This window comes from Novipirellula aureliae (genome assembly GCF_007860185.1).
In the GTDB taxonomy this organism is placed as follows: Bacteria; Planctomycetota; Planctomycetia; order Pirellulales; family Pirellulaceae; genus Novipirellula_A; species Novipirellula_A aureliae.
This window is the reverse complement of record NZ_SJPY01000005.1, coordinates 173014-230684: the sequence shown is the minus strand read 5'-3', so window position 1 is coordinate 230684 and position 57671 is coordinate 173014. Positions and strand designations below refer to the sequence as shown.

Genomic DNA, 57671 nt, shown 5'->3' with positions numbered 1-57671 from the left:
TGTCCATCGCTCGCATTTGGATGGAGAACTCGTGTGCTCGCGGGTCGCGATCCCCGACCAGTTGCTTACTCTGCGTGTAAAGGTTCTGTTCGCCGATCTTGACGCTTTCGCGAAAGCCGGGCGGTGTCGGAGTGTTCAGGATGCGGACGTTGCTACCGGGGCCGGATGTGACTTCCAGTCGGTACAGTCCGGGGCCGGACTCTTGCGATCCGGGGCTGATCGCCCAAACTTGGCCTGGTGGTAACGGGTCGCCGTCGATAGCGGCGTCGCTGTGAAGCTCCGGCGTTGCGACGAACTGTTCGACACCGTCGACGCCCATCGTGAAGCTAAAGTGCGTGTTACGGAACTCGCTCTTGAGACACTTCTTCTGTTGTTCTTTCACGCGCCGGCGTGATTCCAGCGCCAAGCGAACCAACAATTCGAGGTCTTCATCGGAGACTTCCATGTCAGGATCGGGAAATAGAAGTTTCAACAAACCGCTGATCGTTTTGTTGACCGCTTCAATGTCGCGGCCGCTCAGCGCGCCGCCGAAAAACACCCGATTCTGCAGCGTCGAGACGCGGCTAAGCATTCTCAGGTTCGTCCAGCATTCGCTTAGGAAGTCACTGACGAGGCCGAAGTGATTGGTGAGGTGCTCGTTCGGATTCAGCTTGGGGAAATCCCAGCCGGGCGCGAATGCATGAATACGGTCGTGGAAGGCCGTATCGTCGCGCATTTCCGCCGGCAGCGGGCTTAACAAATGGCCGATGCGTTGTTGCTGTTCGACGTCGACGTCGAAGTTTCCAACCATGACGATGCCGCCTTCGGCTCGGATGCTCTCTTTGCCTCGGCTGAATTCGCCGGACGCCATGTAGCCCTTCATGATGTTGACGCCGTCCTTTTGGTCGAAAGAGACGCCGGAGACTTCGTCGAAGCACACCACGTCGTACTGACAAACCAAACCGCGTTGGCCGCTGGCGTTGTTGACGAACATCTTCGCCACGGTGGCTTTGCCGCCCGAGATCAAATGGGAGTACGGCGAAATCTGCTGGAACAGGTGGCTCTTGCCGGTGCCGCGCGGTCCTAGTTCGACCAAGTTGTAATTGCGTTCGACAAATGGCACCATTCGCAGCAAGACGACATACTTCGCCCGATCCGATAGCGCGGTCGGTTCCAATCCGATTGAACGGACCATAAAGTCGATCCATTGCTCGGTCGAGTATTCGGCTCGTCCGCGTTTCAGTACATCCAGAATGTCTGACTTGGACATTTGAATCGGGCGCAGTGACGCGATCCGGAACGGCCTCCCGTTTTTCTCCTGGGCAACAACCGCGTCATACTCCAGCGTGATCTCGGCGTAGAAACCATCTGTCAGCATTCGCTCGTGATCGTCGACCAGCTTGTCATCAATCAGGGCATCCTTGATTGCCAGGCTAGGAATTTCGGCGTAGTAGCAATCCGACTTCGTGTCGAGTTTCGCCTTCACCACGTCGATCAGCTTCACTGATCCCTTGTCGCGAGCCTGTTTGATGAAGACCTCCTCTTGCCCGGTCTTCACCGTGCGGTTCTGCAATTGCTTTTCGACAATCTGCAGCCCCTCAGCAATTTCCTCTTCGTCGACCGTCGCGCAGTAGCGACCGAGCAAGAACTCGACCACGTAAGTTGGTACAGGGTATTGGCGGGCGTACTTTCGGACTAAGTCCTTACGAACCAAGTACCCGTCAAAGACGGACGCGGACATTTGATCCAGTCCGTCCATTTGCAATGTTGTTGCGTTCATATATTCATCCCTATTTATTCGCCACCAATGGTGGTGTTTTGTTTTGCAATTGTTTGGCCGGCATCGTTACACACGGTGACCGCGACGACCGATTCCAACAGGTCATCATCCTCCACAAACAGCGTGACTGTCTCGCTTCCGTCAAGCGGTTTGCCGCCCGCAGCGACCGAAGTTGCCGGATCATTAGGCTTGCTACGCAAATCCACGCTCAATCCAGCCGATGCCGGCGAGACCGAGATCCGACAACGCAGCCCCTTCCAATCGACTTTCGTGATCGAAACGTCCTGTCGCACAGGCTGGTTTTGCAGAGTCACCGACATGTCTGCGATCAAGCACTCCTGCAAACTGATGCCGCCGTGCGCGTACGCGTGACCAGCAGAGAAGCATCGGATGCCGGTGCCGGTGGCGAACTCGGCCGATTGGTTCCAATGCCACGTCGCCTTGGGGACATTCGGTTTCGATTCACCTTTGATCGTCGCACAGCGAGCCCATTTAGCTTCCGTCAAGTAATGCGGCAGATCTTCTTTCGGCAACCCACCTGGCATCAACAACCAACCGTGGTCCGTGATAACGCGAACTTCTCGCCAACCGGCATCGAGCAGTTCAGTTATTCGTTCGGCAATCAGTTCGACTTGCTCTGCCACCACCGATGCCAACTTGGCCTGCATGCTGTGACCGCGTTTGTCGATCTCACCAAACTCGCACCAACCACGCGCTTTAGCGGCAGCCGGATCGCCGACCTCACCCGCGCCGATGATCTGGTAGCCGTCTGTTTTCAACAACGAGTGCATACGAGCGAACGTCAGCGACTTTTCTGGATCGTCGGCCAACGAGGGGGCAAAGCTATCCGGCAGGCCCACACCGCGAACCTTGGCCGTTACCGGCGACACAGCGGGCTTGGCCGTTGCGGTCACCGATGGCAACGCAGACCACCGTCGCCGTGACGCGACCATCAAGCTGCGTTCAGACAGAGCCAGCGACAACCGCTGCGCCAGGTCGTAACGCAAACCGTCGGCAAACAGCAAGCAACATCCAACGTCCGCCGAAATAGATTCGTAAGAAGAAACCGTTCCATGTGAACCGAATGCGGTATTCTCGGGTCTGCCTCCGTAAACACCAGTTGCGCTGCGGCCCGCAGCTAGCGCCGTCGGCTCAGGCAAACGCTCCGATACACGATCGGTCAGTCGGGGCGGGTCACGCCATACTTCCTGTAATCGAGTTGCCGCCTGATCCAACCACGGCAAGTACAGCGCTCGCACCGCGGCGTGTACTGCCACAGCGTCGGCTGCCGTACGGATAGTCGCCATTGCCGCGAGAGCCGCATCATCGACCAAGTAACCGCCGTCCGCGTACAGCTTCGCCAAGTCCTCGGGCGAATCGCCTCCGAGTGCCGTTTGCGTCCGCTCGGCCAGGTGCCCTAGATGTTCCAAGGCTAGTGCAAGCGGAGCTTGGTCTAATCGAGCCCAAACCCATGACCTCCGAAAACCATGAGCCTGTTCCAACTTTGCGATCGCCTCACTAGCATGCGTTGCATTGACGCCATCCAACGCAGCCAAAGCGGTGCGAAGCGACGCTTCCTCCGTTTCATTTTCGTCCGGCCATGTTTCTTTCTCGTAAGCGATTCGGTTGGTCGGCTTGGCTCGGCGAAGCAGATTCGGAATACCAGGGTATGTCTTGGGGGATTCACAGTAGCGTCCCCACAGCCCCTCCCAAACATTCGTTTCCTGCATGCCGAGTTTTTCGGCGGCCACCAGTTCGCCATCGGTATCCGGATCGAATCCATAATCCTCGCGGCATCGGTTACAGAAGGCATGCCACGTGCCACCCTCGCTATCGACGCCGCCCATCTCTTCACGCACTACCAATGGGTCACTCATCCAACGCAACAGGTCACGCGGATGGTCACCGATCATCAGCTTGTCAAAATCTTCCGCCTCCAGTCTCCGGCCCGTTAAACGGGATACCGGCGTATCGGCCAAAACCGACAAGGAAGCCATCATCGAAAGCTTGGTGTGGCTGTCGCCAGCGACATCCAGCCCAAGTCCCGGCGCGTCCTTGCTGACCAACATTGCTTCGACCGACCAATCGCGACCGTTTTTTTGTGTCCACACCGCACCGCGATACAACAGCTCGACCAAGGGCTGCAGTTGCAACGGACATTCGGTTCCGGCACGTAATGTTTGCCGGCTGACCAAGGGCAGATAGACGATGGGCGTCAATCCTTCGGGAATCTCAACCTCAGGCAACTGCCGAGCAATCGCACATTTCAACCAGATCGCCGGGCCAGTTCGCTTATCGCTGTCGTATTCACCATGAACAAGCAACTGCGGTAATCGCGCACACAGGGTTTCGACCAACGGCAACCATTCGCCTTTTGCATCTGTCCACAAGATCGCAACCGGTGGAACCTCGCCGGCGGAGTGCTTTGAACCATCAAGAAGCGAATCACACAGTGATTCGAGCATCGTGTCGCCACTCATATCTGATCCCCCTGAGCCGACGTCGCGAGCCGCGGGACTCTATCGCTGTCCTCGTATGCAAGGCTCTCCCCTATCGCCTTCGGATCAATTGCATATGCGAACAGAAGCCATCCAATCCGGACAAGTGAGGACACCTTGCAACCGAAAAACCTCGCTAAAATCGAGAACATCGCCGATTCTGCGGACGACGCGGCGAATGGGCGCGGCCATAGTGCGGCCACGATGCGGTAATAAATGACGAGACAGGCAGCAATCGAGAGTCCTCGGCCAGATACGTATGATTCCTTTGAATTCACTCTGCATCCTCCGATTCGACTTTGGCAGCAGTGCTTGATACTACATGTTCGGTGTCTGAGTTTGGATTTGCAGCGAAGATCGTTAGCAACAACTCGCCGTCGCCGATCATTTCGTAGGTCGGCCGCTGACCTGACAAATTCTCGCTACGCAATAGAATTTGATTTACGCCCTCACCTCGCCGGTCCATCATGAATTGACGAGGTGAATCAAAATCACGAAGTGTAATATCAACGGGCGTCCTAGCCAGCAAGCTTGTGATCGCTTCATTGCGGGTCGCCTGTCGTACGGGGAGTGCCTCAACGTCCATCGAATTCGCTAAATCGCCAGGGACGTGAAGCCGAAGCCGATCTGCGAATAGATGCAAGCGGATCTTAGATCCATGCATCGAATAATCCCGATGCGATACCGCGTTGACGATCGCTTCAAAAACTGCCGTCAGATCGTATTGGGGCAGATTGGATCGACCCAGATCTTTCGATCCTGAAATGGTCATGTTGTTGTCAACGAATGCGACAGCATCCCTGACTTGTTGGTCGACTGATCCAATGAAGTCTTTCGCATCGCGTTGGTAATTCTCAAGATCAAGAAAAGCCGTCTCGAAGTCTCCTCGGTACGCCACCGCCTGAATGAACGCATTGGGAAGAAATTCAGTCGGACCCGGCGTTCCAAGTAGGATGCCCGTCACAGTCGCCCGCTCGATGCCTTCTGAATCGGGCCGAAGCATTGCTAGCTTGTTCGCAAATGTAGCAAAATGACTGTCAGACAACGCCGACCGGTATCTTTCAACAAGCGATTGGTCAAGTGTCGATAACGAGGTTCCCGGAACAGTTTGTTCATCGAACCGAATCAAACGAGCCTGACTACGCTGCTGCATCAATCGCGCTAAGTAGTCAGGGCTAATCTCTCGCTTGCTACTTCCTACACGCACCCAGTATCTGCCTTTGCAACGATGAACGAAAAGGCTTTTCGGGATGTCGATACGTATGATCGAGCGATCAATCCCTTGGGAGTCCGGTAGTCGAACCTTGCGAACCGAAGCGATCAGCGGCGGTTCGAGCTTGTCATTCAAGAGATCGCGGACAATGGTCTCAGCATCGTCCAAATTTAGTTCAGGGATGCCAAGGATCTCTTTACGAACGTCATCGACGCCCAAGACAATGACACCCCCATCTGCATTTGCCATCGCTGCAATTTCGGCAGCCAAATCATCAACCTTGGGAGCTTTCCATTTAGCTCCCGAATATTGAACTTCCTTCAGCTCGAGACGACTGTCTTCACCAAGTTCGATCGCTTGGAGTAACTGGCGGGGGGATTCAAACATGACGACCTCCATTGCTCGGTGCCGGCAACATGATGCGTTTGTAGCGTTTCTGGAAAGCTTGCCGTCCTCCTTCCATCACATCGCAGACTTCAGCGCGAACTCTCGGTTCTTGCAAACTTCCACTTCGTTGTGGATGCACTCTGCATTGTCCGGTTGTCGCATCCATAGCAAGCACCAACTCGGCATCACCGTTGACCACGATATTCGGGTTGTGCGTTGCGGTGATTATCTGCCGTTGACTCTTCTTTTCGCGAATCTGCTGGACAATCAGGTCATAAATGAGATGGTTGTCCAAATCATCTTCGGGTTGATCTAGCAGGATCGGACAGGTCTCGTTGGACAGCAGAAAGGCAAGAATTGCAGCGGATCGTTGCCCAGGCGAACCCTGTTCAATCGGCATCCAGCGATTTCTCGAACGATCATGGCAGTACTCGACTTTCAGCACGTCGTCAGGAAACCAAAGCAGAACGTTATCGAGCTGTTCGGGCGACAGTTTTGCCATCCGTTTCGCGAAACTCTGTGTGCAATACTCTTTGGAATCGCCTCCGACGGCCATTTCCTCAACACCGCTCTTCAACTCGAAAAGACGCTCATCCAAGACGCGGCTTCGCTCTTCCTGTTCCGTGGGCAGGGCGGTAAAGAGATGGCCAATTGCTCCGGTATAGTTTTCGTTACCTAAAATGTCTCGCTCGAATCCCTGATCACATCCTACGCGACGTCTAAACTCCGTCTCGCACGCATCCGCCGTCGCCCCAAAGGGAACGACGCTGGCTCTGACAAACTGGTTGTCAGCGAGTGTGTCCCGCAGAAACTCAATTCTTCGCTGCGAGATTTCCCGTCGGTGCCCTGCTATCTCACGCAGGCAGTCCCTTGATTCCACCTGAATCTCGGCCAGTCTTTTCTCCGATTCGCCAATCTGCTTTAGCTCTCCTTCAATTAGCGCTCGTTGCTGGACCAACTTCCGGTATTGGTTGGGGTCTTGAACTCCCGCTTCAGTTAATTCAGAAACCACGGCTTCATATCGCTCATCGACACGCTTTTTCGTGGTCGCCCAGGCAGTCGAGCTAAGCTCACTTCGCCACTGAATCGCGAACGCTTGCAAGTCATCAGCGATCGCGCGAAGCGACGCTGCGGCAGCCTGCTGTTTCGCAACTGCTTCCTCAATTAGTTTGACGGCGCTCGCATCACTTTGAACATCACGATCGAACTGTTCCTCGTCAAAATCGTTCGGAGCTACTTCTTCGACCAACCCTCGAATGGATTCCTCCAGCCGGCCAACATCCTCAATCTGGTCGTCTAGGATTCGTTCCTGGCGGCCCCGTCTCTGATAGTCCAGCAACACCTGCCTGTTGTCACCTTCCTCAAAGACCTTCAATTGGATGTTGACATCTCCCAATTCACCCAGCAGTCTTTGTTTCGGCTGAATTTTAGAATCCAATTCACGTTGGTCATTTCGTAGCCGCTTGAACTTCGCATGCAACTGAGAACGTTTCTCCCGCCAGTCGTTCAGTCGCAATCCTTCCGACTGATCAATGAGGTTAGTAAGTGCATGGGGGTCACGTGAAATTTCATATACCTCCTTCTGCGAAAGCACGCGGACACGGAATCGTTGACGAACATCGCCGTCATCTAGCTCCCAAACATCCGGCGCAGTTTCTCGCTCGATTTTTGTTTCGCCACTAGTCGTGGTCCAGGTCAGCCGGAAACGTGCGGCGTTCTTCAGAACGATTGCACTGATTGATGTGTCCTCTAGTAGCAAACCCCGCTTGTCTTTTTCCGGAGCAATACGCTGAAATTCGGCAAACTCAGACTGCATGTCCTTTGGTAAGTCACCAACTCGGTCGAACAGAATGCGAAGACTGTCGATGATGGTCGACTTGCCCGATCCACGACCTCCGATCAGCGCCGTCAACCAAGGCGAAAGGGGAGTCGTCATGGCTCCGCTACTTCGCCCCATAAGCTTCAGGTTGTTGATGGCAACGGACTCGATGATCGGTGTTGCGTGAGCATTTGGATCAGCGTCCGTTTCTCCCCGAACGATCGACGTGCCGTTACCGTCATGCAAAGCAAGTTGCAAACCCTCAAATGAAGGCTCGCCCATCTTGACCCAGGTGAAATGTTGACCGGGCAGACGCTCGCCTCGAAAGTTGTGGCAATCCGATCCGACCACTACGGCAAGCTCTGATCGAAGATCGTTCCAAAGCCCAGGCGGCTGCCAGTTTGGATCGCGAATTTCAACCGCGTCGAAGCAGTTGCATTCCCAGATTTGCCGGATCGTCTGTGAGTCTCCGCTAACCTGGCCGGTCTCACTCGCCGCAAATAGCCCATTGTCGATGTCGACATGTGCCGGAATGCAAATACCGCCACGATCACGAATGATTTTGACAACGTCCTGACACGACTTCTCAGTGCGGACTTGAGGGTCACCCTTGAGTCCCATGTACCCGCACACCGCCAGTAACTCATGAATCGAATCTGTGGTGGTTAACGGCGAGAATATTCCAAGAATATGAAATCCCTGGTTCACCGAAATCTCGACACCTGGGAAAAGGGTCAGAGACCGGAACCATTCAGGTGGGTTTTCTTCCAGTTTTCGGTATTCAGCGGCCAGCTTGTCTACCCATCCCGCACCGTTGTGATCGGTGACGGCGATACAGTCGATTTTGGCCTCCATGTATTTACGTAACCAAGCAGATGGTGACAGTTCATCTGCACCGGCAAGTGAATGCCACGGTGTATCCGTCGAAAACGGCGTGTGGGTATGGAAGTCGAATTTCCACCAACGGCTGCCAATGATTTCAGTCATCATTTGTCTCTTGTGTTTGAATGTTGAGGTCTGGTGGCCGCAGCACGACGCGCTGCTTGTTTGAACGCATTGGTGTAATGACAGTCATTCCATCGGACGCCGTCGAATTCGTCGCCTCCCGTGAAGTCAGTGGTCTTCTCATCCCAACTCCAGAACCAGGGGTATTCTTCGATGGGACGTTCGGGCTCCTTGCCGCGGTCCTTGGTCCACTTGATCTTTGGCTTCACTCGAAAGACGCCGGCATCCTTTGGGACGCCCGGCAAGTCCAAGGCCATGAAGGGTCGGATGTTGATGCGGACGCCGTCGTTGATGTCCGGTTCAAAGCCGATCGGTTGCTCATGGATCGGTTTCCAGCGAACGAACAGATCGTACGGCGGCTCACCCTCCAAAATCGCTTCAAGTCGCTTGAACAGCTCTTCGGCAGCCAGCAAGCGAGCCTCTGCGGCGGGCAACTCACGTTTCACTTCGTCTTTTTGACGTGTGATCCAGTCACCCAGGTAGCTGTACGTCAAACTCTCCAGCACCTTGCGGCCACCGGGTCCTGCCAGCTTGTGATAGTTCACCAACGCATGGAAACCGTCTTGCTTTCGACCATCATAAATGTGCCAAATGAATGGACGTTGACTGAAGGTCTCACAGTGCTCCTTGAAGAATCTGTTGCGCAGCCAATCATCCAGGTTCTCGTTCGTCGTGACATCGCACGCGGAAAGCAAACGAGCCAAACGATCGGCAGCGGCGTCTTCGCCGCGAACCGATGGAACGCAGACAATGCCGTCGTCGTCGATGAATGAATCGAGTTCGCTGCAACGAGCAACCAAAGCGCGCGCACGCTCACTCAGTCGCATTTCGGAATCGAGTTCCGCTGGCCAGCGATAGCCTAGCAATCGAGCAACGGCAACTTGCAGCGGTGATGTTGATTCGGATGGCCATCCGTGAAAGAGCCATTGTGTTGGATCGTCGGACTCAGGTGCAGGGAGACCAAGCGGAAAATCAGCACTAGCCTTCTTGCTCCAGTGATCTATATCGAATGGCACCAGAGCGAGTGTAGCACTGGTCACACTAACCTTCTGATCTATCTTCCTAACTGCCTCATGATACTCACGTGAGCTGGCAAAAGCCCATACTGCAGCAAGATGACTCTCGTCTTCTGGAACAAGCGTTGCAGTATTGTTGTCGAACGGCTCGCCGGTATAGAGCGTTGCTGGGAGATGACGCATCTGTCGTACCAGAACGCCATTTCGGCCCCACGCCTCTCTCCCATCCTTTCTTGCTCCAAGTAATTCGTCAATTGCTCCTTCACCGTTACACCACCTTAGGACATTGCTTCTCCCGCCGTAGAGCATTGTCGAGTCACATGACCCCATGAACCAGTCCCACTCCGGGCTCTTGGAATCGAATTCCCAAAACTTCAACTGCATTCGTAAGCTATCACCAGTTGTAAGTCCGTGGTACGCCTCAGCCGTATGACGAAGCAAACGAAACTTGCTTTGCTTAGCTATTACAAATCGCGAGTCGGGGTTTGCGCCAATCCCTGTTTGCGAAATAAGCGACGTCTTAGAATCTGATGTAAGACTGAACCCGTCTTCAGCAATCTCGTCACTAACCTCCGCGATATCATGTGAGCCTCTCAATAATGCGGCTTTTCCGTTTGGAGGCTTCACGCCGCCCGTATCCATTCCAGCGAAATGGCTGGTTTCGCTCGGCTGTGCTCGCGTGAATGTGATGAGTCCGGTAGTTGCAGCCCACCAATTCATGTCTCTAAACGCATTCGATCCCAACGTGATGATTGCGTTTAGTTCGACGGTCTTAATTAAGTGCTCACGTAGACGACGGTACGTTTTCAGGAAAAACCAATTTTGGGGTGTTACGAGACAACCCGTGCCACCGCGTTCGAGCAGGTCGATAACACGAAGTACACACGTGGTCGATAGGTCAGCCCGCCCAATCTTAAAAAACGCATCACTGTGCTCTTGAAGCGGGACATCCTGCTTCGCCCTGCCCAGGTAAGGTACGTTAGTAGCTACCAATGTGTAATTCTCCGACAATAAACTCACGGCGACTGCAAGACCTTTTGCCGCCAATCCCAGCTCGTGCGATTCCGGCTCGGTATTCGGATCGGCAGCGACTGCCGTCGCCAGCAATCCGTATAGAAACGCTGTTTGCTCATCGCTCAGCAAGAATGAATCGAGCGAACGCTTTGGATTTATCAAGCTTCCAAGCGTCGAAGCTTGACTGAACATTTCATAGAGCTGTCCCCAAAAAAAACCGAGCCCTTCTTGAGCTTCGGCAGGAAGTGTCTTTCTCTCAGCACTGCTAGATTCTGCCGTCGGTTCTTTTTTGAGCAACTTCATCCACTGCTCACGCGTGGCCCCGATCGACTGACCGACGTGGGCGATCGTCATTGATGGTAACTCGCGATAACTATCCATCTTCCACGCCGACAGCGCGACGTTGAACACCGCGATCTGAACACAGCGTTTGTCCAACTCCAAGCCGAACAGGTTGTCTTCCAAAACTGCGTCAATTGCAGCTGACAGACCAAGCGATTCTTCCCGCATCCGTAGCCGAGCCAGCAGCTCAAATGCAGCCACCAGAAAGTGCCCGCTGCCGCAACACGGATCAAGGACTTTCAACTCCGCCGCAGCCCGAGGCCAACCCTCTAGCGTTCCGCCCATCGGCCGCCATGGTCCGTCGCCATCCTCTGATTCGCCGTCAGTTTCTTGCGACTCACGAACGAATCGTAGGTACTCGAACTCATATCCACCTGCCTCGGTCAGCGCCACGGCTCGGCGAAGCTCATCTTCATCATTGGCTGTTTTGGCTAGTTCTGGATTCTCCGCCAGTACCTTGCCGGCATGCCAAGCACCTAATGTGTTATGCAGCAGTGACATCACCATATAGTCTTCAGTGAAGAACTGAGTCACCGCCGGCAAAGTCGCAGCATTGATCTTCTCTTCCGACTTGTTCGCTCGCTCGTTGGCATCGTTCTGCCAAAACTGATAGACCCAGCCCAAGCTGTCGTCAGTACGGAAGACCTCCCTCGCCAACCCAGTATTGCTCTGTTCGCTCGCCGGTTCTTCGACCAGTTCGATCAAGGTACTCAAGACCTCCGGCGGCAACTTGACTTCCAGTACCGGATTGTCGGCTGGAAAGATGGCCGGTAAGGCAGCCTGAGCGAAACGACCCGCCAGTTCCCACTGGTGCGTACCCTCTTCGTGCGCCAGCTCCTCAACTTCCTCCAACGAAACCAACGCCTTCAGGTCAGGGTGCCACAAACAATCATTTTCAGCCAAGAAACGAGCGAACAGAATGCGATGCCAATGTTGATACGCACACTCTTCGACCAGCCGGTCGATCGACTGCACCCCTGAAGCGTCCCGGCGATCACCCAAGAACCGACCGTGAGCACGCAAGCGATTCCGCAGCTGAATCTGTTCCTCGGTCTTAACGTGATCGCCCCGCTTTGCCTCATGCACTGTCAACGATTCCAACGCCTGGCGAGCACCAAGCTCAGCCACCTTGCGCGCTTCAACAACCGCCTTTTCGAGTTTCCGTCTCAGTTCGCTAGAAAGTGATGCCATGAATTTCTTCGTCTTGCAGTGGGCCGCTTTTGATTTCGGCAGTCAGTGTCAGGATTCGCAACAGTGCCCGCGCACGTTGGCACAGCTTGTTCAACTAATGACGACGGGGCCGTCTTTCAGTTTTTGATTGATGGCTGCTTCCTGCTCTGCCAACCACGACTTCACATCCTCAGGCGTCTTCAACGTTCCACTCGACAAGTGCATGCGCTGAAGCTTGGGTTCATGCAACTTGGCTGCTCTTGCGTCGGCACTGGCAAATCGACTAGTCAATGCATCGGTCTTGTCTTTCCATGATGAAAGCGGGGTCGCATCTAGCGTTCGCAGCAGTTCGTCGTCACTGCCAACTGAGATCGCCGGAACGCCGTCCAATCCTTCCGCCTGCATTAACTCAGACTGTTTTGCTGCATCCGTCTTCTGCCAGGACTCGCTGGCCTTCAAAGTGTCGAACTCGGAGTTGTAAGTGCTTTCGTATTGGTCGTGAGAAGAGGTGACTGCCGATCGCAACGCTGCTGCAGCCTTCTTCACCAACGGTGTTACGTGGTCGGTCTTCTCTAGCAGCAAACGACTGTCGCGTATTCCATCGGCCGCAGATTGAATGTCAGCGAACTCATCCATCCCCTCGCCGTGCTTCATCAGCCGGCCAAGCCGTTCCCACTGGGGCATTCTCTTCTCGGACAGCTCAGCAAGCGATGTCCAATCCTCGGCTTGTTTGCTCAGTTCATCGCGGACCGCCAGCATTTTTGCGAGGCGTTCGTTGCCTGCGTGATTTCGCAGGTCAGTCAGATGATCCGTATTGGGACGAACAGGTAGTGGGGCATCGCCGCCGGCGCGGCTGGCCAAGTCAAACATCGCCTTGAGGAACTCGCTTGACTTGTCCTCCAAGTCATCGCTGGGGCGAGTCGGAACCCCGGCGGTCGGGAACAACCCGCGAAGCGCAATCTTGTCGCTGGCCGAAAGCGTGATCGTTTCCTGTCGAAGTTCCGCTTTCTTAATCTTGGTTTGGTCCAACTTGCCTGGCGGGACACTGTCACCGCCAGCGCGAACCGTGATATCGCCTGAGTTGTGCAGCGCCATGATTGCGCCGTCAATCGCGTCTTGGGACCAACCGTAGGGTGCATTCCCAAAAATTCTCTGCAACTGACGACCTTCGCAACCAGCTCCTATCTCACGCAGAAGCGCCTTGCACACCGGGTGGGCCTTGGTTTCGCCCGTCCAACTGACGGCCCCCAGCGGTGCGTCGTCGTTGTTCTTGGCGCGACTAATGACGACGGGCCAATTCTTGTGGTCGCCGTCACCAAACTTGGGGAACATCCGGTCGAGAGCATCCTTAGCGGCATCTTTGACCTTTTCCTCGATCGTCAGCGACATCACCTCGGCACCGCCGCCCTTGAATACTTTGGCGGCGTCGACAATCTCGCCGAGGATTTCATCGCGAGTTCGCTGGGCATCAGTTTGCCGACTTTCCATCGCGCTCCGCGCTTCGTCTCCTTCTGGCGTGCTTGGCACACCTTTGATCTTGATGGTTCCAGTGGAAGCCTCATGCCGGACGATCTGCTTCTCCAAGTCCTTCGAGTTTCCACGCGGTAGGAAGACGAAGACAATTGGACTGTCGGTTCCGGCAGCACGAGCTGAATCGACCACGTTCTTTTCGCTGGCCGAGTACTCATCGCGAATCCATACGGGCACCGCATCACCGTCCACGACTGGGGCATCGTCTCCGAAGTGGATCGCCAATTTGCGTTTCTCTTTTCGCTCACCTTGGATCAGCGAAATGCCCTTGATGGCGTCATGGCTGGCTGCACGGATCAGCGCGTCACGTTTGGTGGTCAGCTCGCCAGAGTTTGCGTTGAGCTGCTGCTCTCGCTTGCGGAACTCAGCGTCCCAGTCAGAGTACTCCTTGGTTTGAAGGTTGTATTCGCTGTGGTCCTTCAGCAAAATTCCGTCGTTGACCAACTCCTCAAGCAAATCCGGAATCTCTTTGCGAAGCCGCGCCCCGTCGTCTTGCAGATCGCTGACCATCAGATCGGCCAACATTTCCTCCGACGCGCGAACGCCGATGTCAAAACCTGCTTCACGTGGGATTTTGCGAATCAAGAAGGTTAGTCCGCAAAGCCGGCGTTTCAGCTTTCCCTTTTCGGTGCCGTCATCGAGCGATCGAATCGTTTCGTCGAGTTCACGCAGTAGCACACCTTGGTGAACCAGACTCGGCTGAAGCTGGTCAAACATCAGGTCGGCCGGCACCACCGTGCCTAGTCCGCTGGATGCGTAGTCGTGCAGTGCATCGTGAATGATTCGCAACTGGGACCGAAGCATTCCGCTGGTGCCGGTTGGATCGACGGCGCGGAACACGTGCTCCCAAAAGCGACGGCGTACAGGCAACAGTGGATAGTCTTCGACCATGATTTCACGGTCGCTCCCCTTGCTTCCGATGCGCGTCCCTGAGAGCTGACGTTCGATTTCACCCGAGTGTATGTCGAGGCACTTGCGGACAGCGTCAACGTGTTCAGGTTTCTTCTGCAACAAAACGCGTCGCGTCACCGTTTCGACATCGGTGTCGGAGAGTTCGATCGGAATCGTGAAGCGGTCTTGTAGCCACTTGAAGTGCGGTGCCTGGGACGCGAGAGCGTTCTGGCCCGCACCAACGACGATGATCCGAGATTCCAGCTGCTTGCTGAGCGCTTCGGCAACGTCGACCACATCTCGTGTCCGATCCTTCGAGTCACCGATGTGGATTTGCACTTCGTCCAGCACGATGATCGTGCATGGCAACTTGCCATCGACCGAGAGCACTTCGCGGGTTAGTTGCAACAATTCTGAAGATGAAATGTCCGCTGGTTTCTTAAACTGTCCTCGGATCGTTTCCCTCGCCGACTTGCGGTCGCCATATCCGGCATCGACCTCGACCAAGGCATCGTGCAGAACGGGACTGACGGTCAGGTCGTTCAGCTCGCGAAAGAAGTCTTTCCCTTTGACTTCAACGGCTGCTTTGACTTGGTCGTAAAAGCCATTGTTCTTGAGGTACAGACAGAACTTCGCAGGAGCGTACTGTTCGGGCAGCCCCTTTGATCGCAGAATCATGCCCAAGACGGTCAAGCGAACACTGCTGGTGTCACCCGAGGGCAGCGTTCCTGATACGGCGTGGAGACCACCAGCCTTGCGCCCTTCGGTGTCTAGTTCCTTCAACGCTGCGACCACATCTTCGGGTAAATCTTTTACCAGCGAACGGGCGCGGGAGCCGTCGGGGAATTCAGTATCGACCCAAAGGTGACACAGCATCTTCAAAAGGTGAGATTTACCACTGCCAAAGAAACCGCTGACCCAGGCGGCCGGCTGACTGGTGCCACTAAGGTGCTGAAGATACGACTCCAAGATGCGGACCATTCCATCTTCATACTGGCCTTCGCATACGAAATTGGAAAGCTCTTCGCGAAGCGTGTCGCGTTCCTGGTCGGTTCCTTCCGATGTGATCCGTGCTTGACCATTATTCATCAGCTCTGAATGGGCTGGATCACGGACGAATAGCTCGCTGTTCTTAATCATGGATCGACTCTCGATAGACTTCTTGCTTGATTTGTTATGCGTGGAATAGCCGGCTATTCGCTTTGGTGAAGCGTGATGGGCGTGGCGAGATAGTTCCAGCCATCACGAGCGCCCAGTAGGCTGTAGTTGTCCTGCTGAAATGTCCCAGGAAAGAACAGCACCATGCGTCCGCGGATGTCGCCGACCGATTTGTCGAGCACCTCGGAAACTCGCAAGAATCCATACAGCGAAGACGTGCCATAGATTGCGACGACAGTGTTTTCGTCAACATCGTCGGCAGTCAACTCGGCCCGCACAGCCGCGACGACATAGTCGAAAAACTCAGTGTCCAGCTTGAGCTGCAAATCTTCAGGACATTCAAAATAGGACTCGCGATATTCTTCCGCTGACATCCACGCAGGAAACAGTGGCGCAAGATCAAGCTGTCGCCAGCCATGGCCAGCACCCTTCGTGCGAACTTCAAAGTCACCGATTCGTGCATTGAGCTTTCGTTCATCCTCTTTCGCATAGACGACGAAGATTGCTTTCTGGGCGCCGGCGAGATTCTTCTGCCAAGGCGCTTTGATGTTTCGCTCGTAACTGTCGGCCAGGTCTTCAATTCGTCCCATTTGCAATCCTCAGTTCACGTTCGGTTAACAGAGCACCAAAGCCAACGTCAAAAATATCTTGTGCTTCACGCAGGGAAATCAGCCCAAGCCTGCGAGCGTCAATCGCCCGAGCTAACGCGATATCCTCTGGTGCATCTAGCAGTCGCATGAACTCACTCGACAACAACTTCTTGCCTCGCAGCCCCATGACGTACCCGAGCAGCAAAGCAAACGTGACCGTGACTGGTGTTGCATCGACTTGTGTTCGCACCTTCCGAACCCGTCCAACTAAGTGTCCAGACTGACTCCAGGATGAACTTGTGTTGCGCGCAACCTTGTCGATTGTTGACTCACCCATGCGCCCGTTCGTGAAGTCATCGATCGAGCTACAAACCGATTGTCGCATCAGTTCCATGCCATCTGGTGTTTCCAGAACCGCCGTCGCGGTTGATCGAAGCAACGGGTCGCGGGCGTAAGCAATCAAAATCGCCAGTAGTGGTTGCCCTGATTCATCCAACTCCCACAACGATCGAAAGACACGGAACAAGGGCGCCAACTTATCAAGCGAATAAAGCTCACGGAGTCGACGCAGGGTTCCTTTGCGATTGGAGTCCGTCGACTTACCCAGCACGTTTTCATCAACAACGGCCTGCTGGAATTGCCCGAAATCAGATTCCGCCGGAACCGTATCTAGGAGCGTTTGTAGTTCAGCAAGCATCATCGTTCGGCTGGAGTGCGGCCCACTGGGGCCAGCAATCAAGCCGAATTCTTCCGCCTGTTCTGAAACTGAATTAAACGCGTCCACCCGTGGCAAGCTCCTGCACTGCTGATTTTCGTCCATTATCACGACAAATCACCGGATGTCAACTACCGCCGTCAGGTGCCGGCATGTCTGCCGGCGTGTTGCTTGCCTGTTTGACGGATGGGGTGTCTGTACGTAATATTTACAAAACAACCACCTGCATGGTTGCTTCGGTCGCTTTTAATTCGAGACATGGATTCAGCTGCGGGTACCTGTCATGAAAAAAGGTGAGGGGAAGCGAAAAGCGGGCAAACGTCCGCCAAAATCACCAAAGACGAAACCCGCGAAGGGAAAGAAAAAGTAGCGGTACACAACTCAGGTTTAAGACCCTAGCACAATGCTACAAAACGTCAGAAACGCCAACTAGGTAAACAGGATCCGTTTAGCAATCATGAATACGCGAAGCAAACCAAGAGTTATTTCTGATCTCGAACCACTCGTGGGTAGCATGTTTAATCGCATTCGCTGCTCAATCGATAGGCAGAATCGCACTCAACTGCCAATGACTATTTTGCTCATTTTCGCGATAGCTTGTTTTGCGATTTCTGGGATCTCTCTCGGGCAGGATATGCCGAAGACGGCGCACGAAACAAAACTGCTTTTAGAGCCAAACGACGCCCTCATCCAAGTTCAGCACCTGCACAGTGAAAACTCCCCCGTGATCGTTGCACAAGGCGAGCTTGATCAACTGATTGACCGTAATGGTGGTGGCGCGTGTCCGCTCTCTGCGGCGTTGATCGCCGCTCAAGGAATACGCATCATGGCTGACCTGCCAGTCGATCCGTACCCACACCGATCGGCACTCCGGATGTTTCAGTCCAAACCGGAACTGAAAGAGGGGCGAATTGACAACGAGCGTTTCGTTGAATTGTTGGCGTACGTTTGCAGCGATCTTGACGAAAAACCGTTCGCGATATCGACAGTATCAGCTCCGAATAGCCCTCATGTGACCACGGGGCAAAGGTGGTCTCCAGCCGACGGCCCTGATCTATCGACGAAGAGGGGCGAATTAAAGATTCTCGCATACACTGTGACACAAGCGGATGGAACGGTTCGTGGACGTCACTTTGTGCTGTTGAAGGAAATCAGCGATGGTAAGTTGTCTTTCCTTAATCCGGGCAGTCCGCTCGGTAATCGCACGTTCATTATCGAATATCGCGGCGAATCATTCTCCTCCAAAGCACAAGTTTTCTTCCACAGCCCGGCCGGTGTCGACAAGTCAAATCAGACCTATGAATTGAACACAGTATTTACCATTCGACTGATTTCACCCAATGGCGATAGTCACGGCAACGTCGGGGCGTCCATCGAATCTGTTAAGTCGGAGATGGAAAAGCTTGCGGAGCGCCTGCAATCAACCGGCGAGTTTTCATCACCGAATGCCTGGCGGCGTGAGGGCGCGACTTTTGGTTTGCCGGGTCTGGACCTGCCTAGAGAGGTCGGCGGTGGTGGCTGGTCGGCAAGCAAGACGCTTGAGATATTCCGGCATGCTGGACGGCACAATTTGAACCTGCGTGACGTTATCGGTGGTGCGCATGGTCGACCGCTCGTGAAGTCGGACTCAGCTCTTGTCCGGAAAGTTCTTAACGACCTCGTCGCTGGCAGTGCCTACGTTGCAGTCGCGATCACTGAACCCGAGGCCGGAACGGACATGAAGCAGATGCAATCGAAGGCGGTTCGTTACGGCGATGGTTTCAAACTGACAGGTCGCAAACTTTGGAACGCCCGCCTTCGAGAGGCTACTCATGTTGTTCTCTATACCCTCGCGGCCCATGGCGAAACCGGATCTAGGTCGGCGTTTCTGCTCCCGATCGACCATCCTGGATTGCGGATTGTCGACCGGTACGCCCACGGGCTGACTGGCAATTCCTTCGGCGGGTTAGAGTTCGACGATATGTTTGTGAGCAAAGATCATATCCTCGGCGAAGATGGCGACGGTGGCAAGATTTTCACTGAACACTTTCAATACTGGCGATTGATGCAGGCGGCTGCAGCGATCGGATGCGGCGAGGCAGCGTTGGACCAGATGGCCGAACGCATTGCAACTCGAGATGCATTCGGCGGCCCCATCGGTCGTTTCACCCACCTTCAGCAACCGATTGGCGAATACCTTACGAAGCTGCGTATGGCGATGGCGCTAGCACGCGAGGCAGCTGACTTAATTGACCAGGGGGACTACAAAGCTGCCTCGCCTTTGGTTGACGGACTGAAGGCCGAAGGAGTCGAAATTGCGCTCGCCGCATGCGACGCCGCGATGCGATCACATGGGGCGATGGGATACAGCCGCGAAGTCGATCTCGGTGATCGAGTTCGCGACTTAATGGGGCTGCGGATTGCCGATGGCACCACTGATGTGATGAGGATGACCGTAGTACGGGAAAGGTACGGATACGAATTTTGGAAGATGGCTGTCCGCAGCTACCGAGATGACGCGGATGAACTCGACCAACAGCCTCTACGCGGCAACCTGATGCCCGTCAAAGGAGGCACGACTAGAGATTGATTTGTTCCGGTACGCTTACCACGAAGATGCCGCGACCACGCTTTCAAGGCTTAGCAACTCGTATGTGCACACCCTCGTCCCAAGAACCGATGCAAGCTTAGCGCCGCGGGATTGCAGGTCCAGTCGAGGGTCGAACTCTCTGCTTTCGCTTTCTGGAGTTAATTTTGCCTCGGTTGCTCGACTATAACGGAGAATACTCTTGCCGAATCTCTGATGCCGATTGGCGAGATGGTGAAGGCCGCCGAGTGCCAAGGGCCAAATGATTGAAACGAGAATTAGATGAAAATCTATCTCGATGACGAACGAACGACACCCGATGGATGGCACCGGGCCTATTGGCCGGATGAGGCGATAGACTTGTTAAAGGCTGGTGATGTCACGGAGATCAGTTTGGATCACGACCTTGGCGACGATGAACGCGGCACCGGTTACGATGTTGTGATATGGATCGAAGAGCAAGTTGCGTTGCACGGTTTTGTCCCGCCAGCGATGATGGTGCATTCGGCCAATGTGTCGGCGCGGACAAAGATGGAGAATGGGATTCGGGCGATTGAAACAATGGTGAGGAAACGCGATGGGTGACGATAGTGCGAAGGAAAATACTTCTGGCGGAGAGATTCTGACATGACTGCCCTACGTTTCACAGATTGTATCGATTCAGCGGAGTTGGCTCGGGGGCATCAACGTGTTCTTGGAATACGTCAGGAGATCGCGGAGTCACTTGGGCGGTCTGCCCTCGAGGCAATGGACCATGGCGAGTATCTGACCGACGATGGGGTGGTCGATTGGTCAGCGGAAATCAAGGCGGCTGAAGCGGCGAAGGTTTCCATTGCACTCGATGCCAGTCTGCCGGATGCGACACTGCGATCTCAAGACGACAGGCACGCTGAGACTTTGGTGACAAACCACACTGGCCGCAGCCCCTGCCCTGGTAGCAGAAGGGCATCGTCCCTTGGCTCTCAATATCGCAAATGGCGTTGAACCTGGCAATGGTTTCTTGCGGGACGCGACTGCTCAAGAGGAAACGCTCTGGCGGTCCAGTAAGTTGTACGCCACGCTTTTCGATGATCCGATGTACGACTTTCACCGCGACAATGATCCGGCCGCTTCGAGCGACTGGACGATTCTGTCGCCGAACGTACCCGTTTTTCGTGACGATGCGGGAATGGAATGCGATACACCGTGGCCGCTCAGCTTTTTGACGTGTGCCGCGCCGTACGCACCGGCGATCGGTCGACTCGATGCAGAGCCAATGCTTCGCCAGCGGATTTTACGCGTGCTTTCGATTGCCTGGGCCTACGATGACGAGTCTCTCGGGCTGGGTGCGTGGGGATGTAGCATGTTCGCGAATGACCCGCTGCAAAAGGCAAAGGATTTTCGAAGTGCTCTGAAAGGTGAATTTGCCTGAGCATTCCATCGCGTGGTCTTTGCCATCACCGATTGGTCTGACGAACGAAGGTATCTACGTCCGTTCTACGACGTATTTTCAGTTGCTTGAGGTAGAGCTGCTTTAGTTTTAAATATTCAGCAATAATTGGAAGTCGATCAATGAGAATCGCGACATGGAATCTGGCACGACCGACGAGCGGAGATTCGGCCAAAGCGAAGCTGCTTATGGAACATATCAAGCGTGACTGTTCTGATATTTGGATCTTAACCGAGTCGCATAGTGATGTTTCTCCAGGGTCTGACTTCGAGATGCGATCGACAACAGGTAGCGATCGTGCGCAATCGGAGGGCGAGGTTTGGACGGCGATTTGGTGTCGTTTTCCAATTGTCCGTGAGTTGGCGGTTGTAGATCCTATTCGTTCGGTCTGCGTGGAAATCGCAACGCCGGATGGTTCATTGATCGTCTATGGAACCGTCTTGCCTTGGCTCGCTGACACGTGGTTTGATCCACTCCGTGGTGCTGACGCCTTTGTCAGCGTGTTTGCGAAACAGGCGACCGATTGGACTAGGATTCAAGCGGAGAATCCTGATAGCGGCTTTTGTATCGCAGGCGACCTTAATCAAGATTTGGCCAACTCGCACTACTGCGGTTCAAGAGTCGGACGGACCGCACTTCGCGATGCGATCAAGACTTCCGGCTTGAATTGCTTGGCATCGGGCGAATTCGATCGGGTGAGTGAATTGACCGAAGGTCGATGTTCGGCGATCGATCATAATTGTCTCTCCGAATCATGGACATCACGTTTTCGCAGATCGTCAAACGTTTGGCCTGGTGAGAGCGAGCGGACATCGAGTTTGTCTGATCACTTTGGCGTTTGGGTTGATATTGAAACGATCGATTATACACGCTAAACCATTTCCAAGTTTGATCCAGATGTTCGCTATCTAGGATTGACAACCGCCTTTAGAACAGCATCGATTGGCGTTCGGTGCCTGAATAGAGTTCATCACATAGCGTCGCTGACTTGAGTTGTTCGACGAACGACTTGATGTTGTTCGCATACGGAAACCACCGAGATGTGAGCAGCGATTGCACGTCGGCGAATACAGTCTCCTCCCACGCATCCCGATTTTGCAAATTCTCCAAAAGCAAGTGCCAACGCCGCTCGGTTTCGATAGCCTCTTCTTCCGACATCGGTTCGACATGCTCGATCGTCAATTCCACAGGACAACCGCCCTGGAGTTCGTTGCGTCGCTTTTTCAGCTTGACAATCGTCCGGAGCTTTCTGGTGACTTTCAGTTTGATCCGACCAACAACTTGGAGGTATCGTCATGAGTGCCAACGAAAAGAACGGTAAGCCGGTTCACGGCATGGATATCTCGATTGTCAAACTGGTTCCCCGAAACGAACGCACTGTCGCTAAGAAGTATCGGCAAAGGATCGAGGCGATTCTGCGGGCGGTGGGATTGATCGATCCGCTGATTGTCTATCCGCTCGAAGACGGGGATGAGATTCTCGACGGAACACTTCGCTATCGGATTCTATTGGACCTGGGCGTTGAGATGGTGCCGTGCTTGGTTCACGACTCGCGCGACGGTTTCCCGTCGCCTGATTCTGACTTCGATCTTCGTGGCGTGCATTTGCTGCCTATTGAAACAGTCGTGGGTCTCGATGAAGGTGATCAAACGGTCGAAAAGGAAGGCATCTACGATGGGTTAGAAATCGACTTGGTCACCCACGACGCATCGAAATTCTTCGCTCTGATGCTGCGTTGTAACGGCTACGTGCTCGAACAGATATTTTCACCGTTGGTCGTGTTCGCGACCAAGGAGTTCGACGAATTGAAGTCGATCACAGCCGACTGTATCACCAAGCATCACGCCCATCACTACCTCGGCTTCGCCGCAACCCAGTGGAAACTATTCGGAAAAGAATCACCGCCACGGGTCAAACCGCTACTGCACGTTTACCGCGTCCTGCTGACCGGCATCCATCTAATGCGGACCGGCGAAGTCGAAGCCAACCTCGTCAAGCTCAACGAGACCGCCACGCTACTATTCCTCGACGACCTGATTAGCCAAAAGCAAACCGGCCCCGAGAAGGGAACGCTCAGCGCGGCTGATCTCGACTTTCACACAACGCAATACGAGCAACTGACCGCTGAATTGGAACTCGTCGCACGCTGCGGCCTGGAGCAGTTCATCGTCCCGGCGAACATGGTCCTCAGGGGAATGGAAATGGCTGATGATCGCTTTCGGAGAAGCCATCATTCACAACGCGAAAACATGGGTCACGTCGGACAGTTGCGGCATTCACTCAGGCATGTCGATCAAAGCCGATCATTGTGACCCCTACAATTGGGATGTCTGATACCAAATACATAGCTCGGCTAATGAACGTGGGTGTTTTGCACGCCCTCTCGAACGCCGCTATTCTAAACTTTCTTGGCCTCCGAAAGTGCCGCCGTCCGGAATGCGGATGCATAAAAGAGGCAAGAGAATCCGTTCGCAACTTCAGCTGGAGCCTCAAGTGAGACATCTCCTTCGACTCAAATCCGTCTCGTTTTTCTCGTTGGGCTCGATTGCTCTTGCGTCACTCAATCTGTTTCCGATTGCGACTCCTACGTTCGCAGGGGATGTTCGGGAAAACCGATTTGCATCCGCCCCCGAGGAATCAGCTACACCAACATCCCCCAATGCGAATGGCGTTAATGGCGTGGAAGGAACGCCGTCGGACGACGAGATCGCAGTGGTTGAGAAAGGATTGGACCTCGCCCGTGCTCTTATTCCCGAAGAACGCTTCGGTCAAGAACGTGCTTTTGAGAATCGCGATGTCGCTAAGATCGAAAGACTGTCGAGGTCGCTGAATAGGATTACACAGTGCTGCGATCTGATCGCGAAGTACGGAGTGCAGAATTTTTTGCCACGTCTGTCCTTCGAGAATCAGGTCTTTATAGCCGAGGAGGGCATCGCTTTGAAGCTACAGCCATACTTGTCGCGAACGGCATCGCGTGCGCAGAAACACTCTGACAAGATTGCTGCAGAAGTAGAGTCACAAAGACAACGTGCCGAGTCAACATGGTCGACTAGATTGACGCGAGAACTACGTGAACCTTCAACCAATTACCAGCCTGAGAAGCTGGCGAGTGAACTGAAGTCAATTGAAAGCGAGCTGAAAGCGAATCAACGCAGCGGCAAGCAGCAGCGGCAGGAGCTATTGGACCGGGTGGAAGAAATCAATCAAATAAACAAGCGAAAGGTCGACGGTATCAATCGTAAACCTTGGCAACCTGGCTACACGCTTAGCGAACGCCGAGCCGCAGCGAAGGCGCTGTTGATGAGGCGAGGATACACGAGCGAGGACGCTGCGTTGACCGTCCAGTCGATGGAAAGCATTGGCCTGCTACCTGACCCGCCAAAACAATAGTCCTCGTTTTTTCCCTCCAATCGGAAGATACACTTGTCAACGTATTGCCAGCCGGTAATTCAAACATTCAATTTTGTTGGGACACCGTCGAATCTGATTGCACATGTAGACAACGAATTTCGAATGGGCCAGACGGTTCGTAGATCTGGCGGGATGTTTCGGCGTTCGGGTTATGGAAAGAACCTCGGTTAGCGAATAACCCAGCGGAAAGTTGCATGTTTTGGCTCTGGGTTGTGTGGCATTCTCAAGAGATTCGATCAGGTTAAAACGCGATTCGCATTCCGGACACGTTACATCCCCGTTGAGGTACATTAATGATCTGGCTAGCTGAGGGAATCCGTTCGTCATCAGGAGCTTAACTTTTCGGCTCCATAGTTCGTCTCAGGTTAACAATGGTGAGTAAGCCGAACAATATAACAACAATCGTGAAAGGAAGGGTAGCCAAAAGAAAAGATGCAATAAGCAAGTGAAGACACATGCGAATAAAAAACATGATCAAATTGCTATCGCCTCTTTCATTTCTGCAATCTCCGTATTCACGTTGCGAGTTTCAGCTTTTAGCTCGCGGACACGATTTCTTAAAGTGAAAATCATTAATTGCATTTCGAGAACAGAACTCAAGAAGTCGGGCAACGTCCAGGATCATCGAGTCGGCCCGTTTCATTTGCCATCAGGAAAGTTATCGTAGGCGACGTCGGAGCATCCGATGTTTACCCGCCCGTTTGGGCCTTTGCTACGTCAAGGAGTTCTATACAGGCTATGCGATCCAGCGAAATGTACGCCTGCGTACCTGGGAACGTGACGTCCAATCGTGTGAATTTCTTGTATTTGTCAGTTACAATCCCACCAAGGAACCGCTTGCCACTAATATCGTTAAACGAAGCGTTCACAAGAACTGTTCGTTGGACGCCTCCCGTACTTTGACCGCCTCCAGAACCAAGGTCAAAAGAGACCAAGCAGGGTGAATCGCCGAAATCGTTAATACCAGGGTGTTGCCATGTCGGAGTGCGATCAGCTAACGCGATTTGGTAAGTCGCGATTGCTGTGAGAGCGACAATAAAAAGAGCCATCGAATGTCTTGGATGATTTTTCATACCACAAAGCCTAGGGGATGTGCGTTAGATGGAAAAAACTCAGGCGGATAATGCTTGCGATAATCGCAGCGGCAAGATTAACACTCACCATAGATTAAACGCTATTGCCGATGGCGGTTGATTGGGCGGTTATGCGCTGCGACTAGTCAAGAGGCGTCGACGATAGCACGGCAAGCCGAACACTGCAGCACTTTCTTCTTCATGGTTAGCAACCAGCCGATCAAGCCATTCATGAAGCAGAACACAGAAAAACATATGGCACCACCACCGAATGCAACGAAGCCGACGCCGGTGGCAGCGGTTCCGCTAATCACCTCTCTCCGGGCTTTGGTAACGATCACTTGTAGTTCGTCTGAAAGCGACTCGATCTCAGGGTCATCAACCGAAATTTGAAGGCTCACAATTCGTTCGGCTAAGTTCGCGTCAATACCCGATTCGGTCAGCGTTTCGGTTGCGACAGCTTTGCTGGCGCTTGGTACAGCAGCAGATCCAATTACTCCCAGCACGCCAATGCCCATACCTAGTAAGACACCAAGAACTGAAGGTATCAAAATCAAGTAGCCGATAAAAACGGCGGGACCGGATAGCCGGTGCATCTTGGTGGCATACATCGTACCGCCGTCGCATGTCTTGCAGGTAAAGCTTCGAGTAGCCAATCGTTTCTCCAATTCAAGCAAAGGGACCAATAGCAGATTTCCCGTCGGATAACGCTGCGATAAACGCGTTGCGTCGAAAAAGTCAGCCATTACAAAAACGCCTTACACGCGAATCCGGTGCATGGATGAAATTAAGCTGATACTGAAGATTAGGTCGCTTTCGATGATGCGTCAAAAAAGTTTCCGGTGTTTTCTATCGGATAACGTTAGGGATAACTGCGTCGGCCAGACAAACGCTTAGATGGCCACAAACCGTCGTGGCCGACTGACCAACCAGCCACCATGGCGGGATCGCCCCACGCTCGTTTGACGGTTGTCGATCCGAGTACGCAGATACGATATGTTTTGATTTCAGCCGAAGAATATGCTCGGCTGGAGGATCTTGACGCGATCCGACGTGGGATCGCTTGCATGGAAGCCGGTGAGGGCCAGCCATTGCACGAGGTTCGCAATATGATTCATAACAGATGACTGACTTTGATGTCGTCGTCGGCCCGATTGCGAAGGAAGAAATCAGACGCAATTGTTCATCGAGGCGTATCGTTCCGCTTTAGAGACTGTCGTGTGACTCGCCACAGGAAATTGTTATCGCCTTGCCCCTGCTTCCAAACGTTCGGCGGATCACCAACGCGTGGTCTCGGTTTTCTAAACAAACTTCGAAAAAGACCAGAGTTTGGCCGGCTGCTTGCCGCTTGCGGAGCCAGAGGATCATGGTCTCTCGGTCGAAGTGGTCGGGACGGCGGCGGGAGACGTTGGCGAGATTGATGCCGGCGGCAGCGAGGGCGGCTCGCCAAGTGCAGTGGTAGCGGAGTACCGCTTCATCGAGCGCGCGGTCGCGTTTTCGGTTCACCATGGCGCCGAGGTCGTAGCCTGTCGTACACAAACGCCGAAGTTGTTGTTCTACGCGTGCTTGCGTGAGGTCGCAAACGTTTCAACAAGATCTTTCAGTCGCCCAATCACACGGCATTTATCCCATCGTTGACGAGATTGCATCTCCATACCAGCCGCCTGCATCGCGCGGGGTCAATCTCCAAAATGCTTGCTCGCGGCACGAAACCGCGACGGATCTTCCTCGTAAGCCCTAAATAAAAGATGTCCCTCCGCACGTCGCACCCAGATCGCTTCGAGCACTTGACGATCAGTCCTTGATTTGCGCAGTTCGTTCCCTAAACCGAGTGACTCGACCTCGCGTCGCCACCCACCGATGTGTTTCTTTGCGGATCGACATAGCTTGTCGTCACCATGCGAAGCAAACGTGATCGGCTTCTCGCGTTCATACAGGTCAATAATCCTCAGTAGCACTTGATCGGCTGTATAAGACTCACGTTTGGACGTTGGATGACCGGCTGCTTCAAGGGCTGCCGACCAAGTCCTGAACCAATGTTTGCCGGGTTCGTAAAAAACGCGATCTTCGCGTTTGGTTCGCAACAGACTCTCGCCACGGTGATGACGATCGCGAATCGCCTGGATGACGTGCTTCCACTTCACGCGGCCAGACCCGCGAATGTCGGTTTGCATCTTCTTGAATTGTGATGCGACGTAGCCCGAGAACGTTTGGAAGACGAGCTTAGACAAGAACGCTTCTCGCATCGCAAGCAGTTCTTCGACGATCGGTGACTAGAGGCATTCCAAGACATTTGGGTTCGCCTTGAGCGCCAACACGATGAACTTTTGAAGTTCCCAATACACCTCGCTTTAGTTTCATCGTTCTCGAGTTGCTCGGGAACGCCGTACAACGACCAATGCAAATCAGTCGGCGGAGGACGCCTGCTTTGGCTCTCTATGTAGCAAAGTGTAGCTAATCAACGCGAATTGAGCTGAATCCCGCTGAATTCATCGTCATTCGAATGAAAGTAAAAGTGCGGAAAACAGCGTGATTCGTCGAGTCTAGGGTCCCTGTCCGCGGTCAACTAACCCATGTCGTCGGTGAAGATGATGACGAAGTTGGGTTTCGACGGAATCACCTCCGATGGACCTTCGGCAGCCATGCTTGTAGGACCTAAGACCCAAACAAACAAAACCGTTGGTAAAATCAGAGAGGGGCGTCGGGTTCTCATGAGCTTACTCCCCTTTGGGCTTCTTGATAAAATTGAGGGTATTCAGTTGGCCGGGATAGGCATTGGCCGGGATAGGCATTGGCAGACCGGTTGCTTCCCTCCCTGTTCCAGTCGCCCAGTTCGTGACGCGTTTGCTCGGCCATCCTTTCAAGCCCGGCAGTCTTCTCTGGATTCGCGTTCGCAAGGTCGCGTTTTTCGGCAATGTCGTTGGACAGGTTGTTGACCAGTCAATGATCGAGGTATTTATACTCACCCTTTTTCTTTGCCCATTAGACAAGGTTCACCGCCTTACGGGGTAGATGCAGTTTCCACGGCCCCATTCGCACTGCTTCAAGCGTTAAACCGTTGTAGGAAACAAATTCTTGCCTGGGACTTTCTTGCCTGGGACTGGAATCAACCTGTTTGACCAACATCGGCATCAGGTCAAACCCGTCGAGTTTTCGATCTGTCGGCAAGGAGACATCGGTGGCGGCAGCGGTGGTTGGCAAAATGTCCAGGGCAGAAACGAATTCATGACTGACTTGCCCGATACGATAATCGAGTTCGCGCACCATTGCGGGCAAAACAACAGGGTTCATGCGTCCCTTCTTCTGCTGATAGGAGGAAGCTGCATCAAAACCTGGAATCATTCCCAGCAGAACCATACCGATTAGAATTCTAAGATTCATCGCTGTACCCTTTTCTATTTTTTCGCACCGGTAGCCTTAATCTGGGCATCAAGCGCCTTAGCGAGACGTTCCGCAATTTCCGGGTGCTCGGCGATGACGTTGTTGGCTTCGCCGATGTCGTCCTTGAGGTTATAGAGGGTCGGTTGTTGGGTGTTGCGGGCGGTTTTCTTGACTTTGAAGAGCTCCTTCTTGTGGTATTTCCAGTCGCCCTGCCGGACCGCGTTGTAGGAGCCTTGGTGCCAATAAAAGAAATAGTCGTGCGGCGACTTTGCTCCGGGATCGGTCCATAGATCAGAGATGTCGTCGCCATCAGCCGGGATAGCAGGTTTGAACTGGGCACCTGCGATTTTTGCGAGCGTGGGGTGGAGGTCCATCGACCAAGCCATTTCGGAGCAGACGGATCCCGCTATAATCTTGCCCGGCCATTTAACGATGCAGGGCACGCGTTGTCCGCCTTCGAAACAGGTCATCTTACCCTCGAACAGCGGAAGCGCGGATCCGCCGTTTTCGCCTTTGATCAGCCATGGGCCATTGTCGGAAGAAAAGATCACGATGGTATTGTCCTCGACGCCCATCTTTTCCAAGTGATCGAGAATCCGTCCGGTGTTGAAATCGATCTCCTCGATCACGTCGCCGTAGAGACCGCGGTCGCTCTTGCCTTTGAACTCGGTTGACGCGAACAGCGGAGTGTGCGGCATGGAGTTGGCGAGATAGAGGAAGAACGGTGTTTGAGTCTTCACGCTTTTGGAGATAAATTTGATTCCTTCGTCGGCATAACGGCGGGTAATGGTCGCTTGATCGCAGGGAAACTCGATGCATTCCTCGTCACGCATCAACGGTACCTTATCCTTTACGGATCGTAACTTTCCTTGAGCAAACACCTCTTTGAGGGTTGCGGGGCTTTGGTCATCGCGGAAGAGGCAATCCTCGGCATATTTCATGCTCTCCGATGGATACATGTCGTTGGAATAGGGGATACCGTAGTAGGAGTCGAAGCCTTGGTGGGTCGGCAAAAATTCCAACTCGTCGCCGAGATGCCATTTACCGACGGCGGCAGTGGCGTAGCCTGCGGTTTTCAACGTCTCGGCAATGGTGACGTGCTTGGGATCTAGCCCCTCGTGGCCACGGTTGGGGAAAAAGACTCCCTCCACACCGACGCGGTTGGGATAGCATCCGGTCAGCAATGCCGCGCGCGAGGCCGAGCAGACGGGCGAGGCGACATAGTAATCTGTAAAACGCATCCCTTCGGCGGCCAGCCGGTCGACGTTCGGTGTTTTGATGTTCGGCGAACCGTAGCACCCCAGATCCTGATAGCCCTGATCATCGTTGAAAATAATTATAATATTCGGCTTCGCCGCCATGGCATTGGTAGAGACGGCCAGCCCCACGGCAAACATCGCCGCCGTGACGAGGAAGCGGCATCGTGACATCTCCGGCCTGCAAACGCAGGATTGAGACTGGTATTCGGAGTTAGTAATCGTTTTAGTGTTCATGCTCTGATTCCTTATTCGTTTTGATTCGCGGCACCGAAAATCGAATCGACGCTCTCAGGGCAACCTCATCGCCTTGGCTGCTGCCGTTACTTCCGATTACAAAACCGATCGTATCGCCTGTGGCTACCGTGATATCCCTCAAATCAAAGGAGCCGTCGGCCAGCGTCAGCCGGCCCGCCGATCCCGTGGCAGAAAACAGCTGGGTGTCGTTATGGAAAATCTGTGCGGTGATGGAATCGTCCGTCATCTCACCGACCAGATCGCGGAAGCTTCCGGTGATGTTTGCACGGGTCTTTCCGATACCGATATCCGCATCGTCAACAGTATAGCGAACAATCACATGATCGCGGGCTGCCGCGTCATCGGTGACGATAAGAAGATCGGTTCCTGCCGCGGCTGCATTGGCCGTATGGGCCGAATCGATGACGAAACGGCCCGCATCGGCGCTGCCGATCAGCGCGGCAGTACCGGTTCCCAGGAATCCCGTGTTGCCTTCCGAGCCTACTGCAACGCCCGGCGTCATCGCACGTTCGCTGCCACCGGACGCTATTGAAGCTTCCAGATATTGCCATCCATGCGGTAACGTGGATCCGTCGATGAACTCATTCGCTGCGTCGACAACACCGTTCATCCCCTCGCGTGTTTTCCCCCGTCCCTTTTCAGCGTCTGTCAAGGTATTCCAGTCCGGCACATACTTATAGTCCGACTCATTATTGAGAAGGGTCGGCACCTCGGGAAAGATCGAACCGGTTCCCCGCTGCCCGCTTCCTACGATTAGCGTTCCCGTCTCAGGATCGGGATTGCCGAGCTCAAGGACGATGTTCGCGGCCAGTTCGCTTAGCGCAGCGACGATTTCCGGATGGTCCGCCGAGACATCCCGGTCCTCATGCACATCATTGGCCAGATCGTAGAGCTGATAGGTCGATGGCGGTGGCTTGATTTGATCCCACCAGGGCAGTTGGTACTCGGTTCGCGGAACATGCAGCTTCCAATTGCCGACTCGGACACACTGCAAGTTGTCTCCGGTGTAGTAATAGAATGGTTCGTTCGGATCACGATCAATCGACTGACCGCTCATCAGCGGCACCAAGCTGGTACCATCATAAACCCGATCCTTCGGTACGGGCTCTCCGATTAGCTCGCATATTGTGGGAAACAGATCCATTGCACGGACCTGCGGCGAATCGATCATTGCCGGCGTCTGAATTTGCCCTTTCCAGTACATCACAAGCGGAACCCGATGTCCTCCCTCCCACGTCACATATTTTGAGCCGCGGAACGGCGCATTGCCATATTGCGATGGCGGGACTGCGCCGTTATCGGACGAAAAGACAATCAGTGTGTTTTCCAGGATGCCTTGAGCTTCCAGCTCCGCAACAATCTGTCCGACACTCCAGTCCATCTCTTTCAACACGTCGCTGCGAGTTCCGCTACCAGTGCTCCCATCAAAGGCGTTCCCTTCCGTAAAGGGCTTGTGCGGATAGTTATGTGGATAGTAGATAAAGAACGGCTGGTCACGCGAGTCACGGATGTGCTCTCGGACGCGCTGAGTATACAAAGACGTAAGGATTGTTTGAGGGTATGTGTCGTATGCAACCTCCCTGTCGTCATAGATACTGCCTGCATTGGCCACCGTTCCCAACCAACGATCAAATCCCTGATTGAAGGGAAGGAAGACATCCTCGGTCCCCAGATGCCATTTACCGACCATGAACGTTTTGTAGCCCTGTTTTCGGCATTGCTCGGCGATGGTGATCTCATCCGAATCGAGTCCCAAAAACCAATGGTTCTGAAGCGGATGATTCACTGCCATCGGCACCCCACATCGTGACGGATAGGCACCGGTTAGGAACGCCGCCCGCGAGGGAGAGCAGACGTTCGCCGCGGAGAGGAAGGTGGTAAACTGTAGTCCGTCTGAAGCCAAGGTGTCGAGGTTTGGCGTGTCCAACTTCTTCGCGCCATAGCAGCTGATATCGCTGTAACCCAAATCGTCCGCCAACATAAAGATAATATTCGGGCGATCCGTCGCCTCTCGCGGGGCACTTGGTAAACCTTCCTGAATCCGGACGTCGTCAAGCCATACCCCATGGTTGCCACCGCCACCGTTGGTCATCTCCCAACGCAGACGGGTCAGCGTTCGTGTCGAATGAAGAACCGGCCCCTCCTGTGGGGTCAGGCTCGATCCACTGAAAGAGACGCGGTTGTCGGAGAGGACAATTCGAAAGTCCTGAAGGCCAGACGGATATCCGGCATCCTCCGCAATATAGCGTAGGGGCGTGAACCCCATCGGCTCCTCACCATCACCGGTCGTCGCGCTAATGGAATTCTGGGGAGTGTTTGTGCTCGAAACATTTCTCAGGCGGAAGATTTCGTTGGCCCCATCATACCCGATCAGTGTGATGAACTTATCGCCAGCCGGTGAAGCCCGCGTTGCCAACATCTCAAAATGGATCGCCACGTCGGTTGAGAAAAAATCGATACCGCCGTCATCGAGCGTTAGCTCCACATAATCGCCCTCCATCACATAGACGTAGCCGCCGATGTTTTCATCAAATCGACTCGTCTGCGAAAGCGAGGCATCCCAGCTACCTCCGATCGTCGCTGCATCGAGGTCACCCACCGTTGCGACGACATCCGCAGCAGTCGGGTTAAACAACACGGTCTCGGCATCCGAATGAACCGTGAACGCGAATCCGAAGCAAACCACCATTAGCAACTTCAATATTACTTTGTTCATTTCTCTTATTCCCCTCTCCCCAATATAAAGGCACTTCAGCAGAATTTGTGGGCTAACCCGGATGATTCATGGGCTTGCAAATTGTTTTGCTAACGTCTATGCCTTAAAGCGTTTACTTGATGAATCTAACCACTAATTCTTCTGAAGAGCCCGATTCGAATAAAAATTCGAATCCGTGTCATTCCAGTTAGAGTTCTTGTTTCGAAGCCAACCTTCTGAGTCTTCAGGACTTGTCGATCTCCGATCATAACTGCTTGGTTGTTTCAACCGGAAGTCCGACTCGGGATAACACGACACACCATCTCGATCGACCATCTCCCCCAAAAGTGATTTGATACAGACCGGTTCTTTAGCCCCAGCCGAATTGGTCATCACTGCAGAACCGACCAGACAGATGGCTACAATGTCTCGCAACTTCATAATGTCGCTCGTAAATATTTTGCCCCCACACCGAATCGCTAACAGCTAACGACTAATCTCAATCCTTCTCGGTCAAAGGACGCGGGTTTTTGACATAACCGGCAGGTCGAGCCTCTTCTTTCATTTCTTTTTCAAAGGCCTGCATGGCGGATTTTAGCTGTGTCACGATTTCTGGGTGGCTAGCCGCCAGATTCTTCTGTTCAGCAATATCGTCATCCAGATTGTAGAGGGCCGTTTCGCCTTCGATGATACGCAATTTCCAAGACATCCACCGTCCCCCCTCAAGCTCACCCCAGTGCACATAATAGAAGTACTCGTGAGGGCTCTCGGTACCGTGAAAAAGTGTGGGCATCATATCTTTTCCATCCATGACGAGATCGTCCGGCAGCGCCGCACCGCTTAGATTTGCAAAGGTGGGGAGCACATCCATCGCGGTCAACAGCTCGTCGGTATCACTTCCAGCGGGAATCACGTTGGGCCAGCGGATCACTGCAGGCACCCGCATGCCTCCTTCTAGGGTTTTCCCTTTTCCACCACTCAAGGGTTTCGCCGAACCATTTCTACCCGCTGGACCATTGTCACTGGTGAATAGCACGACGGTGTTCTCATCAATGCCGGTCTCTTTGAGCGTTTTTAGAATTTCGCCGACCGACCAGTCGATTTCAAAAATCGCGGTCGAATAGATCCCTGCTTTGGTCTTGTCAGTTGACGCGATCGAAGCATAGGCCTCTTTGATTTCAGGGGACGCCGCCAAGGGACCGTGCGGGATAGGATGGGCAACGTAAAGGAAGAATTTCTCATCCTTGTGCTCGCGGATGAAGCCGACAGCCCTTTCGGTAATCCGTCGGGTTAGATAGTCGGCATTCGGGTTCTGTTCGATGACCCTTTCACCTTCAAGCAGCGGCAGCGGCGGAAAGTTAAAAAACTTCTGCCGGGGATGCATCGGATAAATGTCGTGGCTGTATGGGAGTCCGAAGAATTCCTCGAAACCCTGACGCGTCGGCAGAAATTCAAGCTGGTCCCCCAGATGCCATTTGCCAAACATGCCGGTTTTATAGCCTACGGACTGAGCCACTTCGGCAATGGTCAACTCCTTCGGATTGAGCCCCTTCCCGTCTCCGGCCAAAGCAACGGGAAAGAGCTTACCCTCTGGGACATTGGGCAACTCGACCTCAAGGCTGGAGCCGACATCCATATCGATCCGTTTTGGATAGCAGCCCGTCATCAGCGCCGCACGCGACGGCGTGCAGAGGGGAGCTGCGGCATAAAAACTGGTCAACCGTGCGCCCTCCTTCGCCATCCGATCGATGTTCGGCGTCACGACATGGTTTCCTCCGAAACAACTTAGGTCCGCATAGCCTTGATCATCAGTAAGTATCAAAACGAAGTTGGGTCGGTCGCTTGACTCGGCTTGAAGTGTCGGTGTATAGAGGGTTTGTGCGAAGAGTGCTGTGCAAGCTGAAATGGCGAGTGTATTTATTCTGTGTAGCAAATGACGTGGGAATTCTCGGCGGCAACCGAGCATTCCAAAAACACGCGTCGACTTGGCAAGGCACTGAATCATGTTGAATCCCCTTCTTTGGAAAGCGGGTGCTTTACACTCGTTTCAATCTCGTGCTCCACCCGCTTTAGCGGCTGAAGCTGCGCATAAAAAAGCCAAGGGACCACGGTCGGCAAACCGTATGTCGATCCCTTGGCGGCAAGGAACCGAATTCGGTTCCCACACATAGTGTCTTCTCTCTCGTTTCCTAAGTCAATTCCTGGCGACAACCGGGGCAACTCAGAAAGGTTCATTCAAAATGGCAAGGAATCGAAAATCACGTCGCCAGCGGCATGGTTCTGCGTGGCAATGGAAACAAACGGACTGCTAGTAATTCACGCCACCCGGAACGAAGAAGAGAAAAGTCTTTTTGACGAGAACGGTGAACGGATTCGCGGCAAGGACAATATCGGGTTTCTACACCGGTAACCCGGTTTCGATCGAGGTGCTTGCCGAATTGATGGGAAATACGCCGAAGGTTTGTTGGAATCACTACGCCCAATGGGAAGATGACGACAACGATCCACTTTGGGCTGCACTTGGCAAGACAAAGAAGAAGCGAAAAGCGGGTTAGCGACTCGAATCGCCGTATATCGAGGGCTTGAGACTGGACTCGAAGCTAGTTTTGCTAAATTGGAGGCGTTTTTGCGTCATCTATGTGATGGAGCTCCGTTAGCGCTCGGCGATCCTGTCGATGAATGCACTTTGGCTAAATGGAACCACAATACGCGGCATATGAAGCATGGAGTGTTATGACGATCATGCCAGAGTATTTTAGTGATGCTCGACGGCGAGTGCTCGGTCGTTAGCGGTTTCTGGTAGGCCGGAAAGCAGAATGATTCGATCACCGACGTGAGTGACCGCAATATGAATGTAGCCATAGCGTCGAAGTGACTTCGCGACCTTTTGGGCCAGCGGGTCTCCGTCATCGGTTTTCGTAGGGGGCGACACGTTGTTTTGCATCATCTTTTTGGACCAAAATCATTAGGTTGAAATGCAGAAAAGCTCACGTGCATCGAGACGAAGTCGATTGACTGGACACGAAGATGGCGTCTTGCGAGTAGACGTCGCTGTCCTTCAGGTGAACGAGGTAGCGTGCGAGTTGATCGAGAGCGACGAAGGGGCCGGTGGGTCGACGAAGATCGACATTAACGGAGCCAAAACTGGCAACACCGGCTTCGACGCCGTTAATTGCGGCAACTCCCAGCAGGCGCGCTCGTTGCTGAAAATCCTCGGTTGAATCAACCAATGAGTCTTCGCTTGTGATGGTGTCTGTACTGTCGGTCAGACTGTCGTTTACGGATTCTTCCACATCGACGAGTCCACTGTCATCCCGATTGGAAGTTCGACCCGCCTGATCTTGCGGGTGCGAGTGGCGTCGTTGGTTTTCTGAATCCATGTCAGCGTGACGCAATTGGTCGAAGTCGGTTGGAGGCAGGTCTTCCAACTCATCTTCGATCAAGTTGCCGTTAATCGTCGCATCGTTTGTCAGCGTCTCCTCACCATCACCAAGCGAGAGCGACAAAGATCGTATCCACGGCGACGGTGTTGGCTGACAGGTCAATGGAGACAACATCGTTGGCATCAAGCCAACGACTGGAATCAAACCGCCGATGGAGCGGAAAAGGTATCGGTTCTTTGCAAGCGGAGTCATGTTACGCTGTTGAGGGGTTCAGGGTGTCGATGTTTGCGTTTAGCCGCTATCGCTGCGGCTGTTAAGATTGCGATCGCGGGATAGACGAGTTTGGGAACCTCAATCGGATGAATGATGTTGATCGGTTGCGTTTGCGATTCCGCAATCTCGTTGAGTGACGCCATGATCGCGTCGATCGCTACGTCGGAAATCGGAAGTGCCTTTCCGCTGGCAATCAATTCCAATGAACGATGTAACTGCAACGACGATTCCAATTGCACATCGAACCAATTGACGCCAGCAATCACGGGGTTGGCCGGCAGTCGCACTTGGTCGAGCGAGATCATTCCGCCAGGTCTACCGAGCCAGGACGCAATGGCTGCGTCGGTAAATTCAGCTCGATGATTCGATGCTCGTTCAACTACCGATCGGATCTTTGGAAAAAGTCCTGTATCGATCTGCCACGGCAGAAGACTATCGTTTTTGAAACCGTCAAGTGATGGATCAAAGTCTGCGGGTGCCAATTCAATCAATCCATCGGAAGGTTCTTGAATGGCGGTTGTGAGATCGGCTGTAAATGTTGCAAGTTGTCGTTGACTTGTTTCGAGCCCCGAAACGATGGACGACTCCAGCGTTTGTTCGGTCACAAGCCCCGGTTGCGTCTCGTTCGCAATCGAGATTTCAGCGCCCACGGCCTCGGTCGGTGCAGTGGCGGTGAGTGCCGATAAAGCTGCGTCGACTGCCGAGATTGGTGGGTGGTTCACAACTTCGGTCGTCGACGACTGTTGAGCTTGCTGGCCTTGGCTTGGCGAAAGTGCTACAGCTTCTTGGGCCGCGAGATCAAACTGCAAATTTTGGACAATATCGGACTCCGTAATCGACGGATTCGGACGAGTTGTTTCCTGAACATTGGGGCTATTATTGTTTCCAATCGATCGAACTTCTTGCGTTTGCGTCACCTCGACGTCCTGCTGCGAACCGCTGAAGTCCGCGCCATCGATGAAGAGATCGAGTGTTAGGTCATCGGCAGCGAACAAGTTTCCTGCCAATAGCGATCGGGTTTCGAGACGCTCGATGCGTAGGATACGACTTTCGTGGTTTCCATTCATGACTCACCTCGTAATTGCTTCAAGTTGGTTTGTTGCGTTTTCAGCGATGATTGGTACTTGAGGATCTTCGGTGCCAGGTCAATGGCGATCTGCTGATGGACGATCGCATCCTCGTAAAGCAGACTGGCCGTGTGGCGGTCACCGATTCGACCGGCGAGGAACGCCAGATTGTTCAAGATGCCACCGAGCATGTTTTGGACTTCCGCGCTGTCACCGTACACCTCCAGCAAAGCTCGCCCTTGCTCAGCAGCTTGCTGCAACACTGACTGCGCCTGATTCAGTTCGCCGAGCGCGGAGAGCGAAAGTCCCAGATGGTTCAGGCTGATGGCCAGATCTCGCCGATAGCTCGGTTGGTCAGGCCAACGTGTGTGAAGTTGACGTCCGATCTCAACCGCTTGCCGCAGCGATTCGACTGAGGAAGCGTGATTTCCGATCTGGGTTTGCGTGTCGGCAAGCGTGTTGAGTGTCAGCATGACCTGCGTTGCAAGCTTCGGTTTGCCTGGGTCTTTCGCTAACAATTCAAGTTGATACTGGAGCGATTGACGTGCAAGTGTTGCCGCCTGGTGCGGATCATGCTTGGCCAACAGTCCTGCCAGATTGGATCGAATGGTCGATTGAAGCGTGCGTTCCTCGTAGTGGACGAGGTCACGCGTCCCAGCATCAGGGACGGACTCGTTACCTCGTCCACCACCATCGATCAACGCTAATGCTCGTTCATACGCTTGTTGAGATTCGCTAACATTGCCCGCATCGGACAGCATGCCTCCGAGGTTATTGAGCGTCTTGGCAAGCTCAACGTTGTTTCCAAGTCGCTTCTGGGTGGCGATTGCTTTTGCGAACCATTCCGCGGCCGACTGCAAATCGCCGACTTGGGCAAGTCTTTCGGCGAGATTGTTCTGACTGATCGACCACTGCAGGTGTACGTCAGCGTCATCGGGAGAGTCTTGGGCAAGCACGCCATAAAGTCGCTCTGACTCTCGCAACGACGCGGTCGCATCGGCGGATTGGCCGAGTTCACTTTGGAATATCCCTATCTTTCCGTACGCCACCGCCAGGTCGATACGTTGCTGGCTGTCGCGATCATCAATTACCTCAGCGGCCGCGATTTGCTTGTAGTAGTCAAGTGTTTCCGATAGCAATCGTTGTCGAACCGAGTTCGCAGCGGGAATGTCGGCCAATAGTTCAGAGATCTGCATTCCCAAGCGATCGACGGCTTCACGCGTGATCGCTCTGTCATGCTGCGCCTGAATCAACAACGTATCGGAGACTTGTTTTTCCGCAGCCAGCATCGTGGTGCCAATGGCAAGACCGGCCAGTACCAAGCTGCCAACCAACAGAGTGGTGATGACTGCCGTTCGATGCTTGGCAGCGTGTCGCACGATGTGGTCGATCAAGGTCGGAGGACGAGCGACCGTTGGTTCGTTCGCCAATACCCGTCGCAAGTCGTCCGCAAAGTCACTCGCGGAGTCGTAGCGTTGGTCGCGATGAGCCGACATGGCTTTTGCGATAACGGTCTCCAGATCGCGAGGCAAATCGCGGCGGAGTTGCCGCAATGGCTTGATGCCGCCAGCGTTGACTTGTTGCAATATCGAGGCGGTGTCGTCACCCGAATGTGCTGGCCGCAGACCGAGCATTTCGTACAATGTCGTGGCCAGCGAATAGATGTCGGTGCGTCCGTCAAGCCGCGCATGAAGTCGGGCTCATCGTCGTTGTCAATCGTATTGGTAGTGGACGAGGCTACGAGTCCTTCCGCGACGGGCCGCGGTACCTCGTCCACTACGATTCGTTTCTCGTCTCGATCCTGATTCCGGAAATCTTGACGAATTTCGCTACCCTGAAATCGAATCATATCTTGTCTCCGTTCTCATTCATCTGACACACTTCTTTGAACTTCGCGATCGCTCGAACCCACAGCATTCGCGCCGCTCCCGACTTGATTTCCATCCGCTCGGCGATCTCGTCAAATGAAAGACCTTGCATGTTGCGATACACGATGACATCCCGATAACTATCTTTCAGCTTCGCCAGTTGGTCGGATAGCTCAGCGGCCAATTCACGACGCATCATCACTTCGCTCGGTCTGGCAGCTTTGTCGGTGGCCAAGTGCGAAAGCCTTGCCATGCTGTCATCGAGCCGTTTCACCATCGCGTCGAGTGCGACTTCGCGACGAAGATCTCGCTTCTTTGCATGTACATGCTTTTCGACTGCATGACTGAGGCAGTTGCTAAGAATCTGACGTAGCCATGCCATCAGCTCACCTTCGCTGTTGCCACGAAACTGAGCGAAGTCGCGGTGAGCGGCCAACATCGTTTCTTGAACCAAGTCCGACGTACTCATGCGGCGGCGTAGGCGATGATCGAGCTGCGTGCTTGCGAGAATTGCTAAATAGTCTTGGTAAAGCTGCAGCAAATCCCCCAGCGATTCAGCATTGCCGTCGCGCACTTTGGCGATCATCTGCTCAACAGAACGGGCGGCACACGGAGTCTTTTTTACGTCGCTTGACATTGCAATCTCTCGGAAAGCCCCGCCGGGCCAATCCATGGCAATGTGCTTCGTTGGAACCCGACGGGGACACCTCTTTGTAAGGACGAAATGGACAATAGAAAGTCACACCAAGTTCTTTCGTTTAGGACGATCATTACGAGCCCTTGCGTTCATACCAACGTGCCGGCGGTCCAGAGTCTCGATCACGCCGGGAGCCGAGAGTCTTGATGACCAACGCCGCTGATTCCAACCGCAAAACGTTCGGTTTGGCGATCCATCGGCCGCGATTCGAGTTCATGGCGGCGTACGGCGACATGCTTGGGTGCGTCGATGCCAAGGCTCACCCGTCCTCCCGCAAATCGGGTGATGATAATTTGAACGTCGTCGCCGATCGTGATTCGCTCGCCGACTTTTCGTGATAGAACCAACATCTTTCTTCCTTGAGAGGGGTTTGGTGAAAAGGTTCGTAGACAAGACTACGATGAGAGGAACTTAGGAGGCTTCGCAATCACGTTTGTCACGCAATTTATATTAATCGTCGTCATGATTTTGCAAGTAATCCTCCAAATTGCGATAGCAGTTATCTAACGCCTCGATGTTGATCGACGATGGCCGGGGGGCGTACGTGGCAATGGGCCTGTCTGGCCAAGACGATTGGCGTTCCGGTTCGGAATCATCGGTAGCCTTGCGGCTTGAACTTGGTGTTTTCCGGTCGCACTCCATACGGGTCATCCGAGAATTGCTGATCTCCGAGAGCGGAACCGCTCGCACATGATGGTCCAGCGGATGCCGGGTGTGTGGTTGTCGATTCGACATGGTGATTCTCCCGATGGAAGTCGGTGGACAGCGTCTGCCGTTTGGATAAGCGGAGGAAATCGTTCTTAAAAGCCAATGCGTCCTTTCTTGACAAAAAGGGACAAAGAAAACGAAAAATGCTCTATTGTGACGGAGCAGTTTTTAGGGCAAACCTGATATTGTGGGTTTGCGAGTTCCTCTCGATGGCAGGAGTGTTCAAAATGCCTCGGCAAAAACGGTCAGATGAAGCTGGCGTGATCTACCATGCGTTAAATCGTGGTAACAATCGCCAACCAATCTTAATTTTCAAAACGTAACCGGCCGATGGCTTGTCGTCATGGCAGGCAAGAACCAAGGATTTGGAAAACGATGACTCCTCCCCGGCGGCAGTATCCGTCGGGTTTGTTAAAAGTCTACCAGATCATAGGTACCGTCTTTTTCGGTTTTCAGCGTCGCAGTGGTCTCGCCATAGCCAACCGTGCAGGGGTTGCCTAATTTTGAACGCAGCGTTGCAGATTTGAGTTTTCCGTCACTCCATGTCATATCGACCTCAAATCCACCCCGGGCGCAAAGCCCTGTGACGGAACCGTCGGTCCAGGACTCAGGTAGTGCGGGAAGCAGATCAATTGTACCTGTATGAGACTGCAAAAGCATCTCGGCCATTCCAGCGGCCCCGCCGAAGTTGCCATCGATCTGGAACGGTGGATGTTTATCGAACAAATTATTGAAGGTCGATTTTTTCAACAGCATCACAACGTTCTCGTGTGCCTTGTCCGCATTCTTGAATCGTGCCCAGAAATTGATTATCCATGCGCGGCTCCATCCGGTGTGCCCGCCTCCTGAAGCAAGACGAGTATCGAGTGACTTTCGCATCGCCGCGATGGACTCGGGCGTATCGGTCGTGTTGTACTGGCGACCAGGATACAACCCAAAGAGATGAGAAATGTGCCGATGCCCAGGATCTTGCTCGACAAACTCTTCGGTCCACTCCATCAGTCGTCCGTCGGACCCAATTCTCGGCATCGCCAACTTATCAAGCGCACGCTGAACATCTTGCGTGAAGACATCGTCGACGCCAAGAACCTTCGCTGCTTCGAGTGTGTTCGTGAAAACATCCCAGATAATCTGCTGATCCATCGATGGCCCCATCGTCAGATTGCTGCTCACCTCTGTACCGGGAATATAGAATTTATTCTCCGGTGAGGTGCTTGGACCGGAAACCAGTTTTCCTGTTTTGGGATCTTCGACCAGCCAATCGAGGAAGAAGAGCGACGCCTCTTTCAGGATGGGATAGGCTCTGTTTTTTAGAAATTCTTTGTCCTCCGTGAATCGGTAGTGTTCCATAAAGTGCTGGGTACACCAGGCCCCGCCGACGACCCATTGCCCGTATTGGACCTTTCCAAACGGAACCGTAGCATGCCATGCGTCCGAGCCATGGCCGGCCATGAACCCACCGCAATCGTAGAGGTCACGAGCGGTTTTCTGACCGGACGGCACCAACCGCTCGACATATGCCATAAACGGCAGATGGCATTCCGAAAGATTGGCTACTTCAGCCAGCCAGTAGTTCATCTGCATATTGATGTTGATGTGATAATCTGAATTCCACGGAGCTGCCATATCCTTGCACCAGATACCCTGCAAATTTGCCGGCATCGAACCCGGCCGCGATGAGGCGATCAGCAGGTAGCGACCATACTGAAAATACAAGGCCTCAAAGTTTGGATCGATCGTGGTCGAATCAGGGTTCCTATAACCTTCTATGCGGCTGAGCGTGTCCTCCGTCGAGGCCTCACCAAGTTCCAAGGTGACTCGTCGAAAAAGCTTTTGATGCGCGGCAATCGAATCCGCTTTCAGCTGCGAAAAATCTTTTTGCTCAGCAGCCGCTTGAACGCGATTGCAGACTTCCTCAAGGTCATGTGTGAAGGGGTTATCGGTGTCGTCGCGATTGTAGTCCGTCGCAGCCGTAACATAAATCACAGCCGAATCGGCATCGTTAACCGAAAGCGTCTCATCTTGGATCTGTATCGAGCCATTCTCTGTATGCACTTTGTATTGGCCGACAAACTTGACACCCAAATGGCGATTGCCATGAGATGCTTGGCCACGAGCGATCAGTGTATCCGTCCCCGAGGCGGTGACCGAAAACGTTCCCTGGCGTTTGACACGCATCACGAACGACAAAGCTCCCGGTTGATCGGCAGTGATGTGGATGGCGATGACATCGTCCACCGGGCTAGCCAGCACCTCACGAGTGTAGGTGACGCCATCGATGTTGTAACGTGTGGTCGCTACGGCGGTGTCAAGATTTAGATCGCGACGATAGTCGGTCGCCTTTTGGCGGTGCCCGAAGTCAAGAACAAGTTCCCCGAGCGGTTGGTAACTACGCGGACTGATGCGAGCTGGCATGATCGATTGTTGCAAGTTTTGCGCTTCGGCATACTTTCCGTCGAAGAGCAATTGACGAACCTTGGCAATCGTTTCGGCGGCACTGCCTTTGACCTGCGGGACGGGAGGACCTGCCCAGATGGTATCTTCGTTGAGAAAAATACGTTCCGTCGATACCCCGCCATAGACCATCGCACCAAGCCGACCGTTTCCAATCGGCAACGCTTCTTCCCAGTAGGTCGAAGGTGCGTTGTACCACAACGACAGCGCCTCATCGGGAGCTTGATCCAGCGGCAATACTTCGACGGGTTCGGCATACTTAAAATAGGCTGCATTCTGCGCCTGAGCACATCGCCCCGTCCAAAAATAGGTGACACTCAACAGGACGACGTAAAGAACGATTCGATGGTTCATCATTGCTGGTTGCTGCTCGGTTGGTTGTGCGAGGCGGGGGCCGTTTCGTCTTGGTTGATGTGTCGACGTGGCAGGGAACGGACGTCAATGTGCAACCATAGTGTGGTCTCTCACCTTTCCTAAGTCAATTCCGGACGGATGATTGACTCGCGGTTGAGCAATAGGCAAAATCAGAAAGAAAGCCTGTAAACCGAAGTCGCCTTTGACGCATCCGTTTCCGTTCGGGTTTACCGCGAAGCAGCTACAGCGATTTGACACCGGGCAGCGTTTACTTCGCTCGACCGCACTTCGCTCGACCGCCAGCGAACAACGGAGACCTCTTTCCGGATCAAAACCGGAGCAAAGACACTATTTCGAAGAATTCTTCGTTTGCTTCTGGCGAGCAGCAGACAGGCTGTTTTCACTGGGGGATTTTGGCAGTTCGTCTTTCCAGGCTGCTAGCTGGTCGGTCAAACGCTGCACCACCTCGGGGTGGTCAGCTGACACATTCTTCGTTTCCCGCCAGTCGGCTTCCAAATCGTATAGTTCGACCTGCCGTGTTTCCGTACCGACGAGCAGCTTCCAGCGACCGTCCTGAATCCCCAACGTGGGCCAGGTGAAATTTTGTTTGTCGCCGCCTTTCCATTCCCAAAAGATTGGCTTGGTTCGCTGGAATCCTTCTCCCTTGAAAGCAGGGAGCACATTTTGGCCGTCTGGCGTAAATCCGTCCGGTAACGCCACGCCTGCAGCGGCTAGAAAAGTTGGCAGCAGATCGACGGCGGTTAGGGTAGACGTTGAATCCGTCTTTCCAGCTGGCACGACCCCAGGCCAACGCACGATGAACGGGACACGAATGCCCCCCGAGAAAAGCGACCGTTTTCGTCCTTTCAATCCAGCGGTTTCGCCGACCGAGTAGTAGCCACCCAAACCCTCTTCACCCGCTCGATGAATCTTCTGATTCTCGTCGCGGGTCGCTTCAGGACCATTGTCGGTAGAGAAGACAACCAAGGTGTTCTGATCCAGGCCGAGTTCCTTCAACAACCCCAGGATACGGCCAACACCTTCGTCCCCCTCGGCGATGATGGAGGCATATACCCGCTTCTGTTCATCGAGATCTTTGAACTGTTCCAAGTACCGCTGCTGTGGGAAATGCGCCAAATGTGCTTCATGGAGCCACAAGTTGACAAAGAACGGTTGGTCCTTGAACTCTTTGATGAACTTCACTGCGTGATCGACCGAGGCGAGGCCACCCTTTTTGATGGGGTTCACGTTCGATCCATTGAATGTCGCAAAACGGTCGTAGCCATACTCGGATTCGACGGGTGAATCGCCGACACTACCAAGATGCCATTTTCCAAAATGGCCTGTTTTGTAGCCAGCTTCTTGCAACATACGCGGAAGCATTGGGGCTTGGGGATCGAGCCAATCGGGCATGCCGCGACTGATGTGGGCCTTGATACCTTGGAAATGTTGATGAATACATTGCCGCGTGGGAAACTGTCCGGTCATCACGGCAACGCGGCTCGGCGAACAAACCGGACTGTTAACGGTAAAGTTCTCGAAATCAATTCCCTCGCTAGCCATTCGATCCAGGTTGGGTGTCTGACAAAACGTGCTGCCATGAATCCCTAGATCACCATATCCCCAATCATCGCCAAAAATGAAAACGATATTGGGTTTGGATCGTTCGCCAGCCGCCAGTCCAGCAGAGGCAGCCGCTAGATTGGCAATGAGAAGGAGGATAGCGCAAAAGATTGTCGAGACATTTTTCATGTGATCCGTTTATTTCAGGACATGCTGGATGGGAGTTTGCAATCGTTGGTAGGCAATCGTTGGCAGGCAGGGAACGGTTGTCAGGCAACGAACGCGTCCGAATCCTCCGATCCTATTCGGCCAGCACAGCCCTGTCTGTCATCCGTTTGGACGACAGCACGTGATCTGACGGTACCTGTTCCTAGCCCGGATGATTCATGGGCTTGCAAATTGTTTTGCTAACGTCACCGCCTTAAAGCGTTTACGTTCATTGCTCGAAAAACAGTCTGCGTATTAGCCGTTTTGGCGTTAGCGGGCTGTCGATTTAATCGTTTAACGCTTAGCCGAAGGCGTCAGCTTTTCATAAGCGGTCGCCTACGGCTTGTCGTTAAACAATAAGTCGAGTCAAACCGATTTAATCGTTTAACGCTTAGCCGAAGGCGTCAGCTTTTCCATAAGCGGTCGCCTATGGCTTGGCGTTAAACAATCAGTCGAGTCAAACCGATTAAATCGTTTAACGCTTAGCCGAAGGCGTCAGCTTTTCCGTAAGCGGTCGCCTATGGCTTGTCGTTAAACGATAAGTCGAGTCAAACCGATTTAATCGTTTAGCGCTTAGCCGAAGGCGTCAGCTTTTTCATAAGCGGTCGCCTATGGCTTGGCGTTAAACAATCAGTCGAGTCAAACCGATTTAATCGTTTAACGCTTAGCCGAAGGCGTCAGCTTTTTCATAAGCGGTCGCCTATGGCTTGGCGTTAAACAATCAGTCGAGTCAAACCGATTAAATCGACAGGCCGCTATCGCCAAAACGGCTAATGAATCATCCGGGCTCGAGATCTGCCTGGTAATCGCAGGATTGGAGACTCCCGCTTCCTCACGGTCCGTGGAACTCAAGCACACCAGGCGATGGTCCGTCAGTTGGAAGAAGCCGGAATGATTGCTCGGGCGGTGCGATCATCGACCTGAAAGTAGCCAAGTTCCTGTTTGGAATCAGGGTCGGCAATCATCCACACTTCTCCCGGTCGAGTCCGCTGCGGTTTCTGCTGGCCGGCTTGAACCTGCCCAAAAGGTTGACGTTTCCCATCGGGGTCAATCTTAAACACTTCCACCGCTGTGGTGCGTTGGTTGATCAGGTAGATGTCAAACGGGTTCCCATCTGGTTTTGACCGTGGAATGGCGTCGTTTTCGTTCTGCAGCGATTGCCAAGGAAGCGCGATCAGCGAAGCCACCGATGGAGCGACTCGTTCGGCGAACTGCTTCGGAGCGAGCGAGCGTAGTCGAACCAACTCTTCATTGGACGAACCGTCCGCAACGAGGTTATCCCACTCGAACGGATCGTTTACGATGTCATAGAGTTCTTCGCCACCGTCCGCATAATGGATGTAACGGTGCGATCGCCCACTGATCGAATAGCTCCCCGGTTCGGCCAGAAAGGTAATGCAAGGGTGGGTCCAGCTTGCACCGGGCTGGCTTTGCTGCGGATCTTTCAGCAGTGGCACGAGGCTGGGGCCATCGTTATCCGCCTGAGGCGGAAGCCCACAAAGTTCAAGCAGTGTTGGGTAAAGACTGAGCAGATTTGCAGGCTCATCGCACGTTTCACCCGCAGCGGTGCCATCCGGCAGTGCGGGGGAAATCGAGGCGGGCACGCGAACGATTAAAGGCACTCGAGTAACGCCGCGCCACCCGGTGTATTTTTGCCAATGCTCCTTTTCGCCCAGTTGCCATCCGTGGTCTGACCACAGCACCACGATGGTTGTTTTGGCATGGGGGCCGCTTTGCAGTGCATCGAGAACGCGGCCCAGCATCGCATCTGCAAAATGGATCGACGCGAGATACGCCTGGATGCCTTGTCGCCATTGACCTTCGGATTGGATGTGTTCGAAGTATCGATTTCTCGCTCCACGAACGCCCGCAGGAGGAACGTCGTCCAAGTCGTTCTCCTTGTATCCCAGCGGCAACTGAATCGACTCGAGCGGGAACGGCTCGAAGTATTTCTTGGGAACGAACCAAGGTTCATGGGGTCGGTAGATGCCGCAAGCAAGAAAGAAGGGTTTCTCATGCGGCTCTTGCAATCGCTCGCTAATCCACTTCGTCACCAACCAATCGCCACCGAATTCTTCATCTGAGACGTCCAGTGCCGCCCAGTCAGTATCGATGTATTGCCATCGCCCGCCGCGTGGCAGTGAAACCGGCCGGTTTGGTGGGTCGAAACTATCAGGTATCGGGTTCTCGGTGGCTGGACTCGGGAAATAGTCGTCCCAAGATGGAGCGTCGATGAAGTAGTGAAGCATCTTGCCCGAGCCCGAGGCGTGGTATCCATGATCGCGAAACCTCTGGGGCAACAGCGTGGCATCGGGTAGCAATTCACGCATCTGCTGGCGGTTGTCATACATGCCTGATTGGTTTGGCGCCCGGCCACTAAAAATCGCGCTGCGAGAAGGATTGCATGCCGGTGCTGTACAATGAGCGTTCGTGAATAAAATACCACTGGCGGCCAACCGATCAAGGTTCGGCGTGATCGTTTGAGGATGCCCGCCCATGCATCCAATCCAATCATTCAAATCATCCATCGCAATGAACAAGACATTTGGCTGTTCGGCAGCGAATGTGCTAGCCCCGGTGAACGACAACGCGAGAGCGAGAAATAAGCTTGCAACTTTCATTCATAGACCTATCAAGGAAAACATTGAAGTGGGACACCGGCGAACTCCTATGATAGCGCGATACCGAAACCACTCAAGTCCCTGAATCGATTCCCCCCCCAATTCGATCGAGATACCGACGGCAAGCTTCAAACGATCGATAGCGAAAGCCGCCAAGACTTTCACGAATTTCGTTCAGAACCGGAACGTTAGTGAGATCCGTGACTAAAGATCTCCGTCGCCGTGAGACGATGCCCCTTCATCGAGTGGGAAGATACCTGCACGGTACGCTTTGGCGATTGCAGCGGGGGCATTTTGAACATCTAACTTATCGTAAATTCGTCGAATGTAGGTCGCTACGGTGGAGACACTGATCTCCAAGTCTCGGGCAATCTCTTTCTTGACACAGCCTTCGCCAAGCAGCGTAAGGATTTCCATTTCTCGCTGGGAAAGCGCATCGTCTAACTCCTCATTTGGCAGACGAGCCTGAAGCGAACTGAGAATGAACTTGGCAATACCGCTACCCAACAACGCTCCGCCTGTGGCTACCGTTCGAATCGCGTCGACGATTTGGTCGACGGTTGAGGACTTCAACAAGTACCCCGACGCGCCAAGCTGGATCGCACGCAACACGTCGGATTCATCATTCGATTGGGATAAGACAATGACCTTCAATCCCGGACACGTGCGTCGAAACTGAGGGAGGGTTTCAAGTCCCGACTTGCCCGGCAAATTCAAATCCAAGAGAACCAGGTCGGGCACGACGAAATCCGATCGGTCCTGCAGAATACGGAGGGCACGCTCGGAGGAGCCAACCTGACTGACGAGTTGGATATCGACTTCGTCGCGGAGCGCCAAATCGATGACCTCTCGGTACTCCGGATGATCTTCTACCAGCATGACGCGAATTAATTTATCCATTCTTGAACCGCCATTTTACTATCTCTGATAAAAATATCTTCGTGTGGGCATTGTCAAGAGGATGCATACTCCGCCACCGTCCGCATGTTTGGCTGAAACCTTGGCTCGGAGCAATCGAGCTCGCCGGGCCAGTGACGATGGAACTCCGTCGACTCGATGGTCCGTCAACCCGTGCCCGTTGTCACAGACGATCAAACGGAGTTCTTTCGGCTTGGCGGTCAATTGTGCGGAAAATTGCGTTGCGTCACTGTGCCGGCTGATATTGACCAAACATTCCTTATAAAACAAGAACAGGTCGGCGCGAATGCGGGTCTTTAGCTTACGCAAAACCGCTGGGTCGCCATCAAATGACAGTTCGCCTTCCAGGTCGGCCATGATACGCTCCGTCGTACGCCGCATTTCCTCCAATAGATCACCATAGAGCTGTTTGGCTTCGACCATGTTCGTGCAATATCTCACCGCGTCCCCCGATCGTTCCGTCATGGACCGGATCCGTTCATGAATGGATTGAAGCTTTTGCGGAGAGTCCACCGCGGCTCGGGCCAGATCACTCAAGAGCCCAATCACATGGAGGTTGGCACCAAGTTCATCATGAAGATCGGCGGCGAATCGAATTCGAAGTGCCGCCAATTGACGCATCCGAAAGATTCGGTCACCCACAAATGTCACGCCAATTCCAATGCCAAGCAATGCCGCCAGCCAAGTAAGCCACGTCAGTTGAACCCTTTGCTGTGTATAGCGTCGATTCAATTCGTCAACAATACGAGGACGAATCGCCTCCATATCATTTCGCAGCGCCATTTCACCTAACCATTTTTTGATCGGCAGAATCTTACCAAAAAGGTTTCTGCCATCCGTCAGTGCCGACGGTGACCGATCACCTGGGTTCAACTGGTAGTCCGCGTAACTTCGCTTACCCAAGGCGACATTGTTCTCGCCGGCAAATAATTCGATCTCGGCAAACCCAATGCGAATATCGCGGCGATGATTTAGCGAAGAGGAATCGAAATCAGGTTGGTCCTGCTCGACGGCGATTAGTCGAACAAAGCGGCAAGTGGTTTTGGGAATTCGCCACATCATGATCGGTCCCATCTCGTTGATATTCGTCCGCTGATAGTCGAGCAGCGTTTTAACGTCCGTGAAATCCTCATCACTCGCCCCCTCGATCCGCAGACGCCTCGGAATCCCCAGGTCTCCAGCGTACGCCTGAGGAACCGTATCCCCTTGGTCTACAGCATGCAGATGTATTCGAGAGATCGTGTACTCCTTGCCCAGATCAAGGTAGAGAGCGGGCTGCTCTCCGAATCGACTAACGTACGCGATACTTTGGCTACCCTCCGACGAATCCATCAAGTATGGCGTGTGACCGTCCACCAAAAACTGTTTGTCCCAAGCACCAACATTGTCGTTAGAGTTGGATGATACCGAGACACTCTGGCGAAGCGCCACGTTTTCGGTGTTGCTGAATACGAAGATTTCGGAGAGTTGAAAAACAGGCTTGCTGTCATACGCTCTCGGCGTTAAATCCGTTGCTTCCACTCGTACCCAAGACGCAGTGGTCCCGGGCACCGGAACGACCAAGGGACCAATCCGAGGTTGGATCTTGTCAGCTACGCCGTATTGGGCAACCACCCTGCCTTGCTGGTCGTCGGTCGTTCCGACCACAATCCGCAACGCCCGAGGAAATCCATCCGACTGAAATCCCTCTTGAGTATTTCGCCAAAGAGTCGGTACCAAAACGATTTCATCAATCGGGTACTCCTTGTCCAACTCAATCTGAACCCATTCCAATCGCTTCGAGGATTCTTGCCAATCGGATCGGTACCCGATGACGCCGATTCCACTGCGCAGGCTGTGGGGAGCAAGCCATCGAAGTTGACTATCGATACTGGCAAGCTCCGCCTCTAGCTCGGACAACGAAAGCTGGTCAAGATGATCGACAAACCCATTGCTTTGAGCCGCACGGACGTGAGCCGCTAGACTGGCCGCCCAAAGAAAGGACGTCAGAATAATCAAAAATCGGAACATCACTCCTTTATATCGGAAATGAAACCTCAAGTGTCAGCTCTGCAGATGAAAGTAGCCAGATTCATTCTACCCACCTACACTCATGTCGATTTGCGAACCTGATGCTAAGTTACCGCGGAGTTGACGAGCCACGAGCCGATTTCTTTCTGGCGACAAAGGGCTGCGAGACGCATTGGTCGTCATCGATTCCGCCAATCCCGGCAAGACGCCCCCGTTCTGCTGCGGCACGATTGCTGCCACACCGTCGTCGAGGGCGAGAGAAAAATGATGTCGGTATGCCTGGCTCGCCAAAACGCGAAATCGGAAAGCAAGGGCCGAGCGATTAAAAGATCCACCACAAAAATCATCGCAATCAAAAAAACATCAAAGCGACAATGGATGCAGGAATGTCAAAGTTTCAGCGCCCTTTGCCGGTAGTGCTCATCAATTCGATTAGCGATTCGGTCGACTTCGGCATCACTCATGAACACCGGACCTCCCAATGCCGCAGCGCCAGTGAAAATTTCGGCTGCCTTGTGAGCCATCAACATGGCGGCCTTCACCGCACCCGACGTTTTGCCTGTCGTAATCAAACCATGATTCTGTAGCAGAATGACTCGTGGAGGGCTCCCGAAATCTTCAACAAATGCCTGCATCTTGTCGCGAATCACCTGCGACAATTTCAAGCCGGGGTCGACGTAAGGGACAAACATTGACTGGGAACCGCAACAGACGATCTCGTCCGGAAACAGCCGACTGGTTGCGAACTTCTCCGCTAGCGGAGAACAAAGGATTTGGTTAACCGCGATACTGTGCGTATGACCGACGAACTCGATGCCGGGCAACGACAGCAGGTAAGCATGAAAAAGCGTTTCCACGGACGGCTTTTTGGCATCCGAGTTCACGCGACATGCAAGCAGCCGATCCTCGATCCCCTGGTCGCTAATGTCGTCTTGGTCGAGCATTGGCAGTAAGGCATCAAAGCGACAGAGGACCGCGTCGTCCTGACCAAGCGTTTGCAGACAACTGCCGCTGGCCTTCACCAAAAACGTTTCGTCGTCGATCTTTGCTGACGTGTTACCCTCGCCAAGAATGGCTAGGTCTCGCTGCTCCTCGCCAAGGAAGCGAGAGAGTTCGAGCATCGTTTCGAGTTTTTCAGATAGACTCATGTTCTTTCCTTTATCACGCAGTGATTGGTTGTTTGGCTCGGGAACTAAGATAGACCGCGAATCCAAAGATTGCGATGACGACGAAGCAGATCAACGGCAAGAAGAATGACACGCGAACCGATTCCAAGGCTTGACCGGCAATCGTCATCCCGTCACCATCAATCAATGCGCCCTGATACCGAGGCATAAACGCGCCACCGACGATTGCAAAAATCAAACCTGCCGACCCCAACTTGGCATCATTGGGCGACAAACCGCTCAGCGCGATTCCGTAGATGGTCGGGAACATCAGCGACATGCAGGCTGAAACGCCAATCAGACAGTACAACCCAGGCATTCCTTGGACGAAGATCGCACCTGCCGTTAGTAGGCAACCGCCCACGGCGAGCACTCCCAACAGCAAGCCTGGCGAAAGGTACTTCAAGATGAACGTGCAAATGAAGCGACTGGTCAAGAATATGACCATTGCCATGATATTGTAGTTTTGTGCTTGAGCCGCACTCAGCCCGACAAGTGTCATCCCGTAATGAATGACAAACGTCCAACACATGATCTGGGCACCAACATAGAACGCCTGGGCAACCACGCCACCCAGGTATTTCCAGTTTGTAAACAGGTGTTTCACCAAAGCCATCAGCTCGATCGCATCTTCTTCACCGCCCGTGTCGGGTAATTTGGAAATGGAGAACACAATGAGCATCAAAATGACCACGACCGCAATCACAACGTACGGTGTTTTCACCACATCCAAATCGTGAGCCACCATCTCTTGCCGAGCTTCAGGATTCTCGTCGGCATGCTGTTGCATCGTGTCGGTGATCAAACCATCGACTTCACTGGGCAACATCGTTGCGTACTCGGGATGGGCCTTCTGCTCTGCTTCACGAAACTCTGACACCTGTAATCCAGGCAAAATAAACAGACTGGCGACGACCATGCCGGTTAGCGAACCGATCGGGTTAAACGCTTGGGCAAGATTGAGTCGTTGAGTCGCGGTCTTGCGTGGGCCCATCGACAAAATGTACGGGTTCGCTGTCGTTTCCAAAAAGGCAAGGCCAAAAGTCAGTACGTAAAACCCGACCAAAAAGATATTGAAGTTCATCATGATGCTGGCGGGAATCGTCAGCAGAGCGCCGATCGCGTACAAGAGCAGGCCGATGATGATGCCCGATTTGTAGGACACTTTCCGGATCAACAATGCAGCGGGAATCGCCATGGTCGCATAACCACCGTAGAACGCCCATTGTACAAGACTGCTTTGAGCGTTGCTAATCAAGAAAATTTCTTTGAACGCTCGCACCAACGGGTTGGTGATGTCATTGGCAAAACCCCAAAGCGCAAAAAGCGACGTAACAATCACAAAAGGATAAATGTACTTGGACGGGACGACTGCCGATTCATCGCTCGCAGAAGTCGTCAATGGAGTGGAAGTGTCAGGGGTTTCGTCAGTCATAGGATTCCAATTTGATGTTGGGTTGCACCCGCTTAGGCCTAGCACGCATAAACAAATTGCGACGCAACCATTTGCCTTCGCGAGGCACTAAGATACAGCAAAACACGAGGATGACAATAACAGATCACGACATTCAAGCAATGCTTTGCGACAGTTTGTCAAGTTTCACCATGAGACATAAAAAAATCTCATTGCAACCAACCCCGTAGCGAAACTCGCCAAGAGTTTCGTCGCGCTAGAATTCAAAATCTTGATCTTGCACGCAACCGGCAATCTGTCGATTGTTCCGGTCGCATTTGTAATCAGCTTTTGATTGGAAAGACGTTTGGAGGGAATGAACATCCCGCCATCAGATAACCGTAGCGGTTATCCACCAGCGTTCACTCACTTACCTTACTTTGGAACGTCGTTATGAGCAGGAATGGGACTTTCAAATCCAGCATAAGCCTCTGGTTTGATGCCACGAGCGTGCTTCTGATTGCCAAAGGTGTTAGGCTTGAACGGTCCTACCAATGCGACGTTCAACTCAGGTGTGACTGAGTCCTCAAGTCCCAAGGCCCAAAAGATTCCGTTGATCATCAATCGACGATAGCCCTCATTGGTCAGGTCCTCGGGAGTTCCGTATAGTGAGGTAAACACGCGACCTTCTTCACCGGAATCGGATTGATAGGTGCGAGTCCATTCGGATGGCATTGGTGGCTGCGTGGCCGACGGGGACGAGTCGGGTGTCATGCCATCAAGCGGCTGAGCCATCGTCAAAATATCACCGTCGGTTGGCTTGCCTACATAGCCGCCCGCTTGAACCCAAACATCTTTCACGCCTCGCAAAATCGGATGCTGTTTCATTGCATCGACGGTTTCAATACGAGTGCTTTGCACGTGATTGCGTCCGTAATGACCGACCCAGGTCTGGCCGAGCACTTGATGGCCGAAGCCGAGCGGGTACGACGAATCCTTCGATTGGAACGAGTATTTGGCGAACGGCTGGCCTTCGGGGATTTGGAATGCATGCGTGGACGTCCGCATTCCTACCACGGGGCCGCCACGTTTGAGATATGCGTCAAAATGCTCCATCTGTTCAGCGGGCAAATTTTGAAAACGCAAGAATACGACTGCCAAGTCGGCCGTGTCGAGTGCTTCCATGCCAGGAATATTCGATGGTTTGCCGGCGACGATTTCACCTGAGTCAGGATCGATGTTGAATAACACCGTGCATTGAAAGCCATGGTGCTTCGCAAGAATTCTTGCCAGAGCAGGCAGCGATTCTTCGGACCGATACTCATGATCACCAGCCACAAAGACAATATGCTTGCCTTCCCCGACACCGCCGGAACCCTCATAGACAAGCGACTCGGCATGGACAAAGAGCGGTTGGCTCATAATCATTACGATCGGAAGAATATATCTCTTGATGTTTATTTTACATACGCTCATTCTATAGCACTCTTGCTTGGAGGGTTCGATAGTTTCTTCACCTCATCGATTGAGATGAAACCGTAATTGGTTAATTGGTATTGTCAAAAATTTTGAACTGACGCAAAAAATAGAGGCAAGCTCACTAGGCGTGTTGCTGTCATTTCAGCAGTTTTCGCCGAGATGGCCGTGACTCATTGTAGCGAAACTCGTCAAGAGTTTCTGCAACGGTCAAAAGGGCGTCCGAAAGCCGAAAGTCTTGGCGACTTTCGTTACGAACGCAAACGCGAGTTCGCACCGTTTCTAATAATCACAGCCACGAGGAAAGGACTCTAATTTTCTCGCAGTGAAGAGAAATTCTTTGCATCGGGCTTTGCCGGGAGACTGGATTGCCATTGCTTCAACTTCTCAAACAGACGCTCTGTCACTTCGGGTTGCTGTTCGACCAAGTTCGTCTTCTCAAAGGGGTCTGCGACGATATCATAGAGTTCAAAGTAGGTCGAGTTTTCGTTGGCGAGGAGCTTCCAATTCTGATCGACAACGCAGTAGGAGACCCAGTGAAAGGAGTTGCCCCTTCGACCGTCTCCACGTCCTGCCATCTTCCAGAACAACGGCTTGTCGCGACCTGGCTTCGGTTGACCTTGCAATTGTGCTACCTGGCTAACTCCATCGGGCTCGTATCGGTCCGGAAGCTCTGCACCAGCGACCTCGCAGAATGTCGGCAGCAAGTCGACCGCCGAAATCATTAGCTGGTCGTCGACTTTCCCGGCCGCGATTTTTCCTGGCCAACGGGCGATGAAAGGGACGTTGATGCCGCCTTCAAACAAGGAGGCTTTGTAACCTTTGCGACCTGCCGTTATCCCTTTGGAGGCCGCGATTCCAAAACCTGCGCCGGTTGCTGTGTCGTACATCAATTGGACGTCTGCCGAGGAACCACTGCGAGCAGGCCCGTTGTCCGAACTGAAAATGACCAGTGTGTCTTCGGCCAACCCTAAGCGATCGATGGCATCGAGCACCTCGCCGATTCGATCGTCGGCATGTGACAACACCGATGCATAGATCTCATCCGTTTCGCTTAGTCCAGCGTCTCGGAAACGCCAACGATATTTTGGCACAACGTGGAAGGGAGTGTGCGGTTCGTGGATCCATAGATTGATATAGAATGGCTTGCCCGCTTCTTGACATTGCTGCATAAAGTGAATCGCGTTCGTTGCATCCTCATGGACGGGCATTTGTTCACCTGAACAATTGAATGCGCCAAAGGCGTCGTAGCCGTACAAACCTGGGGACGGCGAATCAGGAATCATATCGTTGGAAAGATGCCACTTTCCAAAATGTGCCGTCGCGTAACCAGCGGCCTGCATGATCTTCGGCAGGGTGACGGCATCCTTGTCGAGCCAATCGGGCATATTGCGTTGAGCGTTGCTGGGGACCCAGGCGAAGTGTCCATCGATGTTAAAGCGAGCTGGGAAATGCCCTGTCATGATGGCGGTACGACTTGGTGAGCAAACCCCACTGGCAACCGTGAAGCGATGGAAATCGGTTCCCTCACGGGCCAAACGGTCAATGTTCGGTGTTTTGACATAGGGATGCCCATGACACCCAAGGTCGCCCCAGCCCCAATCGTCGGCGAGAATCAATAGAATGTTCGGACCAACATTCTCTGACTCTGCTGCGACCGAAACCGCTTGGCTCTGAGCCAAAAGTATCACGGCGAGAGCAAGTGTAACGCGATTCATAGAGAGGACCTCGATTTAACCTTCTTCATTAGATTTTCAATTGTCACAAATACATTGTTTTGTCGAATTGGTTTAGCGATATAGGCGTCCATACCTGCCTCAAGACATCGCTGCTCATCGCTTTCCATTGCGTGGGCGGTCATCGCGATAATTGGCATGTGTCTATTCGTACCGTATTCGCGATTGCGAATCTGTCGCGTCGCCTGGATCCCGTCCATTTCAGGCATCTCGAGATCCATTAGAATCAAGTCGAAGGATTCCGTGTCAGAGAGTTGAACCGCCTCGCATCCATTATGCGCGATTTTGACTTGATGCCCTAGACCCTCGAGCAGTATGGTTGCAACCATCTGATTCGTCTCACCATCTTCGGCTAGCAGGATACGAAGCGGTTCGCTCGAAGTTTGCGATGAGGATGACGCTTTGTTTGGGTCGCCAAACTCGCTCGTTTCGGTTTCGTCCGCAACAGGGAATGTGAGCGAGAAAGAGAAGGTACTTCCAAGTCCTGTTTGACTTTTGACTTTGATTTGGCCGCCCATCAACTTTACGAGGCGTGACGTAATGGCAAGTCCGAGTCCTGTGCCGCCGAAACGCCGCGTGGTTGATTTATCAGCTTGCTCAA

The 57671-nt window shown here is 53.3% G+C and carries 42 protein-coding genes and 1 pseudogene (2 of these 43 only partly in view); 8 read left to right on the top strand and 35 right to left on the bottom strand.

The window, feature by feature from the left end; translation table 11 throughout:
* The 8 genes from brxL to Q31b_RS15720 form a co-directional block, all read right to left on the bottom strand.
* Window positions 1-1759: the 5' portion of a BREX system Lon protease-like protein BrxL gene (gene brxL / locus Q31b_RS15755; protein ID WP_197171634.1), read on the bottom strand. It extends 305 nt beyond the left edge of the window; the window shows 1759 of its 2064 coding nt (coding positions 1-1759); its start codon is at window positions 1757-1759; its stop codon lies off the left edge, out of view.
* A gap of 14 nt (window positions 1760-1773) precedes the next feature.
* Complete coding sequence (gene pglZ / locus Q31b_RS15750; protein ID WP_146600640.1) at window positions 1774-4239, bottom strand: BREX-1 system phosphatase PglZ type B; 2466 nt, start codon at window positions 4237-4239, stop codon at window positions 1774-1776.
* Between the two features lie 292 nt (window positions 4240-4531).
* Complete coding sequence (locus tag Q31b_RS15745; RefSeq protein WP_146600639.1) at window positions 4532-5857, bottom strand: RNA-binding domain-containing protein; 1326 nt, start codon at window positions 5855-5857, stop codon at window positions 4532-4534.
* Window positions 5850-8666, bottom strand: coding sequence for a TrlF family AAA-like ATPase (locus Q31b_RS15740; RefSeq protein ID WP_146600638.1), 2817 nt, complete (start codon window positions 8664-8666; stop codon window positions 5850-5852). The genes Q31b_RS15745 and Q31b_RS15740 overlap by 8 nt, the downstream gene beginning before the upstream one ends.
* On the bottom strand, window positions 8663-12244 hold the full coding sequence (locus Q31b_RS15735; RefSeq protein WP_146600637.1) for an Eco57I restriction-modification methylase domain-containing protein: 3582 nt from the start codon (window positions 12242-12244) through the stop codon (window positions 8663-8665). Before Q31b_RS15735 ends, Q31b_RS15740 begins: the two co-directional genes overlap by 4 nt.
* A 90-nt stretch (window positions 12245-12334) precedes the next feature.
* Window positions 12335-15784: a BREX system P-loop protein BrxC gene (gene brxC, locus Q31b_RS15730; RefSeq protein WP_197171628.1), complete on the bottom strand. Its 3450-nt coding sequence runs from the start codon at window positions 15782-15784 to the stop codon at window positions 12335-12337.
* Between the two features lie 53 nt (window positions 15785-15837).
* Entirely contained in the window at window positions 15838-16392 is a 555-nt protein-coding gene (locus Q31b_RS15725) for a BREX protein BrxB domain-containing protein (protein WP_146600636.1), read from the bottom strand.
* On the bottom strand, window positions 16379-17176 hold the full coding sequence (locus tag Q31b_RS15720; protein ID WP_146600635.1) for a hypothetical protein: 798 nt from the start codon (window positions 17174-17176) through the stop codon (window positions 16379-16381). The genes Q31b_RS15725 and Q31b_RS15720 overlap by 14 nt, the downstream gene beginning before the upstream one ends.
* Before the next feature lie 499 nt (window positions 17177-17675).
* Here Q31b_RS15720 and Q31b_RS15715 point away from each other — a divergent pair, with 499 nt between their 5' ends.
* From Q31b_RS15715 to Q31b_RS15700, 5 genes are all read left to right on the top strand, one after another.
* The gene (locus Q31b_RS15715) at window positions 17676-19676 is read left to right on the top strand and encodes an acyl-CoA dehydrogenase family protein (protein ID WP_197171625.1); all 2001 of its coding nucleotides are present in this window, start codon (window positions 17676-17678) and stop codon (window positions 19674-19676) included.
* A gap of 279 nt (window positions 19677-19955) precedes the next feature.
* On the top strand, window positions 19956-20258 hold the full coding sequence (locus tag Q31b_RS15710; protein WP_146600633.1) for a cyclic-phosphate processing receiver domain-containing protein: 303 nt from the start codon (window positions 19956-19958) through the stop codon (window positions 20256-20258).
* Window positions 20259-20300: 42 nt separating this feature from the next.
* Window positions 20301-20657, top strand: a complete 357-nt coding sequence (locus Q31b_RS28310; RefSeq protein ID WP_197171623.1) for a hypothetical protein — start codon at window positions 20301-20303, stop codon at window positions 20655-20657.
* Window positions 20629-21084 (top strand): TIGR02452 family protein, encoded by a 456-nt coding sequence (locus Q31b_RS28305; protein ID WP_197171621.1) that lies wholly within the window; start codon window positions 20629-20631, stop codon window positions 21082-21084. Before Q31b_RS28310 ends, Q31b_RS28305 begins: the two co-directional genes overlap by 29 nt.
* Before the next feature lie 140 nt (window positions 21085-21224).
* Window positions 21225-21977, top strand: a complete 753-nt coding sequence (locus Q31b_RS15700) for an endonuclease/exonuclease/phosphatase family protein (protein ID WP_146600632.1) — start codon at window positions 21225-21227, stop codon at window positions 21975-21977.
* 52 nt (window positions 21978-22029) lie between these two features.
* Here Q31b_RS15700 and Q31b_RS15695 read toward each other — a convergent pair whose 3' ends face one another.
* The gene (locus tag Q31b_RS15695) at window positions 22030-22290 is read right to left on the bottom strand and encodes a hypothetical protein (protein WP_146600631.1); all 261 of its coding nucleotides are present in this window, start codon (window positions 22288-22290) and stop codon (window positions 22030-22032) included.
* Window positions 22291-22628: 338 nt separating this feature from the next.
* Between Q31b_RS15695 and Q31b_RS15690 the strand changes: the two genes are divergently transcribed.
* Both Q31b_RS15690 and Q31b_RS15685 read left to right on the top strand, forming a co-directional pair.
* Window positions 22629-23414 carry a DNA polymerase beta superfamily protein gene (locus Q31b_RS15690; protein ID WP_146600974.1) on the top strand — a complete coding sequence of 262 codons (786 nt, stop codon included), beginning with the start codon at window positions 22629-22631 and terminating at the stop codon, window positions 23412-23414.
* A gap of 181 nt (window positions 23415-23595) precedes the next feature.
* On the top strand, window positions 23596-24492 hold the full coding sequence (locus Q31b_RS15685; RefSeq protein WP_146600630.1) for a hypothetical protein: 897 nt from the start codon (window positions 23596-23598) through the stop codon (window positions 24490-24492).
* A 1240-nt stretch (window positions 24493-25732) separates the two neighbouring features.
* On the opposite strand, the gene Q31b_RS15680 is transcribed toward Q31b_RS15685, so the two are convergent.
* The 8 genes and pseudogenes from Q31b_RS15680 to Q31b_RS15650 all read right to left on the bottom strand — a co-directional run bounded on the left by Q31b_RS15680 (window position 25733) and on the right by Q31b_RS15650 (window position 35142).
* Window positions 25733-26332, bottom strand: coding sequence for a hypothetical protein (locus Q31b_RS15680; RefSeq protein WP_146600629.1), 600 nt, complete (start codon window positions 26330-26332; stop codon window positions 25733-25735).
* 460 nt (window positions 26333-26792) lie between these two features.
* The gene (locus Q31b_RS15675; protein ID WP_146600628.1) at window positions 26793-27095 is read right to left on the bottom strand and encodes a hypothetical protein; all 303 of its coding nucleotides are present in this window, start codon (window positions 27093-27095) and stop codon (window positions 26793-26795) included.
* A gap of 602 nt (window positions 27096-27697) precedes the next feature.
* Window positions 27698-28002 (bottom strand): annotated as a pseudogene (locus Q31b_RS29500) (DNA polymerase beta superfamily protein); the annotation flags it as partial.
* Between the two features lie 150 nt (window positions 28003-28152).
* Window positions 28153-28299: a hypothetical protein gene (locus Q31b_RS28300; RefSeq protein WP_197171617.1), complete on the bottom strand. Its 147-nt coding sequence runs from the start codon at window positions 28297-28299 to the stop codon at window positions 28153-28155.
* A 269-nt stretch (window positions 28300-28568) separates the two neighbouring features.
* Window positions 28569-28967, bottom strand: a complete 399-nt coding sequence (locus Q31b_RS15665) for a hypothetical protein (protein ID WP_146600627.1) — start codon at window positions 28965-28967, stop codon at window positions 28569-28571.
* A 14-nt stretch (window positions 28968-28981) separates the two neighbouring features.
* Window positions 28982-30460 carry a sulfatase family protein gene (locus tag Q31b_RS15660; RefSeq protein ID WP_231617613.1) on the bottom strand — a complete coding sequence of 493 codons (1479 nt, stop codon included), beginning with the start codon at window positions 30458-30460 and terminating at the stop codon, window positions 28982-28984.
* Window positions 30450-33197, bottom strand: coding sequence for a sulfatase-like hydrolase/transferase (locus Q31b_RS15655; RefSeq protein ID WP_146600626.1), 2748 nt, complete (start codon window positions 33195-33197; stop codon window positions 30450-30452). Before Q31b_RS15655 ends, Q31b_RS15660 begins: the two co-directional genes overlap by 11 nt.
* A 478-nt stretch (window positions 33198-33675) precedes the next feature.
* The gene (locus Q31b_RS15650) at window positions 33676-35142 is read right to left on the bottom strand and encodes a sulfatase family protein (protein WP_146600625.1); all 1467 of its coding nucleotides are present in this window, start codon (window positions 35140-35142) and stop codon (window positions 33676-33678) included.
* A gap of 385 nt (window positions 35143-35527) precedes the next feature.
* Here Q31b_RS15650 and Q31b_RS15645 point away from each other — a divergent pair, with 385 nt between their 5' ends.
* Window positions 35528-35731, top strand: a complete 204-nt coding sequence (locus Q31b_RS15645; protein WP_197171615.1) for a hypothetical protein — start codon at window positions 35528-35530, stop codon at window positions 35729-35731.
* A gap of 200 nt (window positions 35732-35931) precedes the next feature.
* On the opposite strand, the gene Q31b_RS15640 is transcribed toward Q31b_RS15645, so the two are convergent.
* The 18 genes from Q31b_RS15640 to Q31b_RS15555 form a co-directional block, all read right to left on the bottom strand.
* Window positions 35932-36123: a hypothetical protein gene (locus Q31b_RS15640; RefSeq protein WP_146600624.1), complete on the bottom strand. Its 192-nt coding sequence runs from the start codon at window positions 36121-36123 to the stop codon at window positions 35932-35934.
* A 40-nt stretch (window positions 36124-36163) separates the two neighbouring features.
* Window positions 36164-36811, bottom strand: a complete 648-nt coding sequence (locus Q31b_RS15635) for a hypothetical protein (protein ID WP_146600623.1) — start codon at window positions 36809-36811, stop codon at window positions 36164-36166.
* Window positions 36808-37899, bottom strand: a complete 1092-nt coding sequence (locus Q31b_RS15630) for a hypothetical protein (RefSeq protein ID WP_146600622.1) — start codon at window positions 37897-37899, stop codon at window positions 36808-36810. The genes Q31b_RS15635 and Q31b_RS15630 overlap by 4 nt, the downstream gene beginning before the upstream one ends.
* A complete protein-coding gene (locus tag Q31b_RS15625) occupies window positions 37896-39533 on the bottom strand; it encodes a tetratricopeptide repeat protein (protein ID WP_146600621.1) in 1638 nt (545 codons plus the stop codon). The genes Q31b_RS15630 and Q31b_RS15625 overlap by 4 nt, the downstream gene beginning before the upstream one ends.
* 211 nt (window positions 39534-39744) lie before the next feature.
* Complete coding sequence (locus tag Q31b_RS15620; protein WP_146600620.1) at window positions 39745-40404, bottom strand: sigma-70 family RNA polymerase sigma factor; 660 nt, start codon at window positions 40402-40404, stop codon at window positions 39745-39747.
* Window positions 40405-40586: 182 nt separating this feature from the next.
* Window positions 40587-40814: a carbon storage regulator gene (locus Q31b_RS15615; RefSeq protein WP_146600619.1), complete on the bottom strand. Its 228-nt coding sequence runs from the start codon at window positions 40812-40814 to the stop codon at window positions 40587-40589.
* A gap of 100 nt (window positions 40815-40914) precedes the next feature.
* Window positions 40915-41199: a hypothetical protein gene (locus tag Q31b_RS15610; RefSeq protein WP_146600618.1), complete on the bottom strand. Its 285-nt coding sequence runs from the start codon at window positions 41197-41199 to the stop codon at window positions 40915-40917.
* A gap of 384 nt (window positions 41200-41583) precedes the next feature.
* Window positions 41584-43983, bottom strand: coding sequence for a glycoside hydrolase family 95 protein (locus Q31b_RS15605; RefSeq protein ID WP_231617612.1), 2400 nt, complete (start codon window positions 43981-43983; stop codon window positions 41584-41586).
* A 345-nt stretch (window positions 43984-44328) separates the two neighbouring features.
* Window positions 44329-45732 (bottom strand): sulfatase family protein, encoded by a 1404-nt coding sequence (locus tag Q31b_RS15600; RefSeq protein ID WP_146600617.1) that lies wholly within the window; start codon window positions 45730-45732, stop codon window positions 44329-44331.
* 890 nt (window positions 45733-46622) lie between these two features.
* Window positions 46623-48371, bottom strand: coding sequence for a sulfatase-like hydrolase/transferase (locus Q31b_RS15595; protein ID WP_146600616.1), 1749 nt, complete (start codon window positions 48369-48371; stop codon window positions 46623-46625).
* 204 nt (window positions 48372-48575) lie between these two features.
* The gene (locus tag Q31b_RS15590; RefSeq protein WP_146600615.1) at window positions 48576-49271 is read right to left on the bottom strand and encodes a response regulator; all 696 of its coding nucleotides are present in this window, start codon (window positions 49269-49271) and stop codon (window positions 48576-48578) included.
* 18 nt (window positions 49272-49289) lie between these two features.
* On the bottom strand, window positions 49290-51299 hold the full coding sequence (locus tag Q31b_RS15585) for a sensor histidine kinase (RefSeq protein WP_146600614.1): 2010 nt from the start codon (window positions 51297-51299) through the stop codon (window positions 49290-49292).
* A gap of 66 nt (window positions 51300-51365) precedes the next feature.
* Window positions 51366-51590 (bottom strand): hypothetical protein, encoded by a 225-nt coding sequence (locus tag Q31b_RS15580; RefSeq protein ID WP_146600613.1) that lies wholly within the window; start codon window positions 51588-51590, stop codon window positions 51366-51368.
* Between the two features lie 98 nt (window positions 51591-51688).
* Window positions 51689-52447, bottom strand: coding sequence for a class II aldolase/adducin family protein (locus tag Q31b_RS15575; protein WP_146600612.1), 759 nt, complete (start codon window positions 52445-52447; stop codon window positions 51689-51691).
* A gap of 13 nt (window positions 52448-52460) precedes the next feature.
* Window positions 52461-53900, bottom strand: coding sequence for an L-fucose:H+ symporter permease (fucP, locus tag Q31b_RS15570; RefSeq protein ID WP_146600611.1), 1440 nt, complete (start codon window positions 53898-53900; stop codon window positions 52461-52463).
* Window positions 53901-54293: 393 nt separating this feature from the next.
* A complete protein-coding gene (locus Q31b_RS15565; RefSeq protein WP_231617611.1) occupies window positions 54294-55280 on the bottom strand; it encodes a ThuA domain-containing protein in 987 nt (328 codons plus the stop codon).
* 365 nt (window positions 55281-55645) lie between these two features.
* Window positions 55646-57052 (bottom strand): sulfatase family protein, encoded by a 1407-nt coding sequence (locus Q31b_RS15560; RefSeq protein WP_146600610.1) that lies wholly within the window; start codon window positions 57050-57052, stop codon window positions 55646-55648.
* Window positions 57049-57671, bottom strand: partial view of a PAS domain-containing sensor histidine kinase gene (locus tag Q31b_RS15555; RefSeq protein WP_197171611.1) — the 3' end only. It continues 1372 nt past the right edge of the window; only the last 623 of its 1995 coding nucleotides appear in the window; its start codon lies off the right edge, out of view; it ends in the stop codon at window positions 57049-57051. Before Q31b_RS15555 ends, Q31b_RS15560 begins: the two co-directional genes overlap by 4 nt.

Bases quoted from the DNA above. Each gene is read 5' to 3' on its own strand.
- Q31b_RS15625 (WP_146600621.1), bottom strand. From the start codon at position 39,533: ATGCTCGGTCTGCGGCCAGCACATTCGGGTGACGACACCGCCTCGATA.
- Q31b_RS15560 (WP_146600610.1), bottom strand. From the start codon at position 57,052: ATGAATCGCGTTACACTTGCTCTCGCCGTGATACTTTTGGCTCAGAGC.
- Q31b_RS15630 (WP_146600622.1), bottom strand. From the start codon at position 37,899: ATGAATGGAAACCACGAAAGTCGTATCCTACGCATCGAGCGTCTCGAA.
- brxC (WP_197171628.1), bottom strand. From the start codon at position 15,784: ATGATTAAGAACAGCGAGCTATTCGTCCGTGATCCAGCCCATTCAGAG.
- Q31b_RS15725 (WP_146600636.1), bottom strand. From the start codon at position 16,392: ATGGGACGAATTGAAGACCTGGCCGACAGTTACGAGCGAAACATCAAA.
- Q31b_RS15655 (WP_146600626.1), bottom strand. From the start codon at position 33,197: ATGAACAAAGTAATATTGAAGTTGCTAATGGTGGTTTGCTTCGGATTC.
- Q31b_RS15615 (WP_146600619.1), bottom strand. From the start codon at position 40,814: ATGTTGGTTCTATCACGAAAAGTCGGCGAGCGAATCACGATCGGCGAC.
- Q31b_RS15735 (WP_146600637.1), bottom strand. From the start codon at position 12,244: ATGGCATCACTTTCTAGCGAACTGAGACGGAAACTCGAAAAGGCGGTT.
- fucP (WP_146600611.1), bottom strand. From the start codon at position 53,900: ATGACTGACGAAACCCCTGACACTTCCACTCCATTGACGACTTCTGCG.
- Q31b_RS15650 (WP_146600625.1), bottom strand. From the start codon at position 35,142: ATGCTCGGTTGCCGCCGAGAATTCCCACGTCATTTGCTACACAGAATA.
- Q31b_RS15675 (WP_146600628.1), bottom strand. From the start codon at position 27,095: ATGGTGAACCGAAAACGCGACCGCGCGCTCGATGAAGCGGTACTCCGC.
- Q31b_RS15620 (WP_146600620.1), bottom strand. From the start codon at position 40,404: ATGTCAAGCGACGTAAAAAAGACTCCGTGTGCCGCCCGTTCTGTTGAG.
- Q31b_RS15585 (WP_146600614.1), bottom strand. From the start codon at position 51,299: ATGTTCCGATTTTTGATTATTCTGACGTCCTTTCTTTGGGCGGCCAGT.
- Q31b_RS15640 (WP_146600624.1), bottom strand. From the start codon at position 36,123: ATGATGCAAAACAACGTGTCGCCCCCTACGAAAACCGATGACGGAGAC.
- pglZ (WP_146600640.1), bottom strand. From the start codon at position 4,239: ATGAGTGGCGACACGATGCTCGAATCACTGTGTGATTCGCTTCTTGAT.
- Q31b_RS15665 (WP_146600627.1), bottom strand. From the start codon at position 28,967: ATGAATCTTAGAATTCTAATCGGTATGGTTCTGCTGGGAATGATTCCA.
- Q31b_RS15745 (WP_146600639.1), bottom strand. From the start codon at position 5,857: ATGTTTGAATCCCCCCGCCAGTTACTCCAAGCGATCGAACTTGGTGAA.
- Q31b_RS15600 (WP_146600617.1), bottom strand. From the start codon at position 45,732: ATGAAAAATGTCTCGACAATCTTTTGCGCTATCCTCCTTCTCATTGCC.
- Q31b_RS15690 (WP_146600974.1), top strand. From the start codon at position 22,629: ATGGTGCCGTGCTTGGTTCACGACTCGCGCGACGGTTTCCCGTCGCCT.
- Q31b_RS15660 (WP_231617613.1), bottom strand. From the start codon at position 30,460: ATGAACACTAAAACGATTACTAACTCCGAATACCAGTCTCAATCCTGC.
- Q31b_RS15565 (WP_231617611.1), bottom strand. From the start codon at position 55,280: ATGAGCCAACCGCTCTTTGTCCATGCCGAGTCGCTTGTCTATGAGGGT.
- Q31b_RS15740 (WP_146600638.1), bottom strand. From the start codon at position 8,666: ATGATGACTGAAATCATTGGCAGCCGTTGGTGGAAATTCGACTTCCAT.
- Q31b_RS15605 (WP_231617612.1), bottom strand. From the start codon at position 43,983: ATGATGAACCATCGAATCGTTCTTTACGTCGTCCTGTTGAGTGTCACC.
- Q31b_RS15595 (WP_146600616.1), bottom strand. From the start codon at position 48,371: ATGAAAGTTGCAAGCTTATTTCTCGCTCTCGCGTTGTCGTTCACCGGG.
- Q31b_RS15610 (WP_146600618.1), bottom strand. From the start codon at position 41,199: ATGTCGAATCGACAACCACACACCCGGCATCCGCTGGACCATCATGTG.
- Q31b_RS15710 (WP_146600633.1), top strand. From the start codon at position 19,956: ATGAAAATCTATCTCGATGACGAACGAACGACACCCGATGGATGGCAC.
- Q31b_RS15635 (WP_146600623.1), bottom strand. From the start codon at position 36,811: ATGACTCCGCTTGCAAAGAACCGATACCTTTTCCGCTCCATCGGCGGT.
- Q31b_RS15715 (WP_197171625.1), top strand. From the start codon at position 17,676: ATGACTATTTTGCTCATTTTCGCGATAGCTTGTTTTGCGATTTCTGGG.
- Q31b_RS15590 (WP_146600615.1), bottom strand. From the start codon at position 49,271: ATGGATAAATTAATTCGCGTCATGCTGGTAGAAGATCATCCGGAGTAC.
- Q31b_RS15680 (WP_146600629.1), bottom strand. From the start codon at position 26,332: ATGGCTGACTTTTTCGACGCAACGCGTTTATCGCAGCGTTATCCGACG.
- Q31b_RS15575 (WP_146600612.1), bottom strand. From the start codon at position 52,447: ATGAGTCTATCTGAAAAACTCGAAACGATGCTCGAACTCTCTCGCTTC.
- Q31b_RS28310 (WP_197171623.1), top strand. From the start codon at position 20,301: ATGACTGCCCTACGTTTCACAGATTGTATCGATTCAGCGGAGTTGGCT.
- Q31b_RS15700 (WP_146600632.1), top strand. From the start codon at position 21,225: ATGAGAATCGCGACATGGAATCTGGCACGACCGACGAGCGGAGATTCG.
- Q31b_RS28300 (WP_197171617.1), bottom strand. From the start codon at position 28,299: ATGAGAACCCGACGCCCCTCTCTGATTTTACCAACGGTTTTGTTTGTT.